General features: G+C 39.2%; 45 protein-coding genes, 1 tRNA gene and 1 pseudogene (1 of these 47 running past the window's edge). 21 read left to right on the top strand and 26 right to left on the bottom strand.

What is annotated here, in order from left to right; all coding sequences use genetic code 11:
* Positions 1 to 572, bottom strand: the 5' portion of a protein-coding gene (trpS, locus tag D0T56_RS00235; RefSeq protein ID WP_163318134.1) for a tryptophan--tRNA ligase. Its footprint begins 418 nt before the window's first position; 572 of the gene's 990 nt are visible here — the first part of the coding sequence; the start codon lies at positions 570 to 572; its stop codon lies beyond the left edge, outside the window.
* An 84-nt stretch (positions 573 to 656) separates the two neighbouring features.
* On the opposite strand from trpS, the gene D0T56_RS00230 reads away from it, so the two are divergent.
* Positions 657 to 1,646: a hypothetical protein gene (locus D0T56_RS00230; RefSeq protein WP_163318133.1), complete on the top strand. Its 990-nt coding sequence runs from the start codon at positions 657 to 659 to the stop codon at positions 1,644 to 1,646.
* Between the two features lie 32 nt (positions 1,647 to 1,678).
* On the opposite strand, the gene D0T56_RS00225 is transcribed toward D0T56_RS00230, so the two are convergent.
* Genes D0T56_RS00225 through D0T56_RS00215 form a run of 3 tightly spaced genes read right to left on the bottom strand, consistent with a single transcriptional unit; the run spans position 1,679 to position 3,782 of the window.
* The gene (locus tag D0T56_RS00225) at positions 1,679 to 2,059 is read right to left on the bottom strand and encodes a diacylglycerol kinase family protein (protein ID WP_163318132.1); all 381 of its coding nucleotides are present in this window, start codon (positions 2,057 to 2,059) and stop codon (positions 1,679 to 1,681) included.
* Positions 2,056 to 2,850, bottom strand: a complete 795-nt coding sequence (locus D0T56_RS00220; RefSeq protein WP_163318131.1) for a polysaccharide deacetylase family protein — start codon at positions 2,848 to 2,850, stop codon at positions 2,056 to 2,058. The genes D0T56_RS00225 and D0T56_RS00220 overlap by 4 nt, the downstream gene beginning before the upstream one ends.
* Positions 2,847 to 3,782 (bottom strand): glycosyltransferase family 2 protein, encoded by a 936-nt coding sequence (locus D0T56_RS00215; RefSeq protein WP_163318130.1) that lies wholly within the window; start codon positions 3,780 to 3,782, stop codon positions 2,847 to 2,849. The genes D0T56_RS00220 and D0T56_RS00215 overlap by 4 nt, the downstream gene beginning before the upstream one ends.
* A 281-nt stretch (positions 3,783 to 4,063) precedes the next feature.
* Between D0T56_RS00215 and D0T56_RS00210 the strand changes: the two genes are divergently transcribed.
* The 6 genes from D0T56_RS00210 (at position 4,064) to D0T56_RS00185 (ending at position 8,765) form a co-directional block, all read left to right on the top strand.
* Complete coding sequence (locus D0T56_RS00210; RefSeq protein ID WP_163318129.1) at positions 4,064 to 4,609, top strand: DUF4494 domain-containing protein; 546 nt, start codon at positions 4,064 to 4,066, stop codon at positions 4,607 to 4,609.
* Positions 4,610 to 4,616: 7 nt separating this feature from the next.
* Positions 4,617 to 5,285, top strand: coding sequence for a YggS family pyridoxal phosphate-dependent enzyme (locus tag D0T56_RS00205; protein ID WP_163318128.1), 669 nt, complete (start codon positions 4,617 to 4,619; stop codon positions 5,283 to 5,285).
* A 21-nt stretch (positions 5,286 to 5,306) separates the two neighbouring features.
* Complete coding sequence (locus tag D0T56_RS00200) at positions 5,307 to 6,248, top strand: hydrogen peroxide-inducible genes activator (protein WP_163318127.1); 942 nt, start codon at positions 5,307 to 5,309, stop codon at positions 6,246 to 6,248.
* 113 nt (positions 6,249 to 6,361) lie between these two features.
* Positions 6,362 to 6,706 carry a T9SS type A sorting domain-containing protein gene (locus D0T56_RS00195; RefSeq protein WP_163318126.1) on the top strand — a complete coding sequence of 115 codons (345 nt, stop codon included), beginning with the start codon at positions 6,362 to 6,364 and terminating at the stop codon, positions 6,704 to 6,706.
* A 78-nt stretch (positions 6,707 to 6,784) separates the two neighbouring features.
* The gene (locus tag D0T56_RS00190) at positions 6,785 to 7,564 is read left to right on the top strand and encodes a C40 family peptidase (RefSeq protein ID WP_163318125.1); all 780 of its coding nucleotides are present in this window, start codon (positions 6,785 to 6,787) and stop codon (positions 7,562 to 7,564) included.
* A gap of 67 nt (positions 7,565 to 7,631) precedes the next feature.
* Positions 7,632 to 8,765: a hypothetical protein gene (locus D0T56_RS00185; RefSeq protein ID WP_163318124.1), complete on the top strand. Its 1,134-nt coding sequence runs from the start codon at positions 7,632 to 7,634 to the stop codon at positions 8,763 to 8,765.
* 169 nt (positions 8,766 to 8,934) lie between these two features.
* Here the strand turns inward: D0T56_RS00185 and D0T56_RS00180 are convergent, their stop codons facing one another.
* The gene (locus D0T56_RS00180) at positions 8,935 to 9,414 is read right to left on the bottom strand and encodes a GNAT family N-acetyltransferase (protein ID WP_255490932.1); all 480 of its coding nucleotides are present in this window, start codon (positions 9,412 to 9,414) and stop codon (positions 8,935 to 8,937) included.
* 138 nt (positions 9,415 to 9,552) lie between these two features.
* Here D0T56_RS00180 and D0T56_RS00175 point away from each other — a divergent pair, with 138 nt between their 5' ends.
* The 3 genes from D0T56_RS00175 to D0T56_RS00165 all read left to right on the top strand — a co-directional run bounded on the left by D0T56_RS00175 (position 9,553) and on the right by D0T56_RS00165 (position 12,404).
* Entirely contained in the window at positions 9,553 to 11,205 is a 1,653-nt protein-coding gene (locus D0T56_RS00175) for an AMP-binding protein (RefSeq protein WP_163318123.1), read from the top strand.
* A gap of 155 nt (positions 11,206 to 11,360) precedes the next feature.
* On the top strand, positions 11,361 to 11,690 hold the full coding sequence (locus tag D0T56_RS00170; RefSeq protein ID WP_163318122.1) for a hypothetical protein: 330 nt from the start codon (positions 11,361 to 11,363) through the stop codon (positions 11,688 to 11,690).
* A 39-nt stretch (positions 11,691 to 11,729) separates the two neighbouring features.
* Positions 11,730 to 12,404 carry an OmpA family protein gene (locus D0T56_RS00165; protein ID WP_163318121.1) on the top strand — a complete coding sequence of 225 codons (675 nt, stop codon included), beginning with the start codon at positions 11,730 to 11,732 and terminating at the stop codon, positions 12,402 to 12,404.
* Between the two features lie 568 nt (positions 12,405 to 12,972).
* Here the strand turns inward: D0T56_RS00165 and D0T56_RS00160 are convergent.
* Positions 12,973 to 13,146: a histone H1 gene (locus D0T56_RS00160; protein WP_163318120.1), complete on the bottom strand. Its 174-nt coding sequence runs from the start codon at positions 13,144 to 13,146 to the stop codon at positions 12,973 to 12,975.
* Between the two features lie 357 nt (positions 13,147 to 13,503).
* Between D0T56_RS00160 and D0T56_RS00155 the strand changes: the two genes are divergently transcribed.
* Positions 13,504 to 13,686: a hypothetical protein gene (locus D0T56_RS00155; RefSeq protein ID WP_163318119.1), complete on the top strand. Its 183-nt coding sequence runs from the start codon at positions 13,504 to 13,506 to the stop codon at positions 13,684 to 13,686.
* Here the strand turns inward: D0T56_RS00155 and D0T56_RS00150 are convergent.
* From D0T56_RS00150 to D0T56_RS00125, 6 genes and pseudogenes are all read right to left on the bottom strand, one after another.
* A pseudogene (locus D0T56_RS00150) lies at positions 13,687 to 14,106 on the bottom strand (hypothetical protein); the annotation flags it as partial. It abuts the gene before it with no gap.
* 459 nt (positions 14,107 to 14,565) lie between these two features.
* Positions 14,566 to 15,027 carry a hypothetical protein gene (locus D0T56_RS00145; protein WP_163318118.1) on the bottom strand — a complete coding sequence of 154 codons (462 nt, stop codon included), beginning with the start codon at positions 15,025 to 15,027 and terminating at the stop codon, positions 14,566 to 14,568.
* The gene (locus D0T56_RS00140; protein WP_163318117.1) at positions 15,024 to 17,663 is read right to left on the bottom strand and encodes a hypothetical protein; all 2,640 of its coding nucleotides are present in this window, start codon (positions 17,661 to 17,663) and stop codon (positions 15,024 to 15,026) included. Before D0T56_RS00140 ends, D0T56_RS00145 begins: the two co-directional genes overlap by 4 nt.
* Before the next feature lie 150 nt (positions 17,664 to 17,813).
* A complete protein-coding gene (locus tag D0T56_RS00135) occupies positions 17,814 to 19,100 on the bottom strand; it encodes an ammonium transporter (protein WP_255490962.1) in 1,287 nt (428 codons plus the stop codon).
* Positions 19,101 to 19,289: 189 nt separating this feature from the next.
* A complete protein-coding gene (locus tag D0T56_RS00130) occupies positions 19,290 to 19,646 on the bottom strand; it encodes a P-II family nitrogen regulator (protein ID WP_163318115.1) in 357 nt (118 codons plus the stop codon).
* A 7-nt stretch (positions 19,647 to 19,653) separates the two neighbouring features.
* A complete protein-coding gene (locus tag D0T56_RS00125) occupies positions 19,654 to 20,388 on the bottom strand; it encodes a hypothetical protein (RefSeq protein WP_163318114.1) in 735 nt (244 codons plus the stop codon).
* Between the two features lie 314 nt (positions 20,389 to 20,702).
* On the opposite strand from D0T56_RS00125, the gene asnB reads away from it, so the two are divergent.
* From asnB to D0T56_RS00105, 4 genes are all read left to right on the top strand, one after another.
* On the top strand, positions 20,703 to 22,370 hold the full coding sequence (asnB, locus tag D0T56_RS00120) for an asparagine synthase B (RefSeq protein WP_163318113.1): 1,668 nt from the start codon (positions 20,703 to 20,705) through the stop codon (positions 22,368 to 22,370).
* Between the two features lie 28 nt (positions 22,371 to 22,398).
* A complete protein-coding gene (locus D0T56_RS00115) occupies positions 22,399 to 24,576 on the top strand; it encodes a glutamine synthetase III (RefSeq protein ID WP_163274083.1) in 2,178 nt (725 codons plus the stop codon).
* Positions 24,577 to 24,599: 23 nt separating this feature from the next.
* A complete protein-coding gene (gltB, locus tag D0T56_RS00110; protein ID WP_163318112.1) occupies positions 24,600 to 29,117 on the top strand; it encodes a glutamate synthase large subunit in 4,518 nt (1,505 codons plus the stop codon).
* A gap of 87 nt (positions 29,118 to 29,204) precedes the next feature.
* The gene (locus tag D0T56_RS00105; RefSeq protein ID WP_163318111.1) at positions 29,205 to 30,623 is read left to right on the top strand and encodes a glutamate synthase subunit beta; all 1,419 of its coding nucleotides are present in this window, start codon (positions 29,205 to 29,207) and stop codon (positions 30,621 to 30,623) included.
* Between the two features lie 127 nt (positions 30,624 to 30,750).
* Here the strand turns inward: D0T56_RS00105 and D0T56_RS00100 are convergent, their stop codons facing one another.
* The 5 genes from D0T56_RS00100 to D0T56_RS00080 form a co-directional block, all read right to left on the bottom strand.
* Positions 30,751 to 31,965, bottom strand: a complete 1,215-nt coding sequence (locus D0T56_RS00100) for a hypothetical protein (RefSeq protein ID WP_370458774.1) — start codon at positions 31,963 to 31,965, stop codon at positions 30,751 to 30,753.
* Between the two features lie 37 nt (positions 31,966 to 32,002).
* Complete coding sequence (locus D0T56_RS00095) at positions 32,003 to 34,723, bottom strand: TonB-dependent receptor (protein WP_163318109.1); 2,721 nt, start codon at positions 34,721 to 34,723, stop codon at positions 32,003 to 32,005.
* A 140-nt stretch (positions 34,724 to 34,863) separates the two neighbouring features.
* Positions 34,864 to 36,807 carry a hypothetical protein gene (locus D0T56_RS00090; RefSeq protein ID WP_163318108.1) on the bottom strand — a complete coding sequence of 648 codons (1,944 nt, stop codon included), beginning with the start codon at positions 36,805 to 36,807 and terminating at the stop codon, positions 34,864 to 34,866.
* Between the two features lie 39 nt (positions 36,808 to 36,846).
* Complete coding sequence (locus D0T56_RS00085; RefSeq protein ID WP_163318107.1) at positions 36,847 to 38,511, bottom strand: hypothetical protein; 1,665 nt, start codon at positions 38,509 to 38,511, stop codon at positions 36,847 to 36,849.
* Complete coding sequence (locus D0T56_RS00080) at positions 38,508 to 39,413, bottom strand: hypothetical protein (RefSeq protein WP_163318106.1); 906 nt, start codon at positions 39,411 to 39,413, stop codon at positions 38,508 to 38,510. Before D0T56_RS00080 ends, D0T56_RS00085 begins: the two co-directional genes overlap by 4 nt.
* A gap of 411 nt (positions 39,414 to 39,824) precedes the next feature.
* On the opposite strand from D0T56_RS00080, the gene D0T56_RS00075 reads away from it, so the two are divergent.
* Genes D0T56_RS00075 through D0T56_RS00065 form a run of 3 tightly spaced genes read left to right on the top strand, consistent with a single transcriptional unit; the run spans position 39,825 to position 43,485 of the window.
* On the top strand, positions 39,825 to 40,004 hold the full coding sequence (locus D0T56_RS00075) for a hypothetical protein (RefSeq protein WP_163318105.1): 180 nt from the start codon (positions 39,825 to 39,827) through the stop codon (positions 40,002 to 40,004).
* Between the two features lie 60 nt (positions 40,005 to 40,064).
* Complete coding sequence (locus D0T56_RS00070) at positions 40,065 to 42,785, top strand: class I SAM-dependent DNA methyltransferase (protein ID WP_163318104.1); 2,721 nt, start codon at positions 40,065 to 40,067, stop codon at positions 42,783 to 42,785.
* A 1-nt stretch (position 42,786) separates the two neighbouring features.
* A complete protein-coding gene (locus D0T56_RS00065; protein WP_163318103.1) occupies positions 42,787 to 43,485 on the top strand; it encodes a hypothetical protein in 699 nt (232 codons plus the stop codon).
* 433 nt (positions 43,486 to 43,918) lie between these two features.
* Here the strand turns inward: D0T56_RS00065 and porQ are convergent, their stop codons facing one another.
* Positions 43,919 to 44,932, bottom strand: a complete 1,014-nt coding sequence (gene porQ, locus D0T56_RS00060; protein WP_163318102.1) for a type IX secretion system protein PorQ — start codon at positions 44,930 to 44,932, stop codon at positions 43,919 to 43,921.
* Between the two features lie 195 nt (positions 44,933 to 45,127).
* On the opposite strand from porQ, the gene D0T56_RS00055 reads away from it, so the two are divergent.
* Entirely contained in the window at positions 45,128 to 46,372 is a 1,245-nt protein-coding gene (locus D0T56_RS00055) for an ABC transporter permease (protein WP_163318101.1), read from the top strand.
* 71 nt (positions 46,373 to 46,443) lie between these two features.
* Here the strand turns inward: D0T56_RS00055 and D0T56_RS00050 are convergent.
* From D0T56_RS00050 to D0T56_RS00035, 4 genes are all read right to left on the bottom strand, one after another.
* Positions 46,444 to 46,514: transfer RNA gene (locus D0T56_RS00050), tRNA-Gln, on the bottom strand.
* Between the two features lie 113 nt (positions 46,515 to 46,627).
* On the bottom strand, positions 46,628 to 47,530 hold the full coding sequence (locus tag D0T56_RS00045) for a transporter (RefSeq protein ID WP_163318100.1): 903 nt from the start codon (positions 47,528 to 47,530) through the stop codon (positions 46,628 to 46,630).
* Between the two features lie 94 nt (positions 47,531 to 47,624).
* Positions 47,625 to 49,691 carry a putative porin gene (locus D0T56_RS00040; RefSeq protein WP_163318099.1) on the bottom strand — a complete coding sequence of 689 codons (2,067 nt, stop codon included), beginning with the start codon at positions 49,689 to 49,691 and terminating at the stop codon, positions 47,625 to 47,627.
* A gap of 65 nt (positions 49,692 to 49,756) precedes the next feature.
* A complete protein-coding gene (locus tag D0T56_RS00035; RefSeq protein ID WP_163318098.1) occupies positions 49,757 to 51,202 on the bottom strand; it encodes an ATP-binding cassette domain-containing protein in 1,446 nt (481 codons plus the stop codon).
* Positions 51,203 to 51,312: 110 nt separating this feature from the next.
* Here D0T56_RS00035 and D0T56_RS00030 point away from each other — a divergent pair, with 110 nt between their 5' ends.
* A complete protein-coding gene (locus tag D0T56_RS00030; RefSeq protein ID WP_163318097.1) occupies positions 51,313 to 51,807 on the top strand; it encodes a surface-adhesin E family protein in 495 nt (164 codons plus the stop codon).
* On the opposite strand, the gene D0T56_RS00025 is transcribed toward D0T56_RS00030, so the two are convergent.
* Positions 51,801 to 52,646 carry a hypothetical protein gene (locus D0T56_RS00025; protein ID WP_163318096.1) on the bottom strand — a complete coding sequence of 282 codons (846 nt, stop codon included), beginning with the start codon at positions 52,644 to 52,646 and terminating at the stop codon, positions 51,801 to 51,803. The two genes, D0T56_RS00030 and D0T56_RS00025, sit on opposite strands and share 7 nt — an antisense overlap.
* A gap of 96 nt (positions 52,647 to 52,742) precedes the next feature.
* Between D0T56_RS00025 and D0T56_RS00020 the strand changes: the two genes are divergently transcribed.
* Positions 52,743 to 54,179, top strand: coding sequence for a CCA tRNA nucleotidyltransferase (locus tag D0T56_RS00020; protein ID WP_163318095.1), 1,437 nt, complete (start codon positions 52,743 to 52,745; stop codon positions 54,177 to 54,179).
* Here D0T56_RS00020 and D0T56_RS00015 read toward each other — a convergent pair whose 3' ends face one another.
* The 3 genes from D0T56_RS00015 to rbr form a co-directional block, all read right to left on the bottom strand.
* Complete coding sequence (locus tag D0T56_RS00015) at positions 54,180 to 55,274, bottom strand: glycosyltransferase family 4 protein (protein ID WP_163318094.1); 1,095 nt, start codon at positions 55,272 to 55,274, stop codon at positions 54,180 to 54,182.
* Positions 55,275 to 55,333: 59 nt separating this feature from the next.
* Positions 55,334 to 56,668 (bottom strand): dihydroorotase, encoded by a 1,335-nt coding sequence (locus D0T56_RS00010; protein ID WP_163318093.1) that lies wholly within the window; start codon positions 56,666 to 56,668, stop codon positions 55,334 to 55,336.
* Positions 56,669 to 56,777: 109 nt separating this feature from the next.
* A complete protein-coding gene (rbr, locus tag D0T56_RS00005) occupies positions 56,778 to 57,356 on the bottom strand; it encodes a rubrerythrin (RefSeq protein ID WP_163318092.1) in 579 nt (192 codons plus the stop codon).
* Positions 57,357 to 57,671 lie beyond the last annotated feature (315 nt).

Genomic DNA, 57,671 nt, shown 5'->3' with positions numbered 1-57,671 from the left:
CCATCCAATCCGGGTATCTTAATAAGCTCTTGACCGAAGTTATATGCCACAGGCTCTTTGAAGTATTCCAAACCGTAAAGATTATTGAAACGGCGGGCAAATTTACGTGTCATTTCAAGGTGTTGCTCCTGATCTTTACCAACAGGAACTTTATCGGCATTGTGTATCAGGATGTCGGCAGCCATAAGGGTGGGGTAGGTCAATAATCCTGCATTCACATTCTCAGGTTGCTTTCTGGCTTTTTCCTTGAAAGACACAGTCTTAGCCAACTCACCCATATAAGCATGCATATTCAATAACAGATACAGTTCGCATACTTCCGGCACATCGCTCTGTACGTAGATAGTCGATAATTCCGGGTCGATGCCCGCAGCCAGATATTCGGTCAGCACATTCTTTACATTTCCATGCAATTGCTTCGGATCGGGGTGCGTGGTCATTGAGTGATAATCGGCAATGAAGAAAAAACATTTATTCTCGTGTTGCATACGAGTAAAGTTTCTCAATGCCCCGTAATAGTTTCCCAAGTGTAAATTTCCTGTCGAGCGTATTCCGCTTAATACTATATCCATATTTTAGCCTTTTTGTTTTCTGTTTTTTTTTAGGAAGCACAAAGTTAGCAAAAAGTAATGTCTTAAAAGTATTTTTCTAAACAAATGATATATCTTTGCGACTATCAACTCTCAACATACACATACTCGCCAATGCAACGAACAAAACACACCCTCATCTCTTTTCTGATATGCATAATATGTATCAGTGTAAACGCTCAAGATAAGCAGATATTGAGAATACTAACTATGAAAAGTGATGTCATTCTGACCAGTAATAGTTACGAAAAAACAGATACTTACGTGAATGACTTTTCGAAAGAAAGTGTTTGTGTCATAAACAAAGTGGATAGTATAATCAAGAACAATACAAAATTCAAAGAATCTGACTATACAGCAAGGATATTGACCGATGGAAATGATTATTTCTCAGATGGTTATTTTGGCGATGGAGGTCGACTTCTTGGATCTATATCGCAAGACGTTGGTAAGTCTTATTCAAATCTGATGTTTTTGAAAAAAGTGGGAAAACAATATCAAGTGTTGGGGATATATGAAAACTTAGAAATAGGTGAAATGAAAACCGAATATATAAGCAAGATAGCTCAGGTTATGGAGATAGAAAAGATTAAAGATCTTAACGAACGCTATTCCAAAACTCTTGATTGGTTTATCGACAACGGTTTTTATCCCGACAACGGTTTTATTGAGTTTTACCAACAAAAGGGGGTTGTCAAAGAATCGCTATTGTTGAATGACGAAATGGCTCAAAAGGCAAAAATGAGTTTTCTGTCAGGAAATGAGGATTTATTACCTCTGATAAAAGATAAATTCCCTGATGATGTACAGAAATATTATCTCTTAAAAATGAGGAATATAAGAAGGTCGTCACCTCTTTCTTACATCTCATGTTATGACTTTTATGAGATTATATCAAATTTGTACAATTTCGGATACAATAGCATGGACTATCTGTTGCTTAGTTTGCTCACCGATGACAATATTGATGAGTATAAGAAAAAAGATATTATGGATTACTTCATCAATATGACAGAAGAAAAGAAAAAACTGATTCCTGAATATAGGGCAAATTAACTTAGAGCCTGTTTAAATTCTTAGACAGGCTCTTAGATCAAATCCAATAATTTGGGCAAAAATATGATTGCGCCAATTATAACGGAAAAAATTGCAGCAACCAAAACAGCGGCTGCTGCCAGGTCTTTTGCTTTGCGGATGTAGCTGTCGTTGTCTTTGGTGATACGGTCTGCAAGGTTTTCAATCGCAGAATTGACAATTTCCAACGAAAAGACAAGGGCTACGCACAACAAAATGGCAATCCATTCATAAACAGAAATAGAAAACACAAATCCCAATGCTATGGCTGCAAGGGCAAATACCAGATGAATGCGGGCGTTGTGTTCTTCCTTGAACAGTGTGGCTAACCCACTAAAAGCATACTTAAAACTTTCGAGCCGTTTCTTGAATGAGAATTTTTCTTGTCCTTTCATTTGTTCTCTATCTCGTCTATTAGTTTATCTGTTCGCTCAAATGAATACCCCTTGCGTTTTCCCCATTCTATAAATCGCCCCAATCTGTCTACCATCTTTTGGTCGGTATTTCTAGTCACATAGAACGGGAAATTATACTTTGATTTCGGTCCTATCTGCATAAATTCCCACGGGTGAAAATACACATTCAGGTAGCCGTCCTTTTTCAAAACTCTGTTCGATAGGAATTTATACACGGGTAAAGGTAAATTGTGAAATGAAATCCAGAACAGAGGAAACCGTAACAACGGGGTTACGGATGCAGGCAGTTGCCAAACACCCTCGCGTTTGAAATAGGTGCGGGGTTCGTTCAATTTATTGTATCTTCCCGGAAGAAAAGTAGGATTTATGGACGAATTGTAAATATAACCCGCTTTATAAACTTCCTCTTCGGGTACGGGAGCCATGCGAGCCATACGATAGCCTTTCACTTCCACATTTCCCAACCGTTCCAGAATTTCCCTCGATTCTTTAAGATGTTCAGGTTCGAAATGGTCGTGAAACAAACCATGTGAAGCCAATTCGTGACCTTCGTTCACAATGCGGTCTACAATTGCCTGAGCATTTCGGGCAAAATTTGCCGTAGTATAAAATGTAGCTTTTACATCGTGTTTTTTCAGCAAATCCAATATTTTATTTGTCCCTTCTGTCGATATCTGTATCTGATTTTCGAAAGGGATTGGGTCGCCATATTCACGGGGCATCTCAAACTCCTCTATGTCAAAGCTCAATAATATTCTTCGATTTTTCATTTTTGCGGGATATTTGTACTTCTTACGATGTATGCCGGATAATTTTTGGTCTGATTAAATATCCGCCCGATATATAAACCTATAATGCCGAGGACGAACAACTGGAAACCTCCCAGAAAACCGACCACACATATCAATGATGCCCAACCGTTGCTATAATGATCGGTGAAGTAACTGATGAAAGCATAAGGCATGGACAGCAGGGAAAGTGCAGCGATAATAAATCCTGAATAAAGTGCTATGTGCAACGGCTTTGTGCTGAAAGAGAGTATTCCCTGTACAGCCATGCTCATCATTTTTTTGACCGTATATTTGGTGCTTCCCGAAAGGCGTTCGTCGGGCATGTAGTCTATGCCATATTGTTTGAAGCCAATCCATTTTACCAATCCCCGGATAAATAGGCTGCTTCCCTTTATTCCGATGATGACGTTTGCCGCTTTCCTGTCCATCAGCCTGAAATCGGCAGTGCCCTCCTCCAGTTCAATGTCCGACAGCATATTTATAATCCGGTAATACCATGCCGATGTTTTACGCTTCATTTTTGGCAAATTCTGATCTTCCATTCGGCGGGTGTATACAATATCGTATCCCTCTTCCCATTTTTCGAGAAACCGGGGCAGCATACGCGGCGGATGTTGCATATCTGCGTCCATCGAAATCAGGCAATCGCCGGTTGCATAGTCCAACCCTGCTTTCAGGGCATTCTGATGCCCGAAGTTGCGAGAGAATTCTATGTAATATAGCTTATCGTCATCTTTGCATAGTTGTTCAATCACTTCCATCGAATTGTCGGAACTACCATCATTCACAATAATTATTTCATAATCGTACGGTAACTTATCCATATTCTCATGAACAGCCGCTACAACCGTAGGCAGGTTTGTAGCCTCATTGTAGCTGCACAAAATGACTGACACTTTTTTTTGCTTCATCTGTTTATGAATATTCTTTTTTAATACTTTAGCAATACAAAAGTAGTAAAAGTTGAAGACATGCAGTCAATTAAAAAGAACCAATTTCGGATATGCCATTTTTCTATACATCATGCTCTTGTTTCAGCGAATTGAAAATCGGCAGAATGTAATTATCACAACCGTAAAATCGAATTAAATATTATTTTTTATAGTTTTTATTTATCTCTTTTTCATCTTTATTAATTACTTTCGCCATCAAATACGATTATAATTATTAACCAGATAACAACAATTAGAGTATGCACAATTGGTTTGAATGCAAGGTTAGCTACGACAAAACCTTGGAAAACGGGATGCAGAAAAAAGTAACGGAGCCATATTTGGTTGACGCACTTTCTTTCACGGAAGCAGAAGCCCGCATCATTGAAGAAATAAGACCTTATATCAGTGGCGAATTTACAGTTGCCGACATAAAAAGGATGAAACTTGCCGAAATTTTCTTTAACGAAAATGGCGACCGTTACTTCAAAGCCAAGGTATATTTTATTACCCTCGATGAAAAAAGCGGATCGGAAAAAAAGACGGCCGTTCAGATGTTGGCTCAAGCCTGCGATTTGAAGGAGGCATTGGCTGTTGTAGAAAAAGGAATGGCAGGAACGCTGGCCGATTACAGCATCGCCAGTTTGTCCGAAACAATGCTGATGGATGTTTTCCCATATTCGCAAGTAACCAAAACCGAAAGTAAGACAAACGCTGTTGTAGAAACACTGAAAACCGAGTTGAACGCCGCTTTGGAGGCAAACCCGGAAGTGGAGGAAGATGCGGCGGATGCCGACGCCGAATGATAGTGATATGAGCATAGCTTCAAATCTGACAGAAATAAGAAGTACGATACCCGATCACGTTAAACTGATTGCCGTATCGAAGTTTCATCCCTGCGAAGCTATATTGGAAGCCTACAACGCAGGTCAACGGATATTTGGAGAAAGCAGGCAGCAAGAGGTTGAGCAGAAACAAAACCTCTTGCCCTCCGACATACAGTGGCACTTTATCGGGCATCTTCAAACCAATAAAGTGAAAGCGATATTGCCATACACGCACACCATACATAGTGTTGACAGTTGGAAATTGATTTCGGAAATAGAGAAAAATGCCGCTAAAATAGGGAAAACAATAAATTGTTTGCTCGAAATTCACATTGCAGACGAAGAAAGTAAACTCGGGTTCGATTTTGACGAATGTGAAAAAATGCTCGATCAAAACAATTGGCAAAGCCTGAAATACGCACGCATTGCCGGAGTTATGGGGATGGCAACATATACCGACGACGAAAAGAAAGTAAGGGAAGAATTCAAAGCCTTGAGAAGTTTTTTTGACTGTCTAAAACAAGATTATTTCAAAGATTTTGATTATTTTAGCGAAATATCAATGGGCATGTCGCACGATTACCGTATAGCCATAGAAGAAGGTTCTACAATGGTCAGAATAGGAACATCCATCTTTGGTGAGAGAGAATACTAAACCTTTTAGTACGAGAACACTATGAATATACAACAACTGGAGTACATAATAGCAGTAGACACACATCGTCACTTTGCAAAAGCGGCAGAAGCCTCTTTTGTAACACAACCAACACTGAGTATGATGATCCAGAAACTGGAAGATGAACTGGATATCAAAATATTCGATCGCAGCCAGTTGCCTGTGCAGCCAACCCCGATTGGGACACAAGTTATCAATCAGGCCAGAGTGATAGTGTCGCAGGTGAAGCAAATAAAAGAAATCATTCAGGAAGAAAAAGGCGTTGTGCAAGGAGTCTTCCGTTTAGGCATTATCCCCACCATCGCACCGTATTTGCTGCCCGTATTCATGCAGGTACACGAAGAAAACGGTTACGACATCGAACTGTCGATAGAAGAAGTAACAACAGCCCAGATAATAGAACGGCTGATGAGCGGAACCCTCGACGGGGCAGTTCTGGCTACACCCTTGAAGAACGACAAAATAAAAGAACATCCGGTCTATTACGAACGCTTTTTCTCGTATGTTTCTCCTCGCGAGACTTCGCTTTATGCAAAAAAAGAACTGGAAGAAGATGACATAAACGTCAACAGGCTTTGGCTGTTGGAAGATGTGCATTGCTTTCGCAATCAGATATTGAAGCTATGTAACCTGAGAAAGCGTAAAAGCTCTCACAACCTGTTCACGTATGAGGCGGGAAGCATCAATACCCTTGTCAATATCGTCGACAACAATAGCGGGTTGACCATCATTCCCGAAATGGCAATCAACGAGTTGAGCGAAACCCAGAAAAAAAATATAAGGCCATTCAAAGGCATAAACCCCGTGCGGGAGATAAGTTTGGTTACACGCAAAGACTTTCTACGAGAGAAAGTTGTGAAAATTATCATAAGCGAGATAAAACGCTCCGTGCCCAAGGCCTTGCTTGATGAGGCATTGAAAGAAAATGTAGTGGATATATAATAAGACTGTAACCTTTTTTGTGTTTTTAACAACGAAAATATAAAAGAAACGCTTGTTTATTCGGAATAGATTCCCTACATTTGTCCATGTATAATTGGGTATAAACTGTAATTATGAAGAAAATTCTACTTTTAATATTCTTGTCCTTTGCATTGCATGGATACGCTGAAAGCCCGTCTTTCAACGCTTCCGGTGATGGAATTGCCACAAGTATGGGTGAAGAAGAATTTATCAATATAACAAGTACGGTTACAGATAACGTTAGATTTTCGTATAATTTCAAAACAGCAAAAACGTTGAAGATATACAACCTGTTAGGAAAATGCGTTGTATCTGTGAAACTTGCCGGAGGAATAAACAATATTGATTTACCAACTTCACTCGAAAGAGGTACGTACATCTACTCGGTAGAAGACGGATCTAAAAAATTCGGGGCAAAGAAATTCATTGTCCGATAAAAAAAATAGTAAAAACAGAAATTAAATAACAAGAGGAGGCCGATGATGTCTCCTTTTTTTATGGATAAAAATACAATTATGAAATACGTTGTCAATCTGAATTCTGTAACGCCCGTTAGAAGTGCACCGCAAGAACAAGCCGAAATGGTAACGCAATTGCTGTTCGGGGAAACCTGTGAGGTAGAGGGGGATAGCGAATCTTTTGTAAAGATAAAAAACTCGATTGATTCGTACACCGGATGGGTGGATGCGAAGATGCTGACAGAAATAGACGAGGAAATATACACAAAACTCCTTTCTCACCCTACATTTATGACCTGTGTTCCTATTGCCGACGCATTTTGCATGACAGACAAGAGCATATATCACCTGTCGGCAGGCAGCCGTTTGCCATTCTATAATCCGGAGAATAGTAGTTTTGATATTGCAGGAAAGACCTTTCAGATACATCCCAGTTTTGTTACCTATCTGCCACATAGCAGCAAAGACAATATAATAGCAACAGCCATGCTATTCCTTAATTCGCCATATATGTGGGGAGGGAAAAACGTTTTTGGCATCGATTGCTCCGGATTGGTTCAGACTGTTTTTGCCATGAATGGTTTTTCATTAACCAGAGATGCCGGGACACAGGTGAAAGAGGGCGAAATCATAAGTTCTTTAGCTGAAGCTCAGCCAACCGACCTTCTTTTTTTCGAGAAAGATGAAAAGACGACACATGTTGGCATCTATCTGGGAGATGGGAAAATTATTCATGCTTCGGGTAAAGTTAAAATAGAGCCTGTTGATAATAAGGGGATTATGAATGACGAGACATCCGCTTATTCGCATATTCTTTCTGCTATAAGAAGAATATAAGATGGATTGGTAAAAAAATACTATATTTGCCGTATCAAAATAATTCTTAACTATCGAGACTTAAAGAATGTCAGTTACAATTGTTGAAGCAAATGACAAATCTTCTGTAAAAAAATTTGTCAAATTCCCTATCGATGATCTTTATAAAGATAATCCTTATTATGTACCCTCACTAATACTGGACGAGATCAATACCTTCAATACCGAAAAAAATCCGGCATTTGAATTTTGCGAACGCCAACTTTTTCTGGCATACAAGGATGGAAAAGTTGTTGGTCGTATAGCAGCGATTATCAATCACAAAGCCAATGAGGTGTGGGGTCAAAAACATGGACGTTTCGGCTTTGTCGACTTCATTGATGACAACGAGGTTGTTGATGCTCTGTTCGATGCTGCCGAAAATTGGGCGAAAAGTAAAGGGATGGAGGCAATACAAGGCCCGTTGGGATTTACCGACCTGGATCATGAAGGTTTATTGATATACGGATACGATAGAATCTCGACAATGGGAACTACGTACAGTTATCCATACTATAAAGAACAAATAGAACGTCTGGGGTATGAGAAAGACGTAGACTGGCACGAGTTTTATATTCCCGTTCCGCCCGAAGTGCCGGAACGCCATCAGCGGATAGCGAAAATTGTATCTGAAAAATTTGGACTTAAACTGCTTAAGTTTAAAAACTTGAAGCAGATAACGCCATACGTAGACAAGCTGTTTAATCTGCTGAACAGGGCATACGCACCGTTGTACGGGTTTTCTCCCCTGACAAAGAGACAGATAGACTATTATGTCAAAATGTATGTTCCTCTGTTGCGGTGGGATGTGGTTTCGATTGTGATAAAAGAAGATACGGACGAAGTTGTTGCTTTCGGTATTGGTATACCTAACTTGTCTCAGTCGCTCATAAAATCGAGAGGAAGATTGTTCCCCACAGGTTGGATACATTTACTTAAAGACTTGAAAGGCAAAAAGAACCCTATATTAGATTTGATGCTTATGGGCGTAGCACCCGAATATCAAGGAAAGGGAGTAAATGCAATGATCTTCAACGATTTCATTCCATCGGCACACAAGAGCGGATTCCGTTTTGCCGAAACAAATCCTGAGCTTGAGATGAACAACAAAATTCAGTCGCAGTGGGATGGGTTCAACGCCGAACATCATAAAACGAGACGAGGATATAACAAAAAACTATGAAGTCATCTAGACTTTTTAAATTATACTTAATTTTTGAGTTTTTGTCATGTTGAACGTAGTGAAACATCTAAAAAACAGATCCTTCGATACTCTCAGGATGACAAAATTGAATAAAACGAAAAAGTCTAGACGGTTTCTATAAATTAGGACAGAACAAGAGCGGATTAATTTACAAAATCCGCTCTTTGTTTATCTCTCTCCTCATCCTGATATGGGGAATGCCATCTTCCGGGTATATGTCGCTAATTTGCTCAAAATCATGAGCCTCGTAAAATCTTTTCAAATATAGTTGGGCAGAGATAACAATTTCCGATTCACCCGCCCAATGAAACAATTTTTCGATAGCCTTATCCATCAGTTGATGTCCATAGCCAAATCTGCGATGTGCTGCTGATACAACCACACGCCCGATAGCAGGTTCGTCAAAATAATCGCCCGCTCTGAATAAACGGCAATAAGCGACAAGTTCTTCGCCGGCGTAGCCTAAAACGTGCAATGCTTTAACATCCTTGCCGTCAACATCCTGATATACACAAGCCTGCTCCACAACAAATACCTCGCTTCGCAATCGTAGTATTTGGTATAATGATTTGCAGTCCAGTTTGTTGAAAGGTAGTGTCAACCATGTTATTTCTCTATTCTCCATCATTTTATCGGATAATTTATATAAAATACCTTCCGAAACTACAAAGAATAATCATTACCCCAAGACTTTTAGAAAAGGAAAAAATAATAATTCTTATAAAAAGTCTTTATATTTGCGATAATCATCATAAAAACTTTACTCATGAAAAATAGCTTTTTACAATTAGTAAAAGACGGAATAACAAACAATTGGGATAAACCGGCGCTTACTGATATTGAGAAAAAAACTTATACATACAAACATCTGGCCGAAGAAATGGCAAAACTGCACTTGCTATTCGAGGCTCTGGGTGTAAAAAAAGGAGATAAAATAGCCTTATGCGGAGCCAATAGTACACATTGGGCAATCGGGATATTCGCTACATTGTCGTATGGGGCGGCGGCAACAACAATACTTCACGACTTCAATGCCGAGAGTGTGCATAGGATAGTTAATCATTCCGAGTCGAAGATATTATTTGTAGGCTCTACCGTTTGGAAGAGGTTAGCCGAATCCGAAATGCCTCAACTGGATTCGATAATACTTATCGACGACTTTTCGATATTGAAGTCCAATATATCCGGAGAATTTGATGTGCAGGTAGCTTTTGATAAAAAGTTTCCGAATGGATTCACCAAAGAAAACGTGTATATACACGACGAGCAACCCGAAGATCTGGCAATCTTAAACTATACGTCAGGAACTACAAGCAACCCCAAGGGTGTAATGATTCCATACAGGAGCTTGTGGTCTAACACCCGTTTCGCCATCGACAACATTCCTTTCGTAAAGGCGGGCGACGGGTTTGTGTGTATGTTGCCTATGGCACACATGTATGGATTGGCTTTCGAGGTATTATTGTCTATCACCAAAGGTTCGCACATGCACTTTATTTCGAAAGTGCCATCACCTCAAATTATTCTGGGGGCCTTTGCTCTGGCAAAACCAACGCTGGTTATTGCAGTTCCGTTGATTATCGAAAAAATCATCCGAAGCAAAGTGTTTCCGGTGTTGAAAAAACAGCCGGTTAGCACGCTGGTTAAAATACCTGTGCTGAGGGATATCGTATTCAAAAAGATCAGAAAACAACTGATAGAAGCCTTTGGCGGTAATATTGTTGAGGTTGTGATAGGTGGCGCTGCATTGAACAAAGAAATTGGAGATTTTCTCACCAAAATAAAATTCCCATACACCGTGGGGTACGGTATGACGGAATGTGGTCCGCTAATCTCTTACGACTATTGGGAAACATACAGGGCAACCTCGTGCGGTAAGCCTGTCGACCGTATGGAAGTGAAAATAGACTCGGAAGATCCGCAACGCATAGCCGGAGAAATTTTGGTCAGGGGTATGAATGTCATGAGCGGATATTTTAAAGACCCCGAAGCTACGGCAAGTGCCATAGACAAAGACGGTTGGCTATACACGGGAGATCTTGGCGTGATGGACGAAAATGACTTCATATATATACGAGGACGCAGTAAAACCATGATTTTAGGAGCCTCAGGGCAGAATATTTATCCGGAAGAAATTGAAGATTTCCTTAATAATAGTATCTTTGTGTCCGAATCATTGGTTGTTGAAGATAGCAAAAACAAACTGGTGGCTCTCATATATCCGGATTTGGAATATTTGAAAGCGAACAAAATATCTGACGAAGATCTGAGAACTTTGCTTGACAAAGAGATAAAGCAAATAAACGGACGTTTAGCTAATTACAGCCAAATAAGCCGTTATGTTGTTAGAGAAGAGGAGTTTGAAAAAACTCCCAAACGGAGCATCAAACGATTTTTATATCAAAACGAAGCGAAATAAAATATTTGAAATTTTAAATATTTTCATAAAAAGGATTAAACCTTTTGAGTATATGTATGTCATTTAAATAAAGAATAAATATTCACAACACGAGTGAACACAAACTTTCTATACATTGTTATATTTCAGTATAAACATTAAAAGTTCATAACAGAATGAGCGCAGAAAACGATTTGTTGGGCTATGACGAAGAAGCAGCGGTAAAATTCATACAAAAAAGCCTGCCGCAAGAGTTAAAGGGGAAATTTTCGAACGACGAGATCACCTATATCATTGATATTATATACGACTTTTATGAAGATAAAGGTCTTATGGATAGCGATGTGTCTGATGACACCATTGTTGATATTGATGAAGATGAGTTGGTTGAATACGTGTTGAAAAATACCCGAAAAGACAAGATAACCAAGTTTACGCCCGAAGAAATAACTTATATTATCAGAGGCGAATTGGATTACTGCGATTCAATTGACATGTTTGAGTAAATACAAAATTATTTTATACTAAATTAAAAAAAAACTATTATGAAAAATTTATCAATTCTGGCTGCTATCGGGCTTAGCGTAGCAGTTCTGTTTTCGAGTTGTGGAGCAAGCAATACAGTAAAAGGCGGTGGTATCGGAGCCGGAGCCGGAGGTGCATTAGGAGCAGGTATCGGTGCAATTATCGGTGGAGGTAAAGGTGCTGCCTGGGGAGCAGGTATCGGTGCTGTTGTTGGTGGTTCGGCCGGAGCTATCATTGGAAACAAGATGGATAAACAAAAAGCTGAACTTGAAAGAATCAATGGAGCGCAGGTAGAATCTATCAATGACGGACAAGCAATCAAGGTTACATTCGAATCAGGAATCTTATTTGCAACTAACTCAAGCACATTGAGTTCTGCTGCAAAAAGTTCTTTGTCAAGTTTTGCTACATCATTGAAAAACAACCCTGATACAGATGTTCAAATATTCGGACATACCGACAATACTGGTAGTGATGCAATAAACAATCCGCTTTCAGAGAAACGTGCAAAAGCAGTTTACGATTATCTTGTAACAAACGGTATCGGAGGTTCTCGTATGACATCAGAAGGTCAAGGCTCTACTCAGCCGGTTGCTGATAATGGTACAGCTGCAGGAAGAAGCCAAAACCGTCGTGTTGAGGTTTACATCTTGCCTAATGCTAAGATGATTGAAGACGCACAACAAGGTAAATAATATAGAGTTATATATCATTTCCAAAAAGACAGGACTTACAAAGTTCTGTCTTTTTGCTTTTCTATAAAGAATTATTCACAACAAAGGCTCGTGTAATAAAAATATCCTAACAAAAAAGTTAAAAGTGGGTTTTGTGTTAAAAAACATATTTTCTATTCAGGATATTTTGTCAGTTTAGAAAAACCCCTTACATTTGTAATGTGTTTTTCATGGTATTAGATTTAAGGTTAACAATTTGAAGATTGGTTGTCGGGACGACAACCTTTTCTTTTTTATATATACTATAAAAATAGCTGTAAAAGGCTAATTTTTAGTTGTTTGTGTGACTTAGGTAGTACGGATGTCTATTGTTGATAATTAGTAGCTGGACAAGCAGGAAATACTCCGGACGTAATTTACAAACATTACTATAAATCAACTAATGAAGACGAGGTGTTTGCTCAAATGAATCGTAATTTTCAATAATTAAAAAGAAAATACCAAGATCAAACTAATATTTTCAAAAAGACAAACGGGATTAAGAAATCAAAACATTCTTATTCCCGTTTCCTTTCTCCTATAACTGATCTTATTTTGATTCTGCAATAGAAACTTTACGAAATTCTTTCAATGCTTTTTCGATTGCAAGCGATGTTTTTCTGGCACGGGTACCAGCTGCTTTGTTTCCGTTTTCAACTTGTAATGCCGCGTCCTTAGAAAAGTCTGCAAATAATTGGGTTAAATTGTCTACTAATTCTTTCATCGTAATATTCGTTATTTAATTAATTTCGGAACAAAGATAAATTTAAAAAATAAAATCCTGACTTAAACAAAAGCAAAATTAGCCATCAGATAAGCTATTAGATTGAAAAATAACCAGGATATAATGCAAAATCATAGGTAAATATCTATTTTTGTATTACATATTAGAGAAGAATTAGCGTTTAGCTTATAATTCGAGAGTATCCGAAACGACCAATTTAAGATACGTACACGAAAAAATAGGTTAAATGCTCATACTATAGGCGTGAGCATTTCTTATTGTGTACGTGGGGCTTGGCCGTTCCCGGATGTCGATAGGTAAGTGTCTCACGCTTTTGTATATAGTAAATGTTAAAATATGAAAATTAACACTAACGAACAAAGCAATCAGGGAAAAGACGAACTTATACAATCCATACTTGATGAAATGAAAAGAAACGGCCTGCTTGACGAACTGACTCAAGATAGTCCATATCTTGAAATTCAATACTCAAACAAGACCGTTATTTGTAAAATAGAGGACAAAGAAGAAGAGCTATAATCAGGTCAACCACGGGTTCTTATACGGGTCATAGTCCGTCTGAAATGTGGCAAGTTGCCAGTCCATAACTTCCTTTTTATCTTCCGCCAGTTTACGAAGAATTTGGGGGTTTAGCTTTAATCTGGCTGCATCCGAGAGCCATTTCATTGAATCCTCATAATCTTTTACCCTGACAACACTTACGTTATTGGGGGCGATGAGTTTTGTCAATTCATATACAGCTAATCGCACCATGTGTTTTTTCAAGTTGTAGTTCCGGCAATCATTTAAGGTAAGGTTCTTCCCTACTTCCGGAATATCGGCATTCACATCGATTTCCGGATGAAACACTTTTCCATTGTAGACCACATATTCGTGTTCAGACAATTCATATTCGTTATGGTCCGGATCATAGTTGGCTATTGCACCCCAATTAACTGAATCAAGTGGGCTAATATTGTTCATCCGGAAGATTAACGCCATAATGTGCAGTCCCATAAACAAAAAACACATTACACTGGGAAAAGTCAATACTGTAGCCTGTGCCACTGAATACAATGGTTTTGCATTTATTCCCGATGAAAGAAGGCGCCATAATGGGAGCATTGGTATATACTCCGAAATTCTTAGTTGCATTTTTTACATCAATATAAATACCACAATTGGTTTCATAAAAGTGAGAACCGGAACGATGATTGGTTATTCTCCCTGCTGATGTAAAAGATCCTCCTGCCGATGCAGGGAATGTATCACTTCCAAACAGAGCATATGAGATAGAGGAGCCAACCCTGAAAAGATCATTATAAATTGCGAGACCTCCTCCTTCACCATTTCCCGTAGCAACAGAACCTATCCTGCCATAACCTATTTCAAATCCGCCTATCTGACCGGAAGTAGCATTTATTGTTCCTGTAATGGTAACAGCACCCGATGCAGTCCATATAACATTTCCATTGGCAACATAACCTGCACCATCATTGATTTACCTGCATTTGATATAGTTCCGTCAGCTCCGAATACAACAGAATTCTTGGATATTTGATTTGAAGATATAACCCAGCCACCTATCGATCCGCCTATGGCGGTTATTCCGTTACGGTTCAAAGTAACCATCGTATTGTTTAATGCATCACGGACGGATATACTCCCGTTATAGGTACTGCCTCCGACAACAAGGGTATTGTCTATATTTATCTGCCCGACACTGATGGTTCCTGTATATATCCCCGTTGAAGTAATTTTAGTAAGACGGGAACTGATGTCTTCCGGTGCAGGTGACCAATCGGTAGCTTTAGTTCCCTTTTCGACCTTGAAATTCTTTATATACACTCTTCCGACCAGATAGTCATGCTGGAAATTCACATTATAAAACTGTTCTTTAGATGATCTGCCGTAACAATAAAAGAATAACTGATACGTATAGTCCCCGATTTTTTTTCAAAATCTATTTTATCGATGAAACTCGTATAATTGAATCCTCCGATACCCCATTCTGTTACATTTCCACTTCCCTGTATGGCTATTTCACAATTTTGACCGGCATTAGCCACTATATTGGAATACTTATAATCGAAGGTAACAATTATCGTATCATTTTTCTTCCATGTGTCGGTTAATACCTTATAAGGTAATATACATTGATTAAACACATTTGCAAGGTCTGTATAAATGGTCCAGGCATTTGATGTTTCAAGAGCGTAGTTTCGGGCACCAATGTTTATTGAGTTTACTTTATCATCCGTATATTTTGTCCAGTTTAAAGACACTGACTCTGCGAATGTAACTTTGCCAAGCGTGTTCCATGAAATATTACCACCTGCTATTGCTCCGGCACCGTCTGATTCCAGTCTCCATTTATAGCCTCTTATTCCCCGTGTTCCTATTGTTACAGATGCTCCTGCATCAGTAAAAGTATAGGATAAATTTGACTTTGTCCCCCTGTAAAGACTTTCCTGGTCAACATTCCAACCCGCAAGCAGAACACCGTATTGATCGGCACGAAAAGCATCTTTACTTCCTTTCAGCATGATTCGGAAACCATAACTGGAAGTTGAGCTGTATGTTTGAGCTGTATTCTTGTCGGCCAACATTCCCATCTGTACAATCTTAACGGCTCCTTCGCTCAGATACTGGTCTTCAGTGTAAATTGTCAATCCTCGTTTGCCATAAGTTGATACGACCGAAGAATAACCTTCTGTTGCACGGAAAAGGATATATCTTCCGGATGTTTTCTGATAGATGGTATCTGATATTATATTCCAACCACCAATTGTTCCTTTAGTAAAAGTACAGGATAGCCCATTAATATAATCAGTATTGATAATATTTGCTTTGATACTGACTGCATCCAGCTTTGCTGATGTTATACTGTTGGCCGCAATTCTATCGGCACTGATTATCCCTGCTGTTATCTGGCTTGCATTCAATGCTCCTGTATATATACCTGTGGACGTAATTTGAGTCAGTTTAGGTAGGATATTTTTATTATTCGTTGTTATCAGATTATCCGTATAACTTGTCCAGTTTAGTTTAACAGATTCAGCAAAAGTGATATTGCCTGCTTTATCCCAACTGATATTGCCTCCAGCTATCGCCCCATTACCACTAGCATCCAGGCGCCATTTATATCCCCTTATTCCATTCGTACCGATCGTTATGGAGCCTTGTTCATCGGTGAATATACCATACACATTCCTTTTCGTTCCGATATAAATAGAATCGGAAACAATATTCCAGCCGCCAATCTTACCCTTTTCAACTTTTAGAGTCAATGATTCTTCAACAAGCATGGGAAGCGCTATGTTGTAGGTTATTCCTGAGTTAGTAACCCCAAAAAGAACAACCAGCGAATTTGGAGTAATATTTTCTAATTTAATCAATCTCCATTCAGTGTCGATAGCTTTATCTACTGTACCTTTTCCTCCGATGCGGATACAAAGGCTTGTGGTAGCAGATGCTTTTACCCACATACTGAAACTGGCAGGAGAACATAATTTGAGAGCATTGAAATAAACCCGGTATGCAGCTGCATTTTCTGTAGTTGCAATATTTTGTGTAATCTTAATGGAATTATAACCGAGGTATTTTTCTTGTGTATCTATAACTGCAGTTACACCTTCAATCTTTAAAACATCCGAGATTTTTGAAACTTCAAAAGTACTGTTCCTTATATAGTTTCGCGTTCCGATTTGTATTGATGCTATTTTCTGTGTTGCATCAATTACTGCTGTATTGATCGCCTCATTCTTGGCAGTTTGGATGGGAATTAACCAGTTCAGGCTAATTTCAGAGCCAAATTCTACTTTTCCGGTATCAGCATTATATTTTATATGCTGGTTTGCCCTTCCTAACTGGGCATTTCCGGAGTTATCAACAAAAAATGTTTTGTACCCGTCTTTAAATCCGTAAATACCATCTATCGTTTCGGTTGTAATTTGCCCCGAAGGGTTCATTGTATCTAAAGGGAACCTTCCGATGGCAGTACCCGTTATAGTTCCATTTATATTTTTTATACCTGCAAAAATTTTAGGAGTGATAACAGATTGGGAGCTGATGACAGTTTTATTGGTATCCCAGTCAGAAACCCAATCCAGAAGATTGGCATCGACACCTGCAGAGCCAACAATACCTTGTTTAGACTTTGACCAGACAAATGAGAGGTGGTATGTTTCATTATTAATAATGACAGGAATGGAAATATTACCATTATCGGCCAAGTTACTTGTATTGGCAGCAATCAAATAGGTAATCGTTTTAGTGGTATTGTTTACGGTAATTGCAGAAAAACCGGTAGGTATAGTAATGTTACCAATAGTGAAGTTTGTAATATTTTTATCCCCAAGAGTTACCTTTATAGCAGAAGTGAACGATACGGCATTCGGTATTGTTCCGTTGTTGTTTGCTGTAAATATGTATTCATTCAAAGACTGGTTGATGTTATATGCATCATTCTGAGTATAAACTGTAATTTGTCCTCTTGCGATCAATTGTTTGGCCATTTTCTTTTGTTTAATTACACTAAAGAATAGGCAAAAAAAAAGGCGACATGTTTAGTGCCGCCCGGAGATATTAAACTTTAATTTAATAGAGTCCTGATATCTTACTTATGAGAGAACCCTGTAAGAGATTCAGAGTATCCAATTTTCGTTTCACTCATCTTCATTATACGCCATTTCACCATGCTGAGTTATATCCAATCCGATTGATTCCTCCTCTTTTGTTGCACGCAAACCTACTAGCTTGTCCACAATCTTGAACAAAACAAATGTGAGTACCGCACTGTAAACAATGGCAGCACCATTACAGATCACCTGTATGCCCAGTTGATGAAAATCTCCATACAAAGCGCCTTGTACGCCACCCTCTCCCGAGATTACCTGCGTAGCAAATATCCCGGTTAATATAGCGCCCACAAATCCACCTACACCATGCACACCAAAAGCATCCAATGTGTCATCATATTTCAACTTAGGTTTCACCCAGGCTACCATCATAAAGCAGACCATAGCTGATATCAATCCGATAAAGAATGCTCCCATAACATCCACTGTGCCGGCAGCAGGGGTGATAGCAACTAGCCCGGCAACACTACCTGTACAGATACCCACAACAGTCGGCTTTTTATTGATAATCCATTCCAGAGCCATCCACGCCAGTGCAGCAACCGCTGTAGCAAGATGGGTAACCGTTAAAGCGTTTGCTGCTAAGCCATCGGCTGCCAATCCGCTTCCGGCATTGAAGCCGAACCATCCCAGCCATAGCAGAGCTGTTCCCAGCACCACGAATGGAATATTATGCGGAGGTATCGGATGTCCTACTGTACGATAACCTTTGCGGCGGCCTAACATAATAGCCATAACCAAAGCCGAAACTCCGGCATTGATATGCACAACTGTCCCTCCGGCAAAGTCGATGGCTCCCATCTCCTGCATCCAACCGCCACCCCATACCCAATGGGCCATCGGGTTGTAAACGATTATAGCCCATAGTGCGCTGAACAGAAGGAATCCCGAAAATTTAATCCTCTCAGCAAAAGCGCCAATGATAAGAGCCGGAGTTATAATCGCAAATTTGCATTGGAACATGGCAAATAATATCTCGGGAATATTTACCCCCTCCAACAAAGTGTTAATGCCCATGCCTTTAAAAAACACCTTGTCGAAGCCGCCCATCATGAAACCAAGCGAATTTTCACCATCCATGTAATCAGTGCCAAATACCCAACTATACCCGAAGGCAATCCATAAAACACTGATAAGCGCAGTAAGGACAAGGCATTGCATCATAATACTCAGTACGTTCTTCCGCCGTACCAGGCCTCCGTAAAAAAATGCCAGTCCCGGAATAGTCATCAGCATAACCAGTATGGTTGCAACCAATATCCAAGCTGTATTGCCCACATTTAACGCTGCTGGTTCCGCTTGCTCCGCATTCATATCAATAGGGGCGGCAGGTGAAGTTACAGAAGAATACAACCTGGCAGAATCAGCTTCATGTGTGCCGGAATCCTGAGCCTGCAGGACTGGCAAAAAACAAAATAAACCTAAAAAACCGATTAATATATACTTGAATAGAAAAGCCTTCATATCTTTATTTACCTTAAATTCGTTAAACTAATACCTGTTTTATTTCTCTTCCCCTTTGTTGTACAGCGATTCCTCGCCCCTGTCCCTAGTCCGAATCCTGATAGACTGTTCTATATCCGAAACGAATATCCTGCCGTCGCCACTTTCACCGGTATAGGCTGATTTCAGAATAACATCAATAGATTTCTCCAGATTCTGGTTTCGCACAACAAATGATAAATATATCCGGTCTATGGCATTTATGTCATAAGCAATCCCCCTGAATATCAGTCCCTGCTTAGCATCGCCCTGTCCCTTCACGTCCCACCAGGACAAGAACTCTATGTCGGCATCATATAGAGCCTTTCGTACATCCTGGAATTTTGATTTCCGTACAATCGCTTCAATCTTTTTCATACGTTGATTATTTAATTCTGAATCCAAATACAAAATGAATATCCTCTACCGCAGGATTAGCAATAATATTCGCAAAAACCGGCAAGCTGAAACGCTCGTTGATCTTTATATCCCGCGTTGCTCCCAATTGAATATTCGTAAACTTAAAGCCATCCATATCCGCACCATATACCGCACTTTCCCAAGGTATAAAGCCGGCCGATATACTAAATTCCATATCTTTTACCACAAAAGGATATGATGCTTCAATATAGGTTGAAAATGAGTTATCCCCATTTGCCTTTTTATTTCCTCTTCCCAACAGGAAAGTATTCCACGATACAGTAAGCGGAAAAGCTTCGGACAATGTATAAGAGATAGATGCCTCCAATAGATGCCCAGCGTTTCCTTCTGCCGGATAACTGAAATACCTGTTGGCATATTCACCATCCCACCAGTAATCCGTCAGGCTGGCATTAAAGCCAGAAACAGCATAGCCCAATGTAAAGTCCACCTCTTTCTTATCATCTCCTGCAATATCAGTAGATGCCCATGCTGATAACGACACGCCCTTATACTCTACACCCAATGATGGCTGGATGCTTGCCCCGGCTTGTTTAAATCCTCTCCATACATAGCTGCTGACAACATCAGCCTCCAGATTGACGCTGACACCTGTTTGTGCATTGATTTTTGTCACAAATAATGATGCGGATAAAAGCATTATCCATCGGACTTTCTTTATTAAGAATAAAACATTCATAAGCAAAACATTTAAAGATGTTAAATATTAATTTATCAAGACAAATAGTTTAATAAAACTCAATAGTAGCTACAATATGATGTTTTATGATGCAAATGTACGTTATTTTGATTTGTAAAAAGAATAAATAAAAACATTTTTTTAGGAAAATTTGTAATTTACTATCAATTAGCTTGATAGAATAGCTGAAAAATAACCTTTTGTATTATATTTTGCAATTAGTAATACATAAAGACATTAAAACATTTGTTTGTTTAATAAAATGATATACATTTGTACTCGATAATGATATTGTGATTATAATATATTGCTTTATGTGTGGATTTGTTGGAATTTTTGATTTAGTACAAGATATACAGTCTCTGCGCCCCCAAGTATTGAAGATGGCGAAAAAGATACGCCACAGGGGACCTGATTGGTCCGGAGTATATTGTTGCGGCAAAAGTATATTGGCTCATGAACGTTTGTCTATTGTAGGAATAGAGTCGGGCAAACAGCCTTTGTGCAGCCCGGAAGAAAACATGGTACTGGCTGTGAACGGAGAGATATACAACCATAAAGAAATACGGGACCGGTATTCCTCCGCCTATGACTTTCAGACTCAATCCGATTGTGAGGTTATTCTGGCTTTGTATCAGGATAAAGGAACCAGCCTGTTTGAAGAACTGAATGGTATCTATGCCTTTGCATTATACGACAAAACCAAAGATGTGTACCTGATAGGGCGTGACCATATGGGCATCATACCCTTGTATATGGGATACGATAATTCCGGACAGTTCTATGTCGCCAGCGAACTGAAAGCCCTTGAGGGGATATGCCCCGATATAAAAGAATTCCCTCCCGGACATTTCCTGTATAGTGAAGACGGGGAAGTAAAACAATGGTATAAGCGCGACTGGATGTTTTACGAAAATGTGAAACATAACATATCCGATCCGGAAAAAATACGCATGGATCTGGAAAATGCGGTGTGCCGGCAGATGATGTCGGACGTTCCCTACGGCGTATTGCTTTCCGGCGGACTAGACTCTTCCATTATATCTGCTATCGCAAAGCGTTATGCTTCCTACCGGATCGAAGAAGAACATAAAACAGAAGCATGGTGGCCTCAGTTACATTCATTTGCCATAGGGCTCAAAGGAGCTCCCGATCTGGCGGCAGCCAGGCATGTGGCAGATTATATAGGGACAATCCATCACGAAATACATTTCACAGTAGAAGAAGCGCTGGATGCTCTCCCTGATGTTATATACCACATCGAAACATACGATGTCACTACCGTAAGGGCATCAACACCGATGTATCTTCTGGCCAGGCATATAAAGTCGATGGGAGTGAAAATGGTATTGTCGGGTGAGGGTTCTGATGAATTATTCGGTGGATATCTTTATTTTCACAAAGCTCCCAGTGCAGAAGCTTTTCATGAAGAAACTGTGCGTAAACTAGATAAACTGCACCTCTATGACTGCCTGCGGGCAAATAAGGCATTGGCTGCATGGGGTGTGGAAGGGCGTGTTCCTTTTCTTGACAAAGAATTTATGGATACAGCCATGCAGTTGAATCCTAACGATAAAATGTGCGGGAGCAATGGGAAAATAGAAAAATATATCCTGCGGAAAGCTTTTGAAGCATATTTGCCTGAAACTGTAACCTGGCGACAGAAAGAACAATTCTCGGACGGAGTGGGCTACAACTGGATAGATACCTTGCGGGAAGTGGCCGCATCAAAGGTGTCGGACAAACAAATGAGGAATGCAGCAGAGCGTTTTCCGGTAAACCCGCCCATGTCGAAAGAGGAATATTTGTACCGGACGATTTTCGAGAGCCACTTCCCTTCGGCTTCGGCGGCACGCACAGTTCCGTCTGTCCCTTCGGTTGCATGCAGTTCGGCTGTTGCTCTGGAATGGGATGCCTCGTTCAGAAATAAAGTAGACCCATCGGGACGCGCAGTGCAAACAGTACATGAAAAAGCATATTAATAACGAACTATCATATAATAAAAATCCTATGTCAAAATTACGATTCAAAGCAGTACAAACGGCTTCGGAAAGGCAACCGGTGAAAGTTGAAAAGCCAACTTCTAAAACCTCAGACTATTATGGAGAGAAAGTATTCAACCGGAAAGCGATGGCTAAATATCTGTCGCGGGAAACTTACAGTGCAATTGCAAATGCCATAGATAATGGCGCCATTGTTGACCGTTTCCTTGCCGAGCATGTGGCGGCGGGAATGCGTATGTGGGCTCTGGAAAATGGAGCGACACATTACACACATTGGTTTCATCCATTGACAGATGGTACAGCCGAAAAGCATGATGCATTTGTGGAGCATGACGGGCAAGGCGGACTAATAGAAGAATTTGAAGGAAAACTTTTGGCTCAGCAAGAACCGGATGCGTCAAGTTTCCCTTCAGGAGGGCTCCGCAATACATTTGAGGCTCGTGGATACTCGGCGTGGGACCCTTCTTCTCCTGCTTTTATAGTGGGTGATACACTATGTATACCTACAATATTTATCTCATATACAGGCGAATCACTGGATTATAAAACGCCACTTCTCAAAGCCCTGCATGAGGTAAACAAAGCGGCAACAGATGTTGTACATTACTTTAATGAAGATGTGACAAAAATACAATCAAACCTCGGATGGGAACAGGAATACTTCCTTGTTGACGAGGATTTATTTATGGCTCGTCCCGATCTGGCTCTGACAGGAAGAACATTGATGGGGCACGAAAGCGCTAAAAATCAACAATTAGAGGATCATTATTTCGGAGCTATTCCGGTACGTGTGCAAAAATTTATGGAAGAACTTGAGTATGAATCATATTCTTTAGGTATTCCTGTAAAAACCCGTCACAATGAAGTTGCTCCAAACCAGTTTGAACTGGCTCCGATTTATGAAGAATGTAACCTGGCAGTAGACCATAACCTGTTGGTAATGTCAATAATGGACAAAGTTGCCCGTAAACATTCGTTTCGTATATTGTTCCACGAAAAGCCGTTCAAAGGTATTAACGGGTCGGGCAAGCACAACAACTGGTCGTTGTCTACAGATACAGGCATAAATTTATTGTCTCCGGGCAAAAACCAAGTAGACAACTTGCGTTTTATCACCTTTGTTGTTAATATCCTGGCTGCCGTACACAAAAATAATGGATTGTTGAAAGCATCTATTTCTTCTGCAACAAACGCTCACCGTTTAGGTGCGAACGAAGCGCCTCCGGCAATTATATCGGTATTTCTTGGTACTCAGGTAAGTGATATTCTGGATAAATTTGAAAAAAGTTCGGTAAAAGATGCTATTGTAGTAGACAGCAAAAAACAAATAAGCCTTGGGGTTGGTCAAATCCCTGAGATCCTTTTGGATAACACAGATCGTAACCGTACTTCTCCATTTGCTTTTACGGGAAACCGTTTCGAATTTCGTGCAGTAGGCTCCTCGGCTAACTGTGCTTCTGCTATGACTGCGTTGAATGCCTCTGTGGCTGAGCAATTAAGGACATTCAAGCAAGAAGTGGAAGAGTTGATTGAATCAGGGAAATCGAAAGAAGAGGCTCTTTACAAAATCATTAAAAAGTATATCAAGGAATCCCGTCCGATCCGTTTTAATGGGAACGGGTACTGTGATGCATGGAAAGCCGAAGCAAAACAACGCGGTTTAGATTGTGAAACTAGTGTGCCCGTTATTTACGATGCCTATACATCGAAGCAAAGTATAAAAACGTTCGGGAACATATTGTCGGAAGTAGAACTTCATGCACGCAATGAGGTAAAATGGGAAACTTATACGAAAAAAATCCAGATTGAGTCTCGTGTATTAGGGGATTTGGCATTAAACCATATTATTCCGGTAGCAATTAGTTACCAGTCGATATTGCTGACAAATGTATCCAAACTGAAAGATGTAACAGAGGATTATAAGACACTGGGGGCAGAGCAGCTTCGCCTGATTGAAAAAATTTCAACGCATGTGAATGCTATCAACGCAAAAGTACATGAAATGGTCGATGCCCGTAAAATAGCAAACACGATAGAAGGCGAACGTCAGAAAGCCATTTCGTATCATGATAATGTGGCGCCATATCTGGATGAAATACGTTATCATATTGATAAATTGGAACTTATTGTTGATAATGAAATGTGGCCATTGGCTAAGTATCGTGAGTTATTATTTATAAGATAAGGATATAATAAACCAACAGGAAAATGCAAAATTTAAAAGCAATAATAGAAAATGGACTATATAACCCGGAGTTTGAACATGATGCCTGCGGTGTAGGTATGGTTCTGCACATGAAAGGTGCTAAATCTCATGCTATTGTAGAAAATGGGCTTCGGGTATTGGAAAATATGATGCACCGGGGTGCAGAAAATGCCGATAATAAAACTGGGGATGGCGCAGGTATCATGCTGCAAATCCCACACGAATTTATATTATTGCAAGGTATAGCAGTTCCCGAAAAAGGGCATTACGGTACAGGGCTTGTCTTTCTGCCGAAAGGTGAAGCGGAAGCTGAATCGTGTATGATGATGTTGACCGAATCTATTGAGAAGGACGGTCTTAAACTGATTGCAGTTCGTGATGTTCCTGTCAACAGCGACATATTGGGCGAAATGGCTCTTGCCAATGAACCGACTATCAAACAAATATTCGTTGTAGGTGATGAAGGAACGGATCAGGACGAACTTGAGCATCGTTTATATCTGCTTCGTAAGAAAGTAGAAAGAGGAATCGTACAATCGACTGTTCTTTCGCTCGCTACCAAAAAAGCTTTTTATATCGTCAGCCTTTCCTCGAAGCGGATTGTATATAAAGGTATGCTTTCTTCGGAGCAACTTCGTCATTATTTCCCTGATTTGTTGAATCCGCATTTGACAAGTGCTATCGCTATGGTACACTCACGTTTCAGTACCAATACATTTCCCACTTGGGATTTGGCGCATCCGTTCAGAATGGTAGCTCACAATGGTGAAATAAATACGATAAAAGGCAATCGCCTGTGGATGGAAGCTCGTGAGAGCGTTCTTAAATCAGATTTATTGGGTAATATCAGCGAATTGTGGCCCATTATACAACCATCTATGAGTGATAGTGCATCATTCGATAATGTATTGGAATTCTTGGTGATGTCGGGTAAATCTCTACCGCATGCGTTGGCAATGATGATTCCGGAATCATGGAACGATAAAAACCCAATTTCTAACGACCTCAAAGCATTTTATGAATACCACAGTATTTTGATGGAGCCTTGGGATGGTCCTGCGACAGTCTTGTTTACAGATGGACGTTATGCAGGCGGATTGTTGGATAGAAACGGCTTGCGTCCTGCACGTTACCTGATGACTAACAATGATATAATGGTTGTGGCATCCGAAATGGGAGTGCTACCATTTGAACCATCCGAAATAAAAGAAAAAGGACGATTAAGGCCGGGTAAAATGTTGATGATTGATACCGAAACAGGTACAATTCAGTATGACCCTGAATTGAAAGAAAATCTGGCGAAAGCTTATCCGTACCGTAATTGGTTGGACAAAAACCGTATCTCGTTGGATGATATATCGTCAGGTCGTAACATTAAATATAGTGTAGACAATTATACTCAATTGTTGAAAACATTCGGCTATTATAAAGAAGATATTGAAAAAATACTTACCCCAATGGCTGACGAAGGTAAAGAGCCGACAGCATCAATGGGTAACGATGCGCCTGTGGCAGTTCTTTCCGAAAAGCCGCAACGCCTGTTCAATTACTTCCGTCAACTGTTTGCACAAGTAACGAATCCGCCTATTGACCCTATTCGTGAAGAATTGGTCATGTCTTTGGCAGGATATATAGGTTCTATACATAAGAATATTTTGGAGCCGATGCCGGAACACTGTAAGATGGTCGGATTGTCAAATCCGTTCCTGTCTAACAGGGAGTTGGATTTATTGGTGCATTTGGAATATAAAGGCTTTAAGGCAGAAGTTATTCCTATGCTGTTCGACCCGACTAAGGGTGCGGATGGATTGGAAAAAGCCCTTGAAGAACTTTGCCAAAAAGCAGAGAAAGCAGTAGACAACGGAAGCAATTATATTGTGATTTCGGATAGAGGCGTGGATAAAGAACACGCTCCGATTCCATCATTATTAGCTGTTTCGGCAGTACATCATTACTTGGTAGACCGCCGCAAACGTATGCAGATAGATATTATCGTTGAGTCTGCCGAACCTCGTGAGGTGATGCACTTTGCCCTGTTGTTTGGATATGGTGCAAATGCTGTGAACCCATATTTGGCACTTGCCGTTATCGAAGATATTGTGAAGAGTGGAAATATACATCTCGATTTCCATACGGCTATGGTGCATTATGTGAAATCCATAAATAAAGGCTTATTAAAGACTTTATCAAAAATGGGTATTTCTACATTGAAAAGCTATCATGGAGCACAACAATTCGAAGCTATTGGTATCAGTTCTAAATTGATAGACAAATATTTCAAAGGAACTACCTCTAAAATAGAAGGTATCGACTTAGGCGATATTGCAAGTGATACACTCGAAGCATTTTACGAAGCATTCGAAGGAGAATTTGACGATCCTCGTTTGATAAATCAGGGTATTCATGCATGGCGTCGTAATGGCGAAAAACATGCTTGGAATCCCGATACTATTTCTAAGTTGCAAATGGCAACCCGTTTAGGGAGTTATAAGAAATTTAGAGAATATACAGAAAGTATAGACAAGAAGCCTGAAAAGATTTTTTTGCGTGATTTCTTGGATTTCGATTTAGCTAAGAAACCTATTGATATATCGGAAGTAGAACCCGTTTCGGCAATAACAAAACGCTTTGTAACAGGAGCAATGTCTTTCGGTTCTATCAGTCGTGAAGCTCACGAAGCTATGGCAATCGCCATGAACGCCATCGGTGGAAAGAGCAACACAGGAGAAGGCGGTGAATTGGCAGAACGTTTTGCGACAGATGCCCGTTCCAAAATCAAGCAGGTTGCATCGGGACGTTTCGGCGTAACAACCGAATATCTGGTGAATGCGGATGAAATACAAATCAAGATAGCTCAAGGTGCTAAGCCGGGAGAGGGCGGACAATTACCGGGTTTCAAAGTGGATAAGGTGATTGCACAAACACGTCACTCCATACCGGGAATATCTTTGATTTCACCACCGCCACATCATGATATTTACTCAATAGAAGATTTGGCACAACTTATATATGACCTTAAAAGCGTGAATCCTACTGCTCAAATTAGTGTGAAACTTGTTGCGGAAAGCGGAGTAGGGACTATCGCCGCAGGGGTAGCAAAAGCCAAAGCTGACCGTATCATTATAAGCGGTTGCGAAGGCGGTACAGGTGCGAGTCCTGCAAGCTCGATAAAACATGCAGGTTTGCCGCTTGAAATCGGATTATCCGAAGTGCAACAAACATTGGTGCTTAATAATCTTCGTGGTCAGGTGTATTTACAGACAGATGGACAATTGAAAACAGGTCATGATATTATTGTGGCGACTATGCTTGGTGCGGAAGAATATGGATTTGCAACAAGTGCATTGATTGTCTTGGGATGTATTATGATGCGTAAATGCCACTTAAATACGTGTCCTGTGGGGGTAGCTACTCAGAATGAAGAGTTGCGTAAAAAATTCATTGGACGCAGTGAATATTTGGTAAACTACTTTACATTCTTGGCTGAAGAGGTACGTGAATATCTGGCGGCTTTAGGAGTTAAATCGCTTGACGAAATTGTAGGGCGTACAGACTTATTGAAGTATGTGAAGAGCGATGCGAACGAGAAATTGAAAAAGCTCGATTTGTCACGCTTATTATATATGCCTGTTGAAGCGAAAGAACATGCAATTCACAGAATAAAAGACCAAGAGCATAAATTGGATGATGTGATTGACAAAGAGTTGATTAAAACTTGCAAATTGGCTATTGAAAAGTCTATGCCTGTGGAATTGACTCGCACAATCAAAAATACAAACCGTACAGTGGGTGCAATGCTTTCGGGCGAAATTGCGAAACGTTACGGTAATGCGGGACTTCCTGCCGATACGATACAATGTACTTTTCAAGGTGCAGCGGGGCAAAGCTTCGGAGGGTTCTTGGCTCATGGTGTGACTTTCCGTCTCGAAGGCGATGCAAACGACTATGTGGGTAAAGGACTTTCGGGAGGAAAGATAATTATCGTACCTCCTGCCGTTTCGACATTCGCTCCCGAACAAAATATAATAGCAGGTAATACGCTGCTTTATGGCGCGACAGGAGGAGAAGTTTACATTAACGGTCGTGTAGGAGAGCGTTTCTGTGTGCGAAACAGTGGGGCAATGGCTGTTGTTGAAGGTGCAGGTGACCACTGCTGCGAATATATGACAGGCGGTCGAACTGTAGTCTTAGGAAAAACAGGACGCAACTTTGCTGCTGGTATGAGTGGAGGATTGGCATATGTATATGATGTTGACGGAGATTTCGATTATTATTGCAATATGCAGATGGTCGAATTGACATTGATCGAAGATACTTATGACAATCGTGAACTTCGTGATCTGATTACACGACACTATAATTATACGAATAGTCCTCTTGCAAAACGTATTCTTGATAATTGGGCAACAGAAGTTGAGAAGTTTATCAAGATTACTCCGATTGAATATAAGCGTGTATTACAGGAGGAAAAGATAGAAGCTATCAAAAAGAAAATAGCAGAAGTAGAATTTGATTATTAAAATAATGAGACAACATGCGAATGTGTTAATGAGAAAATTAAATTTCATTTTCGTATTGGCATATTGGCAAATTTTCATATTAATATTATGGGAAATCCTAAAGCATTTTTGACAGTAAAGAGGAAAGAAGCGGGATACCGTCCGCTACAAGACCGCATTGCTGATTTTGGTGAAGTAGAACAGACACTAAATACCGAAGACCGCCGCGAGCAAGCTTCACGTTGTATGGATTGTGGAGTTCCGTTTTGTCACTGGGCGTGTCCATTAGGAAATAAGATGCCGGAATGGCAAGAATATATTTATAAAGGTAATTGGAAGTTGGCTGCTGAGGTATTGCAACAAACGAATGATTTTCCTGAATTTACAGGACGTATATGTCCTGCCCCTTGCGAAAAATCGTGTGTGTTGTCCTTGCATCGTTCGCCTGTAACCATTCGTGAAAATGAAGCGGCAGCGTTGGAGCAGGCATATAACTTAGGCTATATGTTGCCAAAGATACCTAAGACAAGGACAGGTAAAAAGGTTGCTGTGATAGGATCGGGACCTGCCGGATTAGCTGTCGCTAATCAATTGAACCAAAAAGGGCATGATGTGACTGTCTATGAAAAAAGTTCCAAGATAGGAGGTTTGCTTCGTTTTGGTATTCCTGATTTCAAGCTGAATAAGAATGTGATTGACCGCCGCTTGGCTTTGATGGAAGCCGAAGGGGTGAAGTTCGTTACAGGTATAGAAATCGGGAAGGATTCCAAAGCAAAAGCCTTATTGAAAGAATACGATGCTGTTTGTTTGGCTGTCGGTTCACAAGTTCCTCGAAATCTCCCGATTGAAGGTCGTGAACTGAAAGGCGTTTATTACGCAATGGAATACCTTACTATGCAAAATAAACTTGTTGGAAAAGAGGAGATTAATTCCGATGGTATTATTGACGCTAAAGGCAAAAATGTATTGGTTATTGGTGGAGGTGATACTGGTTCTGACTGTATTGGTACAGCCAACAGACAGGGTGCGGCAAATATCCTTCAAATAGAAATTTTGCCCAAACCGCCAAAGTTGGAAGATATAGAGAACCCTTGGCCCGAATCATTTCCTGTTGTCTTGAAAACTTCTTCTTCTCATATGGAAGGTTGCGAACGCCGTTGGTCATTGAATACAAAACGTTTTATTGGTGAAAATGGTATATTGACAGGTGTAGAGCTTGTTGAGATAGAATGGAGCAAAGATGAGAAAGGCAATCATGTGATGAAAGAAATCGGAAAGCCCGAAATACTCAAAATAGATTTGGTATTCCTTGCTTTAGGATTTGTACATCCAACACAAGAGGGGTTACTTGAAGAACTTGGATTGAATGTTGACGGACGCAAAAATGTAGCAACGGATGCAAAACGTGCGACCAACGTTCCGAAAGTATTTGGTGCTGGTGATTGTGTTAGCGGGCAGTCTCTTGTCGTTAAATGTATAGCTTCAGGGCGTGAAACAGCAAAGCATATACATAGTTTCTTAACTTAAACAAACTATGCGATAGCTGTTTACCACTTGTCGAATAAGGATTATATAACCAATCTTTTGCAGGGATAATAAAAGCAGAATAACCATCTCGCTATTCTGCTTTTGAAGAATTTCGGTGAACTTTCTATTATTTCTTAGTCCACCCCGCAGTCCAGTCATTGTCTGCCGGAACAGCACCTTTGTACATAGCTTTTGTAAAGAATGAGTCTGATGAGAGATCTTTACCTCCGTCGACACTACCCAGATATGTATTTGTAAAGTTGATTGTTTGCCCTTCGGCATTTCCTGTAGCAGATTTCAAATCAAGTGAAGAACCGGTTTTAAACACAGTGCTTACATGCGTATATTCTACGAATGACTTTCCGTCGGTAAAACTTTGTTCCGTCCCTGTGGTTTCTGTGGTTAAGGCACTTTCTTTACCGCAAATCAGTGCGTTATACATTTTAACGTGTGTACCTTCGCGAAGCCTTACACCTCTTTTACTTTCAGTGCTGTTATTACCTATCAGGGTTAGGTTTGCAATAGTCGGGCTTGATATAGGAGTGTTCATGTTATTATCCTTCAGGTTATCGGCTTCTATTAGGCAATCGCCATCTGCATCCTGTACAGCTACCCAAAACTGTCCTTTTCCTATCCAGCCTTCTGTCCAGTCGAACGAGTCATCTCCACTACCTGTCGATACAAGGAACTTGCTGTTTACGGTTCCTCCGAACCATTCAAAGCCATCATCAGCACCTTTATAAACCTGTACATATTCAATGGTTGTACCATTTCCTACACCGTACATGGTCAAACCGTTCGATTCCTTATCCGGGTTAAAAGCGAAACCTGTATATTCCAAACGTACATATCTCATTACGCCGGAGTTGTCGTTCGCAACATTACCACCATAGTTCGCATCGCCGATTTCCGATTTTCCGGAGCCGCCATTCAAATTTATAGGGGCTTTTCCGCAAATATGAACACCACCCCATGCTCCGTGCGATTTTGTTTTGGAGGTCATTACGATAGGCTGGTCTTTTGTCCCTTCAGCTGTTATTTTACCACCTTGCTCTATCAGGATATAGTCGGGATCGTCCGAATTTTCCTGTGCCTGTATAGTTACCCCTTTCTGGATAATTAAGTTACCTCCCGATTTTACATGAAAACCTTTATCCAGTTTATATGTGTAACCTGTCAGAAGAATTTTTTCCGAACTTAAAGAACCGTTTAAAACTAATTCTTCCGGGGCAGGTGGTGGAGTGTCGTCATCATCGCTACTACAGCTTGTTGTTAGACCTATTACAGCAAATGCCATCAGTAAATAAAAACCAATTTTCGTAAAACTTTTTTTCATAATCATTAATTAAATGTAAATACTAAATCTCCTTTTATATTGTTTAGAAATTCATTGAAAAACCGATTCCTAACGAAATCCCTTTTTTGTAATATTCCACTACTTTATCCACGTTATTTATCTCTTGTGTAAATTCGTTTTTCTGATTCAGTATGTTCTTTGCATGAAACTTCAGCTTCATCTTCTGATTCAGTGAATAGGCTGTGATAAAGTCGAGTGAGTGTACTTCCTGTTCCACAATATTGCTTACTCCGTTTATCCCTACAGAGCTGATACGTGGCCCTTGCAGGTTGTATACGCCAGAAAGGGAAAGCACCCTGTTGTTGGAAAACTTTGGCGAATAGTTAATGTCAATATTTATCAGATAAGGTGAAGCTCCCTGCAATCGTCTTGATTTGTCGGTATAAAGACCATTTTTAGGTAAACTGATGTGTGTATAAATGTATGAAGCATTGAAGTCTATTCTCAGGTCGTTAGTGATTTTTTTCCTTATTTCCAGCTCGATGCCTGCAGCTGTTCCTTTGTTTACGTTCCTGAAGCTTTTTATCACGCTTCCCGAGTATTTTTGAATCTGTTCTATCGGATTGTCCAGATGTTTGTAATATGCACTGATAGAATACATATCTCCCGATTTGGTAAATAATTCGTAACGGATATCAAAATTATAATTGTAGCCGTTTTGAATACTGTCATTACCAATTACCATACTGCTTCCATAGGATTCCTGATAGGAGAAAGGTGCCATTTCGAGAAAAGAAGGGCGGGTGATTGTCCGTGATGCACTGAAACGGTAGTTTTGGGTGTTCTCTCCCTCGATTGTGTACTTTATATTCAATGCAGGAAAGAAGTCGTCAACATTCATTTCTGCCCGTTTTTCTTCGGCTTGGTCGTTCCAGTAACGAACCCATTGTTTCGATTTTTCGAAACGTAATCCTCCGGCAACTAACAATTGTGGCGTAACATAATATTCCATATCGAGGAAACCTGCATATATATCTGTTCCTGCATAATACGAATTACGTTTTTGGGAAACCCGGTTTATTGTTAATGTCCCGTTTTTGATGTTTTCTTCATTCAAATAGGAATTCGTATCGTAAACATTGTCTATCTGAGGATTTAACAGATTTATGTCGTAATAGAAATTCGCAGAGTAAAAATCTCTCGATTTATTCCTTAGGGATATGCCTAACCGCATAAAGTTTGGTTTTTCAGCATCTTTATTTAATATATATTTGATTTTTGCATCGCCGTTCCATTCGTCTTCAAACAAGTCGGAAAAATAGCGCATCGTTTCTTGCTGGTTCAACCTGAATAGTGACAGTGTACCATCATCATTTTTGCGGAACATTACCTGCCGTCTGTCCGGTTCGTCACTCGTTGTTCGTCCGTATGATCCTTGCCAGTCAATATAGAGGCGGTTACCCACAAACTGATGCTTTCCTGTTATTTGGTTGTTCAACAAGGTATAGATATGATACAGACTGTTGCTCCCTTTCAGGGGGACTCCTTCTGCATCGAAACCGTCCCGTTCCTTAAACTCATCCTCGGTATTGTTTACAAACATTACATTATAGGATAACATATCGTTTTGACGCAACGTGTAACTTATCTGGGCTAGGGAAGTAAATGTTGTCTCATACGTATATTTATCATAATGGAAATTTTGCTTGACATCCCCTTGTGCATTTACCGAAGAGGTATAGGCGTCATCATATATCTTGTAATCATTGTTGAAATTGGCTGCGATCATCGCATTTAATTTCTGATTTCCTATTTTCCATGATTTACCGGCACCGAATTCCAGTCCCAGTTCGGGCATAGCTGTTTTTTTCTCTATCTGAAATGATGTTTTGAACAATTGATTGTTTTTGTAATAGTCCTGAAATTCGCCCCGGCTCATATCCTTTATTTTATCATTTAAAAATAAACCACCGGATATTCCAAGATAAGGAGCTTTAGCGCCTGCTTTATCAGAGGAATAAAAATCGGCGAAAAGAACATTCGTTCGTCCACCGGTTGATATACCGAGGGTAATAAAATCGGTACCGATATTTTCCTTTGTTTCCACATCGATATGAGCACCTGAATAGTCGCCAAAAACAGAAGGCTGATATACTTTACTCACGGTTACATTTTTTACAACCGATGTCGGGAATAGTGTGAGCGGGATCAGTTTGTTATCCGGATTAGGTGATGCTATAGGAAAACCATTCAGTGAGGTCATACTGTAACGGTCGCCCAGCCCTCTTACCAGGACTTTACTGTTACCCTCCATTGAAATACCCGTTATTTTTTTGATACCGTCGGCAACCGTCGAAAGGCCTTTTATTGACATTTCCCTCGCTCCCACACTTTCAACTGCGATGGTTGAAACCTTACGGTCCATCATTAGCATTCCTTCTGCTTCCATATTTTTTCGGGCTTTTACAACAATTTCCGAGAGGCCTTGTATTGACTCTTTTAATGATACATTTAAAATAACCGGTTTATCATTTCTTACTTCTACGTCGGTTATCTCTACTGTTGCATAAGATACATAAGTGGCGACTATTGTGTACATACCAGCCGGTACATCTATTTGATAATTACCATCCATATCACTTGCCGTTCCGATATTAGTACCTTTTATTATGATACTTACTCCGGGTAATGTTTCTTGTGTCTTACTGTCTGTGACAGTCCCTTTTATTGATTGTGCCGATAAGAAAAGGGGAAATGTTAAAAACAGGGATCCCAATAATTTAATAATTGTTTGTTTAGACATCTTTATTTATTGCTTTATGTATTTCGTGTGCAAAGTTTATTCTTATTGGTTACGAAATAAATAAGCGGAGAATAACAAATTGTTGAGGTTGTGTTAAATTCTATTGTCCTTTATATATAATTGAAGAACTCAATGGTTATTCACACCAATACTTCACAGGTCAGAACACCTGAACCGGTAACATCATTTTTATCCACAATTATTGATTTTCCGGTATAAGTTTTGATAACAACGGTTCCTGTCCTGTTCCATAAACTCCATGTGTAGGTATAAAAAACACCTTCGGTATCCAGTTCTTTTCCGTCACGATACAGTTTAGCTGTCGCGTCAACATTATTATTTCCATTCTTTATAATAAATCCCCGGTTACTTACGATTTCAACAACAATGGGTTTAAGTTTCTCCTGAGCCTCTTTATTAAGGTCTTCCCAACGAATGGTCACATCCTGAAGTGTAATCGTATCTTTTGTCCAATTGAAACGTCCTGAAGCAAAATGTCCTGTTCCATCGGGATTAATAACAAAGGAGTTGTCGCGGGAAGAAATGGAGCCATCGGCATTCAACTTTAATAGCGGGTTTTGAATCGTTCCTCCGATTCCTCCTTTACTGAACCAAGCCCCATAATCTTCGACATACGAAAGGGTTCCGTCAGTGGGTTGATACTGGGAAGGTGTAATACCCGATTCCATTTGTGGAGCGGAAATTAATACACCTGCTTTTGTAGCATCTATACGGATTATCAGATTTAATGCTTCCGATTTTTGAATAGGAAAAGACAGGTAATGACGTCTCCATTCATTACTTGCCGTAATGATAATATCCTGCAAGTAATATTCATCCTGATACAGAGAAAGTACAACATCATTATTCGCTTTGGTCCAAAATGAAAAACAATACTTTTTGTCGATATGTGCGGTTCGCCATTCATGGGATTGAACAATAAGTTTGGCATAATACCCCATTTGCCAGACAGAGCCTATACCGACGGGAGTCTCATTCTCAATTTCTACAGTAAAAATATCTTCAAAACTGCAATCAATACTATTTTGAATGATATTCTTATGTATTTTACCAACATAAAAGGTGGAACTGAATCCGTTTTCGTCACCGGCAGTCAGGGTTCCTGCTATGTTTACGTTCTTTGTTGCATATAGATTTTGAAAATAAGCTCCATACCCGTCCAATACTCCGAATACAGGATCGACTATTCCTTTGACTTTTCCGATACGGGTTTTCGTTGCTCCGGCAAAAGTTGAAATATCCGATTGGAGCACAATGTTCAACTCGGCGATCTCACACCAGTCTCCTTCGGTTTTCAGAAAGTTGGTAAGATCAATAAAGAAACTCCGTTGATAAGAAGCCGGATAGTCTATAGTGACCAGATGCAATTTATACTCCCAATCAGCTTTAATTTCTATAATATCTGTCCCGTCCATTTCCAAACCGGAGGTATATCCAAATGAAACAGGAACATTTGTCAGGCTTTTGGATGCCCTAACCTTATAAGATATGATAAGCCTTTGCGGATGTTCTAACCGTTTCCCGATAGATTGCTTAAAACCAATTTTATCTATTGTATTATTGACGGTATTTCTTGTTATCCTGAAAATCCTGTTTGCTTCACTTCCTGATTGGATGTAGCTTACATCCAGATACTTTTCTCCCACGCAGGCATATTTATTTTTATCGGGAATATCCTGCTTTCCTTTATACAAATAAGGAAAGCATAAGGAATTTTCGATAGCTAATCCATCGATTACATCCATAAACGGGGATTCGCAGTCCGAAGCAGTCAGATATAAAGCTCCGCTGCGGTTTGTATCAAATAAATTGGTGATACGAACAAAATCCAGTATTTCTCCCGTTTTAGGCTCATCGCCTTCAATCAACGCCCCGATAAAATAGGCGGACTCTCCTTCACCGACCAACTCGGTTCCGGTATCCGTTACAATCATTAAGGAATAGATCAGGTTCGGATTGTCGAAATATTGCCTTCTGACTACATCACCGACACATAGTCCCTGTGTCTTTTTTGACTTCGGGTCAATCAGTATTTTGAATTTCGGATAATTATATACAGACATAATTAAATGAAGAATTAAAAATTAAGAATGCTGACAAATTTATAATCTAACAACCGTATCTCCCGAACAATTGTCACTGACCCATAATGCACCGTTCGTTGCACTTATTTTTTGAACCTCCAGTTCATAAATACGCATCTTTTTGCGGATTGTCAGTTCATCAAAAGTAGCGGCAACATTACCTGTAATTTTATTATGCATCACAGCCCAACCTGAACCCGCAAATCCGGACGAGAATCTTTCCGATGACAAATCATTCAGGAAATAAGCATTTCCGTGGTGTTTAATCCCGTCCGCAGAAGCCAGAAAATACTGTTCGTTGTTAAAGAATAGGCATCCGGCGGTTAATCTGGTGAAAGAATTATCAATTCCTATGTGACTTTTTGATTCGATGGGTTTATCAAACGTGATAAAATCTGCATTAGTCGAAATAATAAGTGAATCGGAAATTCTGTTTTGCGGTTGGTAGCGGCTGGTTGAAATCCCGTATTTAAACAGAATTTCATAATAAAAGACCGTTTTCTTGTCGGGTGTAATATGTTCAACAAAGGATGTAAAACTGATACCATCCGATTTTCCATATAAATATGCACCTCTTGATGTGCCAAACCTTAGTTTTTTATGAACGATTATCCCTTCATCGTTTGAATCAACACGGTAACTGGATAACAGATTGTCTCCGTAATTATGGCGGACCGTCAACGAATCCGGAAAATAGGCCGCCCCGTATTTACTTACGAGGACATAATCTCCATCGACATCGGAAATATTTGCCAACAATCTGACTTTATCAGTGTATTCACTGCCAAGAAGCAAATCACCGCCTGCAGCACCCAGTTGTATATTTTCCCCGTTTATTCTCGTTAAGACGGGGATATTGCCGATCTTTATTCCGAAGCCCGATGCAAAGGATAGATAGTTGTTCAGATTAACAGTTCCCTGTTTATCTATTGAAACGATTACTTTATCATCAATGCCGAATTCTACACCCCTGCAGGCCCTGAGCATTCCGGATAGTTTGGTTTCACCTTTAACCGTAAGGTTTCCCGATATCAATCCGTCAAGCATCCTCCAGCTTACACTCTCCAGATTGGCATTTCCTGCATGGAAAACTTCTTTACCTTTTACCAGCAGGGTAGAAGGAGAAATATAAACCCCCGATTCTTTACTGTCTCCGAAAATAAAATCTCCCTGAGAGTGCAATGTGGAATCCGAGAAACTAATATCGCGGTTTATAAACAAAGCTGTACCTGTCTGATTATCATAAGAGATTATCCGTTTGCCACCTATATATAGATTCGTGGCTCCAATCTCCACATCGCCGTTAAATCTGACACCATAAATGACACCCTGTTTTAGGTAAGTCCGGATAATCCAGGTATTATTATAGCCTGCTTCAAAGCCGTAATTAGCACGTAACATTCCGGTCATATCACCGCCACTCTTCTTCAGGTAGTCCATTAAGATCCCGCTTTGATCTCCATTTCCTTCCCCTGCTACGCCTCCGGCAATGGCTTCTGCAAAACCATAAGCCGTGTTGTGCAAACGGACAGATATTTCGTTTCCTTCAACAATCCCCCAGGGATGGTTTTCATCTTTTTTATCCTGGGCATTAAAAAAATTATGGTACAGTTGCGTATAAATACTGTAACAAAGGCTTTCTGTATCCAGTTCTTTTATAGCGGGATGTAATGTTACACTCATTTGGTAAAGGCTGTTTGTGAAAGGAATTTCTGTATTTTGGAAATAAGCGATGCGAAATTGGGTGCATTAACAGCTGGCATGGTTCCCATCAATGTCGGAGTCATAATCTTGGAACATTCCGTCAGGAATTCCAGCATTAATTGAGCCAATTGATTTCCTAATACTAATGGTTCGGTTGCCGTTTCTTCCCCGATTGTTACTTTGTTTTCCTGAAGGGTAACAGCGGTGCTTCCGACTTTCTGTTGTATTTTATCCGCTGTCTGGCTTACGCTAGACTTATCAACTGTATGCGTGATTTGCTCGGATGTATGCAGGGTATCCGCAGCTTTTCCGTCTTTGTTTTCTACCGCTGTATGTATTGCATCGGCTGAATAAGAAGTCACAGCCTTATTGCCTGTCGGCTTCAACTCATCATAATCAGGTGAATCGTTATCTTCCGGATCGAGTTCTTCGGTTTCAATAACACCAACTGTCACTTCTTTATGCGCATTCAGTTGGATAACATCGGCATGAGAGAAGTTCAGGACATACATATATTTCGTGGCAGCATCACTGACAATAGTTACATCCGAATACAATGTCGGGATTACCAAAAAACCTTCCGAATTATCCTTTGCTCCGGATAGTAACACTCCCTTATGGACTATTGGTTCTGTACTGGATGTCTCATCCGGAAATTCACCAACATCGATTGTTCCGGCATATTCTTCAAACTCTTCATCCGCTTCATCATCATGTATTTTGGCAACATAACCGTGGATCATCCGGGCAGTTCCAACACCGCTTGTTCCTCCGGGAGCCATATCGATGCGGTCCATACTCCTGCCCAGAGCTATCTTACGGATTGCTTCCTTTATCATCCGCTGGCTGTTGTTGCTGTCTATTTTATTCTTTGTCTCCATAAGTTTTCTTTCCGTTGATTTTGTTATCGAAAGTCTTACATAACAAAATTTATCCAAAGTCTTCAGTTATGGAAAGTAAATCAGGCAAATAGTGCCTGTAATATTCTAAAATCCATAAACTTTACATAAATCGTTTACATAATATTTTTATATTACTAATGGCAATAGTGCCTTTACTAAAAAATAGAACTATTATGGAAAAAACGTTTCTAAAATGCAGATGAAAAATCAAATACATATAATAAGTGTAGGAGCTTTCTTTTTTATTAAATCTCTCATCATTTATCTATACTAAAAAAGGATTAAAGTATTTGCTTTAATATAATAATTACAAAACATTAAATTGTTGATAAATAACTAATTAATTTATTTTATTGTTAAACGGCAAAAAGTGATTATATTTGTACAATTATGGGAAACCCATATGAAAATGACATCATAGATCAGGGCCTTTCAGAACTAGGATTAGCTTCTGAAAGAGACTTATTACTCTTTTTTACTAAAGAAAAAGAGAAGTATAGTTCTTTACCTGAGGTTTGGTTTCAACTAGAAAAAGCACAACTCTATAAGGCGGGTGCTGTTTTTTTTTAAAAGGGTATCAAAGACAACGAATATATACCACAAATATATATCTATGATTTCACAGCCTTAATGTTAGCTGAGGAAAGTGTCCTAACCGAAATTCATAAGAATGTATGGACAGGAGGAGATATTCCTTTGGTTTGTGTGTTCTCAAAGACCGAAACAAAAATATTAGACACTAGCAAGCCGATAAAGAAAGAAAAGGATAAATATGTGCCTGAATATATTGTTGAAAACTTAAAGACAATAGCTAAAGGTCATAGCATTTATAACAAGTTTTTTGCTCAAAAATTAAAGGCTGGTAGCTATTGGGATAATTCCAGTATTGATTTTTACAAATATTCTTCTTACAGTAAATTGACAGAGTTATTACGTAAAGTAATAAACAGGTTTACTAAAGATTCTGGATTAGCTAATAACAAGGATGTTGTTCAAAAATTAATTATACAATGTATTCTTATAAAATATCTGGAAGAAAGGCGTGACGAAAATAATAACTCGGTTTTTCCTTCTAGTTTTTTTGAAAAATACGATGGCCAGCAATTTAGCGATATATTGGTAAATGGCAAGGTGTTTTTATTTTTTGACGACTTGAATAAAAATCATTTTAATGGGGGTATTTTTCATTGGGAAGAAAGTCAAATTCGATTATTCGATGGGAAAGAATCTGCCCTTTCTTATTTAGCCGAAGTATTGAAAGGATATTTAGGTTCAAATCATCAATATCAAATTGATTTTGATGATAATTTTTCCAGGCTGTATTCTTTCAATCATATTCCAGTTGAATTAATTAGTCGTCTGTATGAAGAGTTTATCATAAAAGAGAAAAAGAAAGATCAATTAGTTGAAGGAACTAAAAAAAATGATGGTGTTGCATACACACCATCCCATTTAGTGAGATTATTGATTAATGAGGTTATGCCCATTAATCAATACCCATCCAATATAAAAGACTATAAAATTTTAGATCCTGCATGTGGTTCTGCTATATTTCTTGTTGTTGCCTTCAAACGCTTAGTACAGTGGTGGCGACAACAAAATAATTACAAAAAACCTGAGTTAAAGGATTTAATAGGTTTACAACAATCTCTTTGTGGTATAGATTACGACCCAAAAGCTGTTCAGATTTCAATATTCAGCCTTTGTATTGCCTTATGTGATGAACTTTCACCTAAAGAAATATGGGATGATTTGAGGTTTGATAAACTTGAAGAAAAAATAGTTTACTGTAATGATTTCTTTTTATGGAAAAAAAATATAGGAAAAGAGACTAAATTCGATCTCGTCATAGGAAATCCCCCTTTTGTAAGAGGTGGAGTTAAAGATGACTTGAAAATTTGGCAAGTAAATGATAGCTTATCTGTTGATATTCCTCAGAACCAAATTGCATTAAAATTTTTAGGAGACTCTTTGACCTTGCTAAAAGATAATGGAATATCGTGTTTAATAGTAAAAGCCTTACCTCTATTATATAGTAGTAGCGATTCGTCTAAAGCCTACCTAAGGGCACTAACAGAAAACTTTCATATTAATCAAATTTTTGATTTTACACCTCTTGCTCGTAATGGAGTTTTATGGGATGGGGTTGATGTTGATACTGCTGCAATATTTGTAACCAAAGCTAAACCAGATTACGATAAAAATATATTACATGCAATTTTTCGTAGAACGAAAACAAATAAAGAAAGAATCTATTTTGAGATAGATAAATATGACTTACATTTTATTCTTCGTCAAGCGATTTACGAAAACCCCTACATATTCAAAATAAATCTTCTTGGAGGAGGTCGATTGAATTATTTATATCACAAATATTCTGAGTCTGTAAAAGTTCAAGACTACTTAGATTCCAATGAATGTCAAGCTAATGAAGGCTTTATGTTCGGTATAGAAGGAGACCTTTCTGAAGATTTTATGTATGAATATAAAACACTTCCAACACGAGCTTTTAATGAAGATGGAATTGATTTTAATCAATTAGATTTTATAGACAGGAAGAAGAAATTTATATCAATAAAAAATCGTTCTACATATGAATATCCCAATATTATAATAAAAGAAAATATTGAAAAAAATAAAATACCAATTTATTTTAATAATAACATTAACTTTACGTTTAAACATAAATTAATTGGAATATACTCTTTGCATAAGAATATTGAACCGATTGCAGAGTTGTATAGATCATTATCAAATTATCAAGACTTCCATCGTTTAATTATTTTTATAACAAGTAGTCAAGTTTTAATAGGAAAAAACACTGCAATACTTAAAGAAGATATAATGCGTTTACCTATATTGGATGAGTCGTTCATTCTATCTGAAATAGAAAAAAATGTCATTAATGATGTATTAGAATATACTCAATATTTTATAAGAAAGCCCGAAACAGCTGAAGCCCTAAAACCATTAAAGAACATTGAATCAGAAATTTATTTTTATGGACAAGAGTTTTCAACTGCTATAAATGATTTATATGCAGATCAGACAAATTTATTTAAGCTTACGAACATTATAAAATTTGAGAAAGAAGGCTTAATCGGAGCATTATTCTCTTACGATGACGAAGAAAAGAAAGAGATCCGAATAATTAACGAAGATGAAGCAACAGGAATTGAAGGATTAACTCATTTTGATATAAATCAAAGCCTTACAGCAACAAGAGTTATACAATATTACACACCAAATAAGGTGTTATTTATTAAACCTAATCAAAAACGCTATTGGTTAGCATCAATTGCCTACCGTGATGCAGATAGTGTATTTGCTGACATATTAAATGACTACTGATATGTTGGTAAATGATTCTATAAATTCATCAACGTCAAACGTACCAGCTTTTACGCCAAGTGTAAAGCTAGAAAATATATATGAAAATATATTGGTAGAAAATATTCCTATTTTTTTGCAAGATATATCAAATGGTGTTTTTACTAGGAATTTGAATGAAGAAGGTTTTACTCAGGAATTTACGAGTGTCCTGAATCGAAGCTTAATTAATCATAGTCGAGGTGTCTTAGTTGTTCCAGAGTTTAAGGACTATTATTCAGGTGGTAATCCTGCAAAAAGAGTTGATTTTGTATTTATATCTTCAGAGCAAAATGTATCAAAGAAAAGTTTATATGCTGTCGAAGCAAAACGTTTACCTACAGGAAAAGGCACTCGGGAAATTGAATATGTGATAGGATATTGTGACAGTGGTAACCCCTCTGGTGGAATTCAAAGATTCAAAACTAGTGATCATGGTTATGGTTTGTCAAAAAGTGCATTGTTAGGTTATATTGAACAAGATGACTTTTTACATTGGCATAATACAATAAATGGATGGATTTTAAGTAAAGCAACTGAATTACCTCAAGAATGGAAAAGTTGTGAGTGCTTAAGTGATTTAGAAATAGAGCCAAATAAAACATATTCAATATCTCGCTCTACTGCTAAAAGAATATCTGATGATATCGACTTATTGCATCTTTGGGTAAAGGTCCCTTAATGATTATAAAATTACCATTAGCATTCGTAAAGAAACAAACTATGTAAAGTGACTGACTTTATCTTCATGTATTACTTTATGAAGCCACATGTTACTCCTACATAGGTGGTTTTTACCATTAACAAAGAAAGTTCAAAAAAAACTTACTGTCAGTCGTTACAAAATGAATAAACCTATGTATATTTGCAGTAGGAAATAACTCATTATAAACCTTGTCTATGTGCACTTTAATGTGCATTTTGTCATTTTGATTAGATATGGTTATTGAAAGCCAATGTGTTACAATTGAAATTTAAGCTGTCGTGATGACAACCTTTTTTTATTTATATATACATACATCGAAAATGCCAACATCATCGCAATTAGATGTGGCTGTCCTGCTTTCTTTCCGTATATCTATCGGGAATCTGTTTTTGAAGTGTTTGGTTCCGGTTTAATATTTAGACAAATCTATGCCTAAACTAAAGTGATAGGAAGTGGCATCGGGGTGAAATTGCGCCAAGGCAAAGCCTATGTTAAATCTCTTTACCCTCAATCCGGCTCCGGCATTCCAGCCGCCCCATTTATTTCCATCCTGTATTTTCATATCCGAATGTACTTTAGGGTTATATCCTACGCCAATCCAGAAATTATCGGACGGAATTATATCTACCCCGAAAACCAAGTGTTTCATCAATACACTGAAAAAATTACTTTTGTCGGGTTCCAGGCCATTTGCAGCATTCACTTTTTCAAATTTCCATTGAGTGAGGTAAACAGCCGTTGCCGATACACGAACCGGAGCGTGAGACAACCGCTTCGAGAAACCGACGTTTACATCCCAAGGCAGGCTTACCCGTTTGTCGTTGTAGGCAGAAATTTGCGCCCCTACGTTTTTGATAACGAATCCTACGGCAGCATCGCTATCCGGATTATAATAGCTCAATCCTGCATCGAACCCTACGGCCGTAGATGTATAGTTTTCGTAGGAAGAGTAGATAAATTTGCCTGTGACTCCACCTCTCCATCTTTCTGACAAATCTCGGCTATACGTACCGTTTATAGCTATGTCTTTCGCCGAAAAATTGCTTCCTGTAATATTTTCGGGAGATGCCTCTAAAAAATCGCCATAATCGAGGTAGTTGATTCCTACCGAAAACGCACTGATGTCGTTTATTGCTTTTCCGAAAATTGCGCTCCCAACCCTAATGTCACCTATATACGACATATAGTTGAGGTTGACGTTCATGTCCATTTCCGTACCCAGAAGCGCAGGGTTGTGAAATACAAGAGACAAATCGTTGTCCACCAAAGAGACATTGCTTCCTCCCATCGCATTCACTCTGGCCGATGAAGGAAGGTTAAGAAACCTGTATGCTTTTTCTCCATCCTGAGCGTTAAGTATTGTGTTAAAGAAGAATGTCAGAATATATGTTACTAAAAATATTTTATGTAAACGTATGTTCATAGGTTGTTGTAAGAGTTCTTAGTCCCAAAAGACAAAGATAAATTTTTATTTTAATTATACATATAACGTAATTATTGAAGAAAGATTATAATACATGGATAATTTTGATTGAAATATTTTTCCGATAAGCCTCAAAATGCAATAATTTGATTTATTTCTTACCTTTGTGCGGATATACAGTAAAACGATAAGATTTTGAATTTAGAGTTATTCATAGCCCGAAAAATATACTTCAAAGGAGATAATAAGAATAAAGCATCGTCACCTGCCATAAAAATAGCCGTTGCCGGAATAGCCCTGGGATTGGCCACCATGATATTGGCTGTCTGTATAGTTGTTGGATTTAAACAAGAAATACGGGACAAGGTTGTCGGTTTCAGTTCTCACATCCAGATCTCTAATTTTGAGAATAACAACTCTTATGAAACCTATCCTGTATGCGTAGACGATAGCCTTTTGAATTTCCTGAAATCGAAACCGGAAGTAAAACACGTAGAGGTTTTTTCTACAAAACCCGGAATTATAAAGACAGATAATGACTTTCAAGGCATTGTATTGAAAGGTGTTACATCTGATTACGACTGGAGTTTTTTCAAGCGCAACCTGGTGGAAGGAAGCGTTCTGAATGTTTCTGATACAATCTCTGCTTACGAGGCTATTATTTCGGAATATATTGCCAATAAGCTAAGCTTGAAACTTGGCGATAGCTTTTTCTGCTATTTTATTCAAGATCCGCCAAAAGTGAGAAAGTTCACTATTACAGGCATCTACAATACAAATTTTGAAGATTATGACAAAATATTCGTCATAACAAACATAAATATTATTAGCAAACTCAATAGTTGGGAATCTGACCAATTCGGTGGAATTGAGCTTATTGTAAATGATTTCGATCGTTTGCAAGAAATCAGGAACGATCTTTTCATTGATATGGCTGCAACCCATGACAGGTTGGGCAATACATTTTTCACAGTCTCCGTAATTGATCAGAATCCGATGATTTTCAATTGGCTGAACCTGCTCGATATGAATGTCTGGGTGATACTCATCCTCATGTTGGCCGTTTCGGGATTCACCATGATTTCGGGTTTGTTGATCCTGATATTGGAACGGACAAATATGATCGGTATATTAAAGGCTTTGGGAGCCAAAAACTTTTCCATCAGAAAAACATTTCTCTATGTTTCTTCATTCCTCATACTGAAAGGCATGCTGTGGGGAAATGTAATAGCATTGACAATATGCCTTGTTCAAAAATATTTTGGAATATTGAAGCTGGATGCTTCCGTATACTACGTTTCGCAAGTGCCTATCGAACTGAATATCATTTATATTGTACTTATCAATATAGGCACACTTCTTGTTTCCTTGATGATGATGATAGGTCCTTCTTATCTGATTGCTCGCATATTGCCTGCAAAATCAATCAAATTTGAGTAAGGAAAATAGTTGTCTTTCAATCTAAAAAAAACGGTTACATATCAATTCGATATATAACCGTTTTTCACTTGTTGTCCCACAAAGATTCGAACTTTGAACGACTGAACCAAAATCAGCTGTGTTACCATTACACCATGGGACAATCCCTTTTTGCTTGAAAAGCGATGCAAAGATATACCTTTTTTATTAAAAACAAAACAATAAAACTGTTTTTTATTTATATTTCAAAAACAGCCTTAAGTTTCAATGTCTTAGTTATTGAAGATTTTTTCTTTTTCGCCAAACCTGATACGAATTGATAATGTTTTGCCACAAAACATAAGTTCCCGGACCTATCGAAGAGAGTGGATTCAGGTAAGTTTGAGCCATCCAGATGGCAAGAATCGTATTTTTCTGACCTAGTCCTTGTCCTCCGGCAATGGTGTCGTCGTAGCGTTTCCCGATTTTTCTTCCGGCAATAAACTGTAAAAGACAGATAAATAAGGCTGTCAGTGCTATCACTACTTCGGTATATGGATTAATTGTCCCTTTGGCATCCAGAATAAACTGTGTTATTTGTGCCGAAACTAACAGCAGGGCAATATTCCAAAGGTAAAATGAGCCTGATTGCGATTTCTTCACCGTTTTATACAATGGGGATACATATCTTTTCAGGAATAGGGCAATAACCAATGGCAAAATCAGTAATATCACTATCTTTTCGCCGATAATGACTGTTGCCTGAAAAAATGATACATCTCCCTGATTGCTTATTAACGCAAAAATGAACGGAGCGCAGATTGCTACTGTCAGATTGCTCATGAATGTATAAGCTGTCAGGCTTGCTGTGTTGCCCCCAAGCATACCCGTTATAACAACGGCTGAAGTGGCTGTGGGTGCCAGCATACATATCAATCCCGCCTGAGCAACAATGGCATCGAATGAAACAAGAACCCGATACACGATCAAACTGCCAACTATCTGAATCAGCAAAAGGAAAAAGTGCATTTTTGTGGGTTTTATGCTTTTCAACTCAATGTTGCAATAGGTGATAAAAAGCATCAAAAAAATCAGATAGGGCGTTATGATGTAAAAATGCTGAAAAAAGGAGTGAAAAACAATCCCCACAGTCATTGTTATGGGCATCATGTACGATCTGATTTTCTTTAGAAAACTCATCCGGATTTTTTATTTATTAGGGTTTATATTGAATGAGAATATACAACTTGCTTTTGGTTGATTGTGTCGATTGTTCAATGAAAAAACAAGAAGATTAATCGTTGAAATTCCAGGATAAGCCAAATTTGAATGACATCGGGTTGACCGGATAGTCTGGCGTGGTGAAATAGCATCTGTTTCCTAAACTTTCGGCAATGTTGTACATCATCAGGTATACACGGGTGTTTTTTAATTTGAAGTCCAGATATGCGCTCGCAATAGGGAAATTTCCGATCTTCTTTTCCTGTTGATTATAGAACTGCATAATTACAGGATCGTATCCCGGCGCGTGGTATTCGGTAAAGTAACGGCCGTCGACCCCCAGTTGCAGATGCAAAACCTTGGCAAGTGTTGCCTGCAAATACAGGTTTGTGTAGAGGCTGATCGTTGGCAGAGGCAAGGCTTTTTTGTTGCCCGACATCTGATATGCTATCTCATTGTCCCAGTGTAGTATGCCTGCATTTAGCTTTTGTTCTAGCTGAATACCTATAACTTGTATGTTGTCTTTCTCTTGTGCAATCAGCTTGTCTGCGCCATAGTAAATGTAGTTCTGTATGTTTTCAACGCCTCCTTTAATTCTGGTTTTTGTTTGAGGCAACCATATTTCCCCACCCACATATACACGGCGGATATCTCCGGGATTTATAACTTTATTGTGGGCAATTTGGTTTTCTACGTATAAATCTTTACTGTCCCACCTGAAATACTTGGAGTAGAATTTGGTTTCGAAAAATGTTGGCTTCAGGTTTTTTATGTAGGCATTTGCTCTGATAACAGCATCTTTACCTTTTATCTTTATTCTGGTTGATATGTCTCCTTTTATCTTGAATTCACCAACATTATATCCTATTACACCAAGGTCTGCATACAGGTTATATCTGAGATATTGACCTTTTTCTTTCGATAAGACACCTCCGATAACAGTAGAGTTTTGCGATTCGACAATTCCTGCCAACGGGTATCGGAAACTGGGATATTGGAATTTTCTGATATCTTGTTCGATGAAGGCTGTTAATCCGAATTTTACCCATTCTCTGAATCCTTCGTTCAGCGATATGCCGAAGGTGTTTTTTAACGACCAATACGATGCCCGGTCATCAGCCTGACCGGAGTAATACCAAGGGTCGTTCGCGCTTTTTATGTATGTGGTATCTGTTGCCGTCAGCTCTCTTTCCTGAGCATCCGTTTTTATTTTTTCGGTATCTTTCGATATGAATTTTCTTTGCTGATCTGCATAATAGGTGGTCAGTATAAGGCTGGCAATGGGAATGGAGTCTGTGTCTGTGATTCCCAGATTGTATCTGTTGTTGAGATATAATTGTCTGCCTTTCACCCTGTTCCATGCGTCGGAAAAACGGGTTTCTATATTCTTGGAATCTTTAAACTCCCTGTTTTTATTGGGGTCGGTAATGCTGCTGTCGTTGGCAAGGCCACCGTTTTCTCCGTTCGTGAAATTGTTATTGTATACCCAAGCGTGCATCTCATATTTTTTGCCAATATAACTAACATTGAAGTCGTATGCTATTTGTTTATTGGCCAGACTGTTATAGTGCCCTCGCGCATAGAGGTAGTTGATGTTGAAACCGATATTCAGGTTTTTGTTGATATTCCACGATAGTTCCGCATTAAAATTTTCTTCGTTGGTAGGGCTGGAGCCGAAAGATTTGCTTTGATACGAAATATTGGAATAGGGTATGGTTGTGTTCAGAAAAACTTTCTTTTCGGGTTTCTTTAGCGAATAACTGAATGGAGCCAGAAAATTGAAGAGAGGTGTTTCTTCGCGGTTGAAAAAGATCTTCGATTGAGCCGGCGATCCGAGATTACTCAGATAGCTGACGGCTATGTCCTGAGCATCAACTTCGGCCCGGTGATGGAAGTTATACAGCAAAGTATCCCGTTCTATTATAGTTCTGTTTCCGAGCCTTTGGTCAATTACCCACCCGTATATCCGATGTTTCTGAGTAGTATCTACAACAGCTTTGGGAGTCATATCTCTGCCATGTATATGCTCGTCGTTGTGGGTGTGCAGGCTGTCATTGTCGAGGATAAGTCGAGCATCTTGGGCTATGACATAACCAAATGACATGAAAAAGAAAGCTATGAATACCAGATTTTTTTTCATCGGTGCAAACTTACGTAAAAAACATAAATGTAGTATGTGTTTTAGTTTTATTAAGAGACAAAAATTCACATCTGTTTGGTCAAAGTTAACTTTTTATCCACAATGTTCGGAATCTCATTTTCATAATGGGTGACATAGATCAACGATTTGTCGTCTTTGCAATATTCTTCGATAATGCTTTTCATATGCTTCTTTTTGTTGATGTCTAAACCGTGTAGAGGTTCGTCCAGAACAAGAAGATCAGGGTTTTTTACAAAGACTCTGGCAAGTAACATCAGGCGTTGTTCTCCGGACGAAGCCAGAAGAAAGGGGTGATTTTTCAGATGCCCTACACCAAATACCGCCATCCATTTCTCTGCAATTTTTTCTTGCTCGTCGTTGCATTTGCGGTATAAGCCAATGGTATCGAAAAATCCGGAGGCCACAATATCCACGCATCTCACATTTTTCTGATAATACAGGTGCATCTCGGGAGAAATGTATCCGATTCGTTTCTTTATATCCCAGATGCTTTCCCCATTACCCCGTTTTTGGTCGAAAAGCGTGATGTCGTTTGCATAAGCCTGCGGATTGTCGGCGCAAATCAGGCTTAGCAGGGTTGATTTTCCAGCTCCGTTTTTTCCTAAAAGCGCCCATTTTTCTCCTTTTTTTACAGTCCAGTCGAGATTTTTCAGTATCGTTCTTTTTCTGTATCCGATATGTATGTTTTTTAATTCCAACACATTGTTAAAGCATATTCCGCCGTTCTTGCTTTGGATAACATCGCCGAGGTTGATTGGATATTCACACTCGAAAAGTTTGTCCTGTATTTCTTTGTCGTTCAGAAATTCGTCCCTCTCGAATGTTGCTTTTATAGCTTTGTCTTTTATGGCTAAGATGTTGGTAATCACGCTAGGAATGTCGTCCGGATTGGAAAGGACAAGAATGATTTGTATGCCTTCCATTGTTGCCAGTTTCTCCAAAACATTGTTCAGTACAATTCTCGAAGCGGCATCCAGTCCGATGTATGGATTGTCCAATATCAATAGGCGGGGTTTTGAGATGAGGGATTTTATTATCAGGAACTTCCTCAGTTCTCCACTCGAAAGCAGGTTTATTTCTTTCTCCAAAAGGTCTGCTATGTTGAAGGATTCTACCAGATAGTCAACCCATTCCTGGTTGTCGGCTTTTAGCAGTAAATCTTTAACAAGAGGCATTTCGTGTTCGTCTCCTACATTCCATCGTTGTTGGTAATAACTGTTTTTTATATCAGCCAGACTGTATATATCCTTGAATGCTACCGATTTGATGAATTGAGATGAAGATCTGCCTTCTTCAATTTTTATCTCTCCCGATTTGAGAGCGTATTTACCTGTAATTATATCTGTCAAAATGGTTTTTCCGGCTCCGTTTGCCCCTACAATTGCCCAATTTTCGGATTCTCTGATTTTCCAATTTATTGGTTCTTTAAAAGCAATGTCAGAAAGACGGGGAATAACATCGTTTATTTCTAAAATAGGTTTATCTGCCATGATTAAGTCTTAAATTTAGTGTAAAATTAAAGATAAAAACCGTTGGATGGCAATATCATTTTTCTTTTTAGTTATCTTAGTCGCATTAATTCGTTAAAAAAAGAAGCTCGATGAAAAAGATTTTTTTAGCAATGATCGTTATCTGTCTTTCTTCTGTTGCTTTTGCTCAGGAGGTGGATGGCTGGAAGCTATTTGCTGTGACCGATGGCGTGGAAGTTTACATAGATACAACTACCATAAAGCGAGTAGATAATAAAGAGAGCGGAACGTTTCGTTACGGTGTGGTTTCTAAAAAGTTATATACCGATATCATTGCAAAATCGGAATATTTAGGCAGAATTGAGTCTACTTTTGCCGAAACTGAGAAAAAACCTGAAAAAGTAAGGAAAAAGATGAAAAAGTGGGACGATTTTAAATATACTTTGATTGAATATATTTACGATTGCGCCAATCGCCGCTTCAGAACGGTGACGATAACCGATTATAATTCAAAAGGTAAGGTGATAGTGAAGACCAAAACAAAAAAAGATTCGCCCTGGACTAACATCGAAGGTGACGATGTTGGCGACTTGATGCTTTTTTATGTTTGCGATTCGGGTCAATGAGTATCCGATAATGTCTGCGAACTTTCGTCCTGACCGCCTTTCTCAAGATATTGGTTGCGCAAAATAGCTTTTTCCTTCGATGTTTTAGCATCCTCTATGTCTTTCATCAGAGTTGCTAATTTGTATGATTGCACAATTGAGTTTTTTGATGTATTTGAAAGTACATAACTAGCTGTGTGTTGTCCTCGCAGAGAGACAGTTATTACTTGATCTTGATTGTCGAAAATAAATTTTGCGACGCCGTTCTCCATCATCGGGGTATAGCGTATAATTTCAGTTCCGCCTAATCTGTAATTCAACCCGTCGCCGTATTCCTCCTTGGTTTCGGCAAAATTTCCGTCTTTTGTGTTGACTATCACAATAGCATGTTTTCCACCGCCATTATAAACACTTTCCAGAATCAGATCTCCATCTTCCATAACGCCAGACCTCAGGCCTGTGCTGTTTCCGGAGAAAGACGGGTCGATTTTAGGAACATACATTCCTTTGTCCTGATATTTTTTGTTTTGTTGGATGGCGAATTGTTTTTTCATTTCATCCAACTGCGGTTGTAGCATGGAGAGAAGCGAGTCGCATCTTTTTATTTCTACATCGTTTTCTCCTTTTCTCACTTTTTGCAGAAGAATATAGGCTTGTTTTCTTTCGTTAATAGCTCTAGGGTGATTGCTCTCGATGCTGTCTATCAATTGTTTGGCTTTTGCTAAATCGTTGTTTTCGTAGGCGGCAGTGGCACTGCTTAAAAGGTTTTGAGCCTCTTTGTTTTCTTCTTTGCAGGAAGAAAAAGAAACAAGCAGAATAACAATAAGTGCCGTAATCAGTGTGTTTATAGATGTTTTCATAATGCGATGAGAGCCAATGGTTTCGTACAAAAATACTAATATTCTGTGGTAAATGCCCGTTTTGTTATATTTTTGTGATTCTTAAACAATTGAGAAATGTATAAAGTTGACGACGAAATAATAGAGAGACACCTCTCCGGAAAAATATTTGAAACGATACGTGATACTGCCGACGAAAAAGGCTTGGAATGCTATACGGTTGGTGGATATGTACGGGATATTTTTTTGCATCGTCCATCTAAAGATATTGATATTGTTACCGTTGGGCGTGGTATAGAATTGGCGGAGGCTGTTGCGGCAAAATTAGGACGAAACGTGAAATTGTCTGTTTTCAAGAATTACGGAACAGCGCAAATTAAATATAAAGACACGGAAATTGAGTTTGTGGGAGCCCGAAAAGAATCGTATCAGCGGGATTCGCGAAACCCGATTGTGGAAGATGGGACTCTGGAAGATGATCAGAAACGGCGCGATTTTACGATCAACGCTCTTGCCATTTGTTTGAATAAAGACCGGTACGGAGAACTGCTCGACCCCTTTGATGGCATGGGAGATATGGATCGCCTGCTGATACGCACACCTCTTGATCCGGACATCACATTTTCGGACGATCCTTTGCGAATGATGCGTGCCATACGATTTTCGTCTCAGTTGGCTTTTGATATTGTAGACGAGGCTTTCGAGGCAATCAGGCGAAACCGGGAGCGGATTAATATTATATCGAAGGAGCGGATTGTTGACGAGCTGAACAAGATTGTCCTTTCGCCGAAACCTTCTCTTGGTTTTATCCTGTTGGAAAAGACCGGATTGTTGGAGATTATATTTCCCGAATTGCTCGCTCTTAAAGGTACGGACATGAAAGCCGGGGTGGGGCATAAGGACAACTATTATCATACTTTGATGGTGCTCGACAATGTTGCCTTGAAAACCGATAATCTTTGGTTGCGGTGGGCTGCTATACTTCACGATATTGCCAAGCCTGCCACAAAACGTTGGGATGCGAAACTAGGATGGACTTTTCATAATCATAATTATGTGGGGGAGAAGATGATTCCCGGCATTTTTAAGAGGATGAAACTGCCTTTGAATGAAAAAATGAAGTATGTTCAGAAACTCGTTTCTTTGCACATGCGCCCTATTGCCTTGGTTGAAGATGAGGTAACGGATTCGGCTGTGAGGAGGCTGATTTTCGAGGCCGGCGATGATATTGACGATCTGATGACTTTGTGTAAAGCCGATATCACATCGAAGAATTCTGAAAAAGTCAAGAAATATCTTCGGAATTTCGAATTAGTTCGACAAAAGATGAAGGATATTGAAGAAAAAGACCATGTTCGTAATTTCCAACCGCCTATTGACGGGCAAGAAATTATGGAGATTTTTGGTCTTGCTCCCAGCTCAGAAGTTGGTAGCCTTAAATCCTCAATCAAGGATGCTATTCTAGACGGTGTCATTCCTAACGAATACGATGCGGCATACGAATACCTGATAAAAAAAGCCGCAAAAATGGGTTTGAAACCTGTGAAAAAATAATCAGATCATCTTTTTATATACTTCAAGGGTTTGCTCGGCAATAGTCTCCCAGTTGTAATTGTCCAGATTATATGCGACTTTATGAGGGGAACGGGAAAGTTTTTCCTCCAATTTATTTATGAGTTCATTGGTGTTGTGTGGGTCGAAATAATCTTCCGCAGGCAGGTTTACAGCCAGATTAGCGGGAATGTTACTGACCACGGCATCCAAACTGTAACTCATTGCTTCGAGCAGGGAAATTGGCAAACCTTCGTGAAAAGACGGCAGAACAAACAATGCCGCATGTGAAAATAGTTCAGCAAGCGGTTCGCCTTTGATGAAGCCGGTTAATATTATATTATTTTCTTTAGCCAGTTTCTTTAAGGAGGTAGAATATTCTGTCTCGTGATCGGCGTCTCCGGCAATAACCAACTTTATATCTTTTGGTATTTTGCTGTCTCTATATGCTTCAATAAGATTATGAAATCCTTTTTCTTCAACAAAGCGACCCAAGGTGAAAATATATTTCCCTTTTTCAAGACCAAGTGTTTCAATATACTTAGAGTTTTCGATGATTAAAGGAGCATCGACACCATTGTAGATGAGGTGGACATTTTCTGTCCTGTTGTACTTCTCTTTCAATGAATTTGAAATAACATTCGATATTGAAATAATATGGTTGGCATATTTCGCTGCCCAACGTTCTCCTGTTTTGAGCATCAGTTTGGCTGCTTTACCCCATTTTTGCCTGTCATAATCTGCACCGTGATGAGTAACTACGACCTTCATGCCCAATAATCGGGCAAAAGGAGTCATCAAGGCAGGTCCGATAGCATGAATGTGAAGTATATCGGCTTTTTGCCTTTTGGCATAGCAAACAGCTAAGAATGTATGCACAATGGCTTCTATACTTTTTTTTCTGGGAGCGAAAATATCTTTTATTTTCACACCTTTATATTGAGGGAGGATATTGTCGGCAGTAACATAGCACGATCGTCTGATTAGTTCGACATCACAGCCGGAAGATACCAGAAGTGGGTATAGCTTTTCGCAATGTGTTTCCACTCCTCCTTGTATGTTGGGTATGCCACGCGTGCCTGTTACTATTACTTTCATGGGTGTCTGATAAAAGTTTAGGTTGTTTACATAAATAGTAATTCGTATATCGCAAATGTCTAATAGTCGAAAGTCAGAGCTTCGCCTCTGGTATCGTTCACCGTTCCGTTTTCGAAGGCTATCTGCCCGTTTAGAAAGGTTTTCTCGATGGTGGACGAAAACGTTTGCCCTTCGAATGGCGACCAACCGCATTTGTACAAAATATTTTCCTTTGTCACTGTATAATCCTTTTTCGGATCAACCAATACCAAATCGGCAAAATATCCCTGACGAATATATCCCCGTTTATGAACCCGAAACAAAGTGGCAGGAGCATGGCACATTTTGTCTACGACCTGCTCTTTCGTTATTTTATTTTGTTTTGCCAATTCGAGCATAACTTGCAGCGAATGTTGCACTAAAGGCCCTCCCGAAGCTGCTTGCAAACATCCGCCTTGTTTTTCATCCAATAGGTGCGGGGCATGATCGGTTGCCACAACATCCAGTTTTCCTGACAATAAACCTTGTAAGAGGGCTTCTCTATCCTCCTCGGTCTTGATGGCCGGATTCCATTTTATAAGAGAGCCATACTTTTCATAATCTTTGTCCGAAAACCAGAGATGATGCACACATACTTCTCCCGTTATTTTCTTATCAATCAAAGGTTTTATGTCGAACAGGCTGACCTCCCTCTCTGTTGACAAATGCAGGATATGCAAGCGAGAGCCGTATTTGTCGGCAAGATCCACAGCTTTAGCCGAAGATTGATAGCAAGCCTCTGCGCTTCTTATCAGCGGATGATATTTGATGGGAATATTGTCTCCGAACTGAGATTTATAATAGGCTATATTTTTCTGGATAATGCTTTCTTCTTCGCAATGGACAGTTTTGATCATGTCTATTTCTGCAAAAATAGCCGCTAAGGTTTTATTGTCGTCCACCAACATATTGCCTGTTGACGATCCCATGAAGATTTTGATGCCGCAAACATTTTTCTTGTCCACTTTCTTCAACTCCGACAGATTGTCGTTGGTTGCGCCAAGATAAAAAGAATAATTGGCAAACGATCTCTCGTTTGCGATCTCAAACTTTTGCTCCAGTGCATCAATGGTAGTTGTTTGTGGTTTTGTATTAGGCATTTCCATATAAGAAGTGACCCCTCCTGCAATAGCCGCTCTGCTTTCGGCGTGTATATCTCCCTTGTGAGTCAAACCCGGCTCACGGAAATGAACCTGATCGTCAATCAGTCCGGGTATTAGCCATAATCCTGTTGCATCTATCACTTTGGCGTGAGACAGCATTTGTTCCGGAACCTGACTTTTGTAAATTTCTTTAATAGTTTTTCCTTCTATCAGCACAGAACCTGTAAAGCTCTTGCCCTCATTTATTATTGTTGCATTATGTATAAGTATCATTGCTGTATTTGTTTGATAGGCAAATGTACTTGTTATTGTTGAGAGCACAAATAAAAAAGCAACCCATTTTCAGGTTGCTTTTTGAGTCGCTATTTCTGCTTTCCGGATATTAAAAATTCCACTTAAGAGGTTCGAAATATGCTTGTGGGTGAAGACACGCCGGGCATTGTTTTGGTGCTGTTTTGCTCTTAATCACAAATCCGCAGTTCATACATTGCCATTCGATCGGCTCTTCGCGTGAAAACACTTCTCCTTTTTCCACTCTGGCAAGGAGCGCTTTGTAACGGTCTTCGTGCATGTTTTCTACTTTAGCAATCATGCGATACATAACTGCGATATCTTTAAACCCTTCTGCCTCTGCAATATCAGCAAATGCAGGATAATCCTGCGCCCACTCTTCATGCTCTCCGGCAGCAGCTTCTATCAGATTTTCGGCTGTTGTGCCTACTTTTCCGGCAGGATATGAAGCCGTGATTTCCACCATGCCACCTTCCAAAAACTTAAACATACGTTTTGCATGTTCTTTTTCCTGCTCGGCAGTTTCCAGAAATATCGAAGCTATTTGCTCATAACCCTCACTTTTTGCAACCGAGGCAAACATCGTGTAGCGCATACGGGCTTGAGACTCTCCCGCAAACGACTTCAACAGGCATTTTTCAGTTTCTGTACCTTTAATACTTTTTTCCATGTCTTTTTTCTTTGATGGTTTTTTACTAGTTTGATCTATAATCGTTATAAAAATTATGGATACAATCAGAATAACAAATTAAAGATATAAATTTTTAGCAAGACTGTGAAATACAACAGTCTGATTTATTTCTCATCCTTGCCGATCAGTAGTTAAATTAATTATAATAAAAACGTTCATTTTGTCTTGACACAAAACGAACCAAAAAGTCAAGGCTTAGCTTCTCGGCGACCGACCTCACCCCGGCCCTCTCCAAGAGGAGAGGGAGCAAGCCCCTCTTTTGGAGGGGTTGGGGAGGTGTTCAATTTTACGCCT

The organism is Dysgonomonas sp. 520 (genome assembly GCF_010501095.1).
Classification (GTDB): domain Bacteria; phylum Bacteroidota; class Bacteroidia; order Bacteroidales; family Dysgonomonadaceae; genus QVMP01.
The sequence above is the reverse complement of the archived record's forward strand: the minus strand, read 5'-3'. Positions and strand labels throughout refer to the sequence as shown.

What these genes read in the sequence shown, in the direction of transcription:
- D0T56_RS00230 (WP_163318133.1), top strand. Translation starts at nt 657, where the DNA reads ATGATATATCTTTGCGACTATCAACTCTCAACATACACATACTCGCCA.
- D0T56_RS00225 (WP_163318132.1), bottom strand. Translation starts at nt 2,059, where the DNA reads ATGAAAGGACAAGAAAAATTCTCATTCAAGAAACGGCTCGAAAGTTTT.
- D0T56_RS00220 (WP_163318131.1), bottom strand. Translation starts at nt 2,850, where the DNA reads ATGAAAAATCGAAGAATATTATTGAGCTTTGACATAGAGGAGTTTGAG.
- D0T56_RS00215 (WP_163318130.1), bottom strand. Translation starts at nt 3,782, where the DNA reads ATGAAGCAAAAAAAAGTGTCAGTCATTTTGTGCAGCTACAATGAGGCT.
- D0T56_RS00210 (WP_163318129.1), top strand. Translation starts at nt 4,064, where the DNA reads ATGCACAATTGGTTTGAATGCAAGGTTAGCTACGACAAAACCTTGGAA.
- D0T56_RS00205 (WP_163318128.1), top strand. Translation starts at nt 4,617, where the DNA reads ATGAGCATAGCTTCAAATCTGACAGAAATAAGAAGTACGATACCCGAT.
- D0T56_RS00200 (WP_163318127.1), top strand. Translation starts at nt 5,307, where the DNA reads ATGAATATACAACAACTGGAGTACATAATAGCAGTAGACACACATCGT.
- D0T56_RS00195 (WP_163318126.1), top strand. Translation starts at nt 6,362, where the DNA reads ATGAAGAAAATTCTACTTTTAATATTCTTGTCCTTTGCATTGCATGGA.
- D0T56_RS00190 (WP_163318125.1), top strand. Translation starts at nt 6,785, where the DNA reads ATGAAATACGTTGTCAATCTGAATTCTGTAACGCCCGTTAGAAGTGCA.
- D0T56_RS00185 (WP_163318124.1), top strand. Translation starts at nt 7,632, where the DNA reads ATGTCAGTTACAATTGTTGAAGCAAATGACAAATCTTCTGTAAAAAAA.
- D0T56_RS00180 (WP_255490932.1), bottom strand. Translation starts at nt 9,414, where the DNA reads ATGATGGAGAATAGAGAAATAACATGGTTGACACTACCTTTCAACAAA.
- D0T56_RS00175 (WP_163318123.1), top strand. Translation starts at nt 9,553, where the DNA reads ATGAAAAATAGCTTTTTACAATTAGTAAAAGACGGAATAACAAACAAT.
- D0T56_RS00170 (WP_163318122.1), top strand. Translation starts at nt 11,361, where the DNA reads ATGAGCGCAGAAAACGATTTGTTGGGCTATGACGAAGAAGCAGCGGTA.
- D0T56_RS00165 (WP_163318121.1), top strand. Translation starts at nt 11,730, where the DNA reads ATGAAAAATTTATCAATTCTGGCTGCTATCGGGCTTAGCGTAGCAGTT.
- D0T56_RS00160 (WP_163318120.1), bottom strand. Translation starts at nt 13,146, where the DNA reads ATGAAAGAATTAGTAGACAATTTAACCCAATTATTTGCAGACTTTTCT.
- D0T56_RS00155 (WP_163318119.1), top strand. Translation starts at nt 13,504, where the DNA reads ATGAAAATTAACACTAACGAACAAAGCAATCAGGGAAAAGACGAACTT.
- D0T56_RS00140 (WP_163318117.1), bottom strand. Translation starts at nt 17,663, where the DNA reads ATGGCCAAACAATTGATCGCAAGAGGACAAATTACAGTTTATACTCAG.
- D0T56_RS00135 (WP_255490962.1), bottom strand. Translation starts at nt 19,100, where the DNA reads ATGAATGCGGAGCAAGCGGAACCAGCAGCGTTAAATGTGGGCAATACA.
- D0T56_RS00130 (WP_163318115.1), bottom strand. Translation starts at nt 19,646, where the DNA reads ATGAAAAAGATTGAAGCGATTGTACGGAAATCAAAATTCCAGGATGTA.
- D0T56_RS00125 (WP_163318114.1), bottom strand. Translation starts at nt 20,388, where the DNA reads ATGAATGTTTTATTCTTAATAAAGAAAGTCCGATGGATAATGCTTTTA.
- asnB (WP_163318113.1), top strand. Translation starts at nt 20,703, where the DNA reads ATGTGTGGATTTGTTGGAATTTTTGATTTAGTACAAGATATACAGTCT.
- D0T56_RS00115 (WP_163274083.1), top strand. Translation starts at nt 22,399, where the DNA reads ATGTCAAAATTACGATTCAAAGCAGTACAAACGGCTTCGGAAAGGCAA.
- gltB (WP_163318112.1), top strand. Translation starts at nt 24,600, where the DNA reads ATGCAAAATTTAAAAGCAATAATAGAAAATGGACTATATAACCCGGAG.
- D0T56_RS00105 (WP_163318111.1), top strand. Translation starts at nt 29,205, where the DNA reads ATGGGAAATCCTAAAGCATTTTTGACAGTAAAGAGGAAAGAAGCGGGA.
- D0T56_RS00100 (WP_370458774.1), bottom strand. Translation starts at nt 31,965, where the DNA reads ATGATTATGAAAAAAAGTTTTACGAAAATTGGTTTTTATTTACTGATG.
- D0T56_RS00095 (WP_163318109.1), bottom strand. Translation starts at nt 34,723, where the DNA reads ATGTCTAAACAAACAATTATTAAATTATTGGGATCCCTGTTTTTAACA.
- D0T56_RS00090 (WP_163318108.1), bottom strand. Translation starts at nt 36,807, where the DNA reads ATGTCTGTATATAATTATCCGAAATTCAAAATACTGATTGACCCGAAG.
- D0T56_RS00085 (WP_163318107.1), bottom strand. Translation starts at nt 38,511, where the DNA reads ATGAGTGTAACATTACATCCCGCTATAAAAGAACTGGATACAGAAAGC.
- D0T56_RS00080 (WP_163318106.1), bottom strand. Translation starts at nt 39,413, where the DNA reads ATGGAGACAAAGAATAAAATAGACAGCAACAACAGCCAGCGGATGATA.
- D0T56_RS00075 (WP_163318105.1), top strand. Translation starts at nt 39,825, where the DNA reads ATGGGAAACCCATATGAAAATGACATCATAGATCAGGGCCTTTCAGAA.
- D0T56_RS00070 (WP_163318104.1), top strand. Translation starts at nt 40,065, where the DNA reads ATGTTAGCTGAGGAAAGTGTCCTAACCGAAATTCATAAGAATGTATGG.
- D0T56_RS00065 (WP_163318103.1), top strand. Translation starts at nt 42,787, where the DNA reads ATGTTGGTAAATGATTCTATAAATTCATCAACGTCAAACGTACCAGCT.
- porQ (WP_163318102.1), bottom strand. Translation starts at nt 44,932, where the DNA reads ATGAACATACGTTTACATAAAATATTTTTAGTAACATATATTCTGACA.
- D0T56_RS00045 (WP_163318100.1), bottom strand. Translation starts at nt 47,530, where the DNA reads ATGAGTTTTCTAAAGAAAATCAGATCGTACATGATGCCCATAACAATG.
- D0T56_RS00040 (WP_163318099.1), bottom strand. Translation starts at nt 49,691, where the DNA reads ATGAAAAAAAATCTGGTATTCATAGCTTTCTTTTTCATGTCATTTGGT.
- D0T56_RS00035 (WP_163318098.1), bottom strand. Translation starts at nt 51,202, where the DNA reads ATGGCAGATAAACCTATTTTAGAAATAAACGATGTTATTCCCCGTCTT.
- D0T56_RS00030 (WP_163318097.1), top strand. Translation starts at nt 51,313, where the DNA reads ATGAAAAAGATTTTTTTAGCAATGATCGTTATCTGTCTTTCTTCTGTT.
- D0T56_RS00025 (WP_163318096.1), bottom strand. Translation starts at nt 52,646, where the DNA reads ATGAAAACATCTATAAACACACTGATTACGGCACTTATTGTTATTCTG.
- D0T56_RS00020 (WP_163318095.1), top strand. Translation starts at nt 52,743, where the DNA reads ATGTATAAAGTTGACGACGAAATAATAGAGAGACACCTCTCCGGAAAA.
- D0T56_RS00015 (WP_163318094.1), bottom strand. Translation starts at nt 55,274, where the DNA reads ATGAAAGTAATAGTAACAGGCACGCGTGGCATACCCAACATACAAGGA.
- D0T56_RS00010 (WP_163318093.1), bottom strand. Translation starts at nt 56,668, where the DNA reads ATGATACTTATACATAATGCAACAATAATAAATGAGGGCAAGAGCTTT.
- rbr (WP_163318092.1), bottom strand. Translation starts at nt 57,356, where the DNA reads ATGGAAAAAAGTATTAAAGGTACAGAAACTGAAAAATGCCTGTTGAAG.